49 protein-coding genes, 1 tRNA gene and 4 pseudogenes (1 of these 54 running past the window's edge) are annotated in these 57,671 nt (G+C 65.3%); 37 read left to right on the forward strand and 17 right to left on the reverse strand.

Going from position 1 to position 57,671, the window contains the following annotated elements:
• Positions 1-649 (forward strand): enolase C-terminal domain-like protein (locus tag A5906_RS43975; RefSeq protein WP_283807669.1); only part of this gene is annotated, 649 nt, incomplete at its 5' end.
• 6 nt (positions 650-655) lie between these two features.
• Here A5906_RS43975 and A5906_RS06650 read toward each other — a convergent pair.
• Positions 656-1,078 carry a RidA family protein gene (locus tag A5906_RS06650; RefSeq protein ID WP_080135197.1) on the reverse strand — a complete coding sequence of 141 codons (423 nt, stop codon included), beginning with the start codon at positions 1,076-1,078 and terminating at the stop codon, positions 656-658.
• A gap of 228 nt (positions 1,079-1,306) precedes the next feature.
• On the opposite strand from A5906_RS06650, the gene A5906_RS06655 reads away from it, so the two are divergent.
• Positions 1,307-1,780: an NUDIX hydrolase gene (locus A5906_RS06655; RefSeq protein ID WP_080134462.1), complete on the forward strand. Its 474-nt coding sequence runs from the start codon at positions 1,307-1,309 to the stop codon at positions 1,778-1,780.
• 209 nt (positions 1,781-1,989) lie between these two features.
• Here A5906_RS06655 and A5906_RS06660 read toward each other — a convergent pair whose 3' ends face one another.
• The 8 genes from A5906_RS06660 to A5906_RS06695 all read right to left on the reverse strand — a co-directional run bounded on the left by A5906_RS06660 (position 1,990) and on the right by A5906_RS06695 (position 8,685).
• Positions 1,990-2,232 carry a hypothetical protein gene (locus A5906_RS06660; protein ID WP_080134463.1) on the reverse strand — a complete coding sequence of 81 codons (243 nt, stop codon included), beginning with the start codon at positions 2,230-2,232 and terminating at the stop codon, positions 1,990-1,992.
• Between the two features lie 8 nt (positions 2,233-2,240).
• On the reverse strand, positions 2,241-2,714 hold the full coding sequence (locus A5906_RS06665) for an L-2-amino-thiazoline-4-carboxylic acid hydrolase (protein ID WP_080134464.1): 474 nt from the start codon (positions 2,712-2,714) through the stop codon (positions 2,241-2,243).
• 105 nt (positions 2,715-2,819) lie between these two features.
• Positions 2,820-3,869 (reverse strand): LacI family DNA-binding transcriptional regulator, encoded by a 1,050-nt coding sequence (locus A5906_RS06670; protein WP_080135198.1) that lies wholly within the window; start codon positions 3,867-3,869, stop codon positions 2,820-2,822.
• Positions 3,866-4,510 carry a ThuA domain-containing protein gene (locus tag A5906_RS06675; protein WP_080134465.1) on the reverse strand — a complete coding sequence of 215 codons (645 nt, stop codon included), beginning with the start codon at positions 4,508-4,510 and terminating at the stop codon, positions 3,866-3,868. The genes A5906_RS06670 and A5906_RS06675 overlap by 4 nt, the downstream gene beginning before the upstream one ends.
• Before the next feature lie 10 nt (positions 4,511-4,520).
• Positions 4,521-5,618 carry a Gfo/Idh/MocA family protein gene (locus A5906_RS06680; RefSeq protein ID WP_080134466.1) on the reverse strand — a complete coding sequence of 366 codons (1,098 nt, stop codon included), beginning with the start codon at positions 5,616-5,618 and terminating at the stop codon, positions 4,521-4,523.
• 22 nt (positions 5,619-5,640) lie between these two features.
• On the reverse strand, positions 5,641-6,489 hold the full coding sequence (locus A5906_RS06685) for a carbohydrate ABC transporter permease (RefSeq protein ID WP_080134467.1): 849 nt from the start codon (positions 6,487-6,489) through the stop codon (positions 5,641-5,643).
• The gene (locus A5906_RS06690) at positions 6,482-7,423 is read right to left on the reverse strand and encodes a carbohydrate ABC transporter permease (RefSeq protein ID WP_080134468.1); all 942 of its coding nucleotides are present in this window, start codon (positions 7,421-7,423) and stop codon (positions 6,482-6,484) included. The genes A5906_RS06685 and A5906_RS06690 overlap by 8 nt, the downstream gene beginning before the upstream one ends.
• A 2-nt stretch (positions 7,424-7,425) precedes the next feature.
• On the reverse strand, positions 7,426-8,685 hold the full coding sequence (locus A5906_RS06695) for an extracellular solute-binding protein (RefSeq protein ID WP_080135199.1): 1,260 nt from the start codon (positions 8,683-8,685) through the stop codon (positions 7,426-7,428).
• A gap of 167 nt (positions 8,686-8,852) precedes the next feature.
• Between A5906_RS06695 and A5906_RS06700 the strand changes: the two genes are divergently transcribed.
• The 23 genes from A5906_RS06700 (at position 8,853) to A5906_RS06810 (ending at position 34,784) form a co-directional block, all read left to right on the forward strand.
• Entirely contained in the window at positions 8,853-9,611 is a 759-nt protein-coding gene (locus tag A5906_RS06700) for an SDR family NAD(P)-dependent oxidoreductase (RefSeq protein WP_080134469.1), read from the forward strand.
• A 264-nt stretch (positions 9,612-9,875) separates the two neighbouring features.
• Positions 9,876-11,126: an ABC transporter substrate-binding protein gene (locus A5906_RS06705; protein WP_080134470.1), complete on the forward strand. Its 1,251-nt coding sequence runs from the start codon at positions 9,876-9,878 to the stop codon at positions 11,124-11,126.
• Positions 11,127-11,248: 122 nt separating this feature from the next.
• Entirely contained in the window at positions 11,249-12,076 is an 828-nt protein-coding gene (locus A5906_RS06710) for a helix-turn-helix transcriptional regulator (protein ID WP_080134471.1), read from the forward strand.
• A 457-nt stretch (positions 12,077-12,533) separates the two neighbouring features.
• Entirely contained in the window at positions 12,534-13,544 is a 1,011-nt protein-coding gene (locus tag A5906_RS06715; RefSeq protein WP_080134472.1) for a branched-chain amino acid ABC transporter permease, read from the forward strand.
• 1 nt (position 13,545) lies between these two features.
• Positions 13,546-14,628, forward strand: a complete 1,083-nt coding sequence (locus tag A5906_RS06720) for a branched-chain amino acid ABC transporter permease (protein ID WP_080134473.1) — start codon at positions 13,546-13,548, stop codon at positions 14,626-14,628.
• Positions 14,621-15,403 (forward strand): ABC transporter ATP-binding protein, encoded by a 783-nt coding sequence (locus A5906_RS06725; protein WP_080134474.1) that lies wholly within the window; start codon positions 14,621-14,623, stop codon positions 15,401-15,403. Before A5906_RS06720 ends, A5906_RS06725 begins: the two co-directional genes overlap by 8 nt.
• A complete protein-coding gene (locus A5906_RS06730) occupies positions 15,396-17,606 on the forward strand; it encodes an ABC transporter permease (protein WP_080134475.1) in 2,211 nt (736 codons plus the stop codon). Before A5906_RS06725 ends, A5906_RS06730 begins: the two co-directional genes overlap by 8 nt.
• A 3-nt stretch (positions 17,607-17,609) precedes the next feature.
• Entirely contained in the window at positions 17,610-18,443 is an 834-nt protein-coding gene (locus tag A5906_RS06735; RefSeq protein WP_080134476.1) for a phosphoenolpyruvate hydrolase family protein, read from the forward strand.
• A 25-nt stretch (positions 18,444-18,468) separates the two neighbouring features.
• The gene (locus A5906_RS06740) at positions 18,469-21,378 is read left to right on the forward strand and encodes a flotillin family protein (RefSeq protein WP_080134477.1); all 2,910 of its coding nucleotides are present in this window, start codon (positions 18,469-18,471) and stop codon (positions 21,376-21,378) included.
• 9 nt (positions 21,379-21,387) lie between these two features.
• Positions 21,388-21,825 carry an SRPBCC family protein gene (locus A5906_RS06745; RefSeq protein ID WP_080134478.1) on the forward strand — a complete coding sequence of 146 codons (438 nt, stop codon included), beginning with the start codon at positions 21,388-21,390 and terminating at the stop codon, positions 21,823-21,825.
• A gap of 2 nt (positions 21,826-21,827) precedes the next feature.
• Positions 21,828-22,271, forward strand: a complete 444-nt coding sequence (locus tag A5906_RS06750) for an SRPBCC family protein (protein WP_080134479.1) — start codon at positions 21,828-21,830, stop codon at positions 22,269-22,271.
• Positions 22,272-23,090: an FAD binding domain-containing protein gene (locus A5906_RS06755; protein ID WP_080134480.1), complete on the forward strand. Its 819-nt coding sequence runs from the start codon at positions 22,272-22,274 to the stop codon at positions 23,088-23,090. It begins immediately after the preceding gene.
• Positions 23,091-23,096: 6 nt separating this feature from the next.
• On the forward strand, positions 23,097-23,573 hold the full coding sequence (locus A5906_RS06760) for a (2Fe-2S)-binding protein (RefSeq protein ID WP_080134481.1): 477 nt from the start codon (positions 23,097-23,099) through the stop codon (positions 23,571-23,573).
• 11 nt (positions 23,574-23,584) lie between these two features.
• Positions 23,585-25,177 (forward strand): xanthine dehydrogenase family protein molybdopterin-binding subunit, encoded by a 1,593-nt coding sequence (locus tag A5906_RS06765; protein ID WP_080134482.1) that lies wholly within the window; start codon positions 23,585-23,587, stop codon positions 25,175-25,177.
• Between the two features lie 3 nt (positions 25,178-25,180).
• Positions 25,181-26,203 (forward strand): xanthine dehydrogenase family protein molybdopterin-binding subunit, encoded by a 1,023-nt coding sequence (locus A5906_RS06770; RefSeq protein ID WP_080134483.1) that lies wholly within the window; start codon positions 25,181-25,183, stop codon positions 26,201-26,203.
• Between the two features lie 10 nt (positions 26,204-26,213).
• On the forward strand, positions 26,214-27,095 hold the full coding sequence (locus A5906_RS06775; RefSeq protein WP_080134484.1) for an AAA family ATPase: 882 nt from the start codon (positions 26,214-26,216) through the stop codon (positions 27,093-27,095).
• Positions 27,092-28,213: a vWA domain-containing protein gene (locus A5906_RS06780; RefSeq protein WP_080134485.1), complete on the forward strand. Its 1,122-nt coding sequence runs from the start codon at positions 27,092-27,094 to the stop codon at positions 28,211-28,213. Before A5906_RS06775 ends, A5906_RS06780 begins: the two co-directional genes overlap by 4 nt.
• Complete coding sequence (locus tag A5906_RS06785) at positions 28,210-29,094, forward strand: amidohydrolase family protein (protein WP_080134486.1); 885 nt, start codon at positions 28,210-28,212, stop codon at positions 29,092-29,094. The genes A5906_RS06780 and A5906_RS06785 overlap by 4 nt, the downstream gene beginning before the upstream one ends.
• A 31-nt stretch (positions 29,095-29,125) precedes the next feature.
• The gene (locus A5906_RS06790) at positions 29,126-29,974 is read left to right on the forward strand and encodes an MBL fold metallo-hydrolase (protein ID WP_080134487.1); all 849 of its coding nucleotides are present in this window, start codon (positions 29,126-29,128) and stop codon (positions 29,972-29,974) included.
• A gap of 93 nt (positions 29,975-30,067) precedes the next feature.
• A complete protein-coding gene (locus tag A5906_RS06795; protein WP_080134488.1) occupies positions 30,068-31,642 on the forward strand; it encodes an isochorismatase family protein in 1,575 nt (524 codons plus the stop codon).
• Between the two features lie 3 nt (positions 31,643-31,645).
• The gene (locus tag A5906_RS06800) at positions 31,646-32,272 is read left to right on the forward strand and encodes an FMN-dependent NADH-azoreductase (RefSeq protein WP_080134489.1); all 627 of its coding nucleotides are present in this window, start codon (positions 31,646-31,648) and stop codon (positions 32,270-32,272) included.
• Positions 32,273-32,373: 101 nt separating this feature from the next.
• Positions 32,374-33,312 carry a helix-turn-helix domain-containing protein gene (locus A5906_RS06805; protein WP_080134490.1) on the forward strand — a complete coding sequence of 313 codons (939 nt, stop codon included), beginning with the start codon at positions 32,374-32,376 and terminating at the stop codon, positions 33,310-33,312.
• A gap of 110 nt (positions 33,313-33,422) precedes the next feature.
• Positions 33,423-34,784, forward strand: coding sequence for an FAD-binding oxidoreductase (locus A5906_RS06810; RefSeq protein WP_080134491.1), 1,362 nt, complete (start codon positions 33,423-33,425; stop codon positions 34,782-34,784).
• 84 nt (positions 34,785-34,868) lie between these two features.
• Here the strand turns inward: A5906_RS06810 and A5906_RS06815 are convergent.
• Positions 34,869-34,943, reverse strand: a tRNA-Val gene (locus tag A5906_RS06815).
• Positions 34,944-35,014: 71 nt separating this feature from the next.
• A complete protein-coding gene (gene cpdR, locus A5906_RS06820; protein ID WP_007597092.1) occupies positions 35,015-35,374 on the reverse strand; it encodes a cell cycle two-component system response regulator CpdR in 360 nt (119 codons plus the stop codon).
• A gap of 351 nt (positions 35,375-35,725) precedes the next feature.
• Here cpdR and A5906_RS06825 point away from each other — a divergent pair, with 351 nt between their 5' ends.
• The 3 genes from A5906_RS06825 (at position 35,726) to A5906_RS06835 (ending at position 38,924) form a co-directional block, all read left to right on the forward strand.
• Positions 35,726-36,616, forward strand: a complete 891-nt coding sequence (locus A5906_RS06825; RefSeq protein WP_080134492.1) for an N-formylglutamate amidohydrolase — start codon at positions 35,726-35,728, stop codon at positions 36,614-36,616.
• Between the two features lie 525 nt (positions 36,617-37,141).
• The gene (hisN, locus tag A5906_RS06830; protein ID WP_080134493.1) at positions 37,142-37,924 is read left to right on the forward strand and encodes a histidinol-phosphatase; all 783 of its coding nucleotides are present in this window, start codon (positions 37,142-37,144) and stop codon (positions 37,922-37,924) included.
• A 22-nt stretch (positions 37,925-37,946) separates the two neighbouring features.
• A complete protein-coding gene (locus A5906_RS06835; protein WP_080134494.1) occupies positions 37,947-38,924 on the forward strand; it encodes a Bug family tripartite tricarboxylate transporter substrate binding protein in 978 nt (325 codons plus the stop codon).
• Between the two features lie 93 nt (positions 38,925-39,017).
• Here the strand turns inward: A5906_RS06835 and A5906_RS06840 are convergent, their stop codons facing one another.
• Positions 39,018-39,908 (reverse strand): LysR substrate-binding domain-containing protein, encoded by an 891-nt coding sequence (locus A5906_RS06840; protein ID WP_080135200.1) that lies wholly within the window; start codon positions 39,906-39,908, stop codon positions 39,018-39,020.
• A 151-nt stretch (positions 39,909-40,059) separates the two neighbouring features.
• Here A5906_RS06840 and A5906_RS06845 point away from each other — a divergent pair, with 151 nt between their 5' ends.
• Positions 40,060-40,812: a sulfite exporter TauE/SafE family protein gene (locus tag A5906_RS06845; protein ID WP_080135201.1), complete on the forward strand. Its 753-nt coding sequence runs from the start codon at positions 40,060-40,062 to the stop codon at positions 40,810-40,812.
• A gap of 172 nt (positions 40,813-40,984) precedes the next feature.
• Positions 40,985-41,512 (forward strand): DUF4440 domain-containing protein, encoded by a 528-nt coding sequence (locus A5906_RS06850; RefSeq protein WP_080134495.1) that lies wholly within the window; start codon positions 40,985-40,987, stop codon positions 41,510-41,512.
• 20 nt (positions 41,513-41,532) lie between these two features.
• On the opposite strand, the gene A5906_RS06855 is transcribed toward A5906_RS06850, so the two are convergent.
• The gene (locus tag A5906_RS06855) at positions 41,533-41,943 is read right to left on the reverse strand and encodes a GFA family protein (protein ID WP_080134496.1); all 411 of its coding nucleotides are present in this window, start codon (positions 41,941-41,943) and stop codon (positions 41,533-41,535) included.
• A gap of 55 nt (positions 41,944-41,998) precedes the next feature.
• Positions 41,999-42,631, reverse strand: coding sequence for a LysE family translocator (locus A5906_RS06860; protein ID WP_080134497.1), 633 nt, complete (start codon positions 42,629-42,631; stop codon positions 41,999-42,001).
• A 252-nt stretch (positions 42,632-42,883) separates the two neighbouring features.
• Here A5906_RS06860 and A5906_RS06865 point away from each other — a divergent pair, with 252 nt between their 5' ends.
• From A5906_RS06865 to A5906_RS43985, 3 genes and pseudogenes are all read left to right on the forward strand, one after another.
• The gene (locus A5906_RS06865) at positions 42,884-44,680 is read left to right on the forward strand and encodes an adenylate/guanylate cyclase domain-containing protein (protein WP_080134498.1); all 1,797 of its coding nucleotides are present in this window, start codon (positions 42,884-42,886) and stop codon (positions 44,678-44,680) included.
• A 200-nt stretch (positions 44,681-44,880) separates the two neighbouring features.
• Positions 44,881-45,985 (forward strand): annotated as a pseudogene (locus tag A5906_RS43980) (di-heme-cytochrome C peroxidase); the annotation flags it as partial.
• Position 45,986: 1 nt separating this feature from the next.
• A pseudogene (locus A5906_RS43985) lies at positions 45,987-47,621 on the forward strand (di-heme-cytochrome C peroxidase); the annotation flags it as partial.
• Between the two features lie 216 nt (positions 47,622-47,837).
• On the opposite strand, the gene A5906_RS06875 reads toward A5906_RS43985, so the two are convergent.
• On the reverse strand, positions 47,838-48,785 hold the full coding sequence (locus A5906_RS06875) for an alpha/beta fold hydrolase (RefSeq protein WP_080134499.1): 948 nt from the start codon (positions 48,783-48,785) through the stop codon (positions 47,838-47,840).
• A gap of 220 nt (positions 48,786-49,005) precedes the next feature.
• Between A5906_RS06875 and A5906_RS06880 the strand changes: the two genes are divergently transcribed.
• Both A5906_RS06880 and A5906_RS06885 read left to right on the forward strand, forming a co-directional pair.
• The gene (locus A5906_RS06880) at positions 49,006-49,473 is read left to right on the forward strand and encodes an Hsp20 family protein (RefSeq protein WP_080135202.1); all 468 of its coding nucleotides are present in this window, start codon (positions 49,006-49,008) and stop codon (positions 49,471-49,473) included.
• A gap of 335 nt (positions 49,474-49,808) precedes the next feature.
• Positions 49,809-50,579: an alpha/beta fold hydrolase gene (locus tag A5906_RS06885; protein ID WP_080134500.1), complete on the forward strand. Its 771-nt coding sequence runs from the start codon at positions 49,809-49,811 to the stop codon at positions 50,577-50,579.
• 232 nt (positions 50,580-50,811) lie between these two features.
• Here the strand turns inward: A5906_RS06885 and A5906_RS43990 are convergent.
• Both A5906_RS43990 and A5906_RS43995 read right to left on the reverse strand, forming a co-directional pair.
• Positions 50,812-51,071: pseudogene (locus tag A5906_RS43990) on the reverse strand (hypothetical protein); the annotation flags it as partial.
• A gap of 1 nt (position 51,072) precedes the next feature.
• Positions 51,073-51,540, reverse strand: a pseudogene (locus A5906_RS43995) (hypothetical protein); the annotation flags it as partial.
• A gap of 491 nt (positions 51,541-52,031) precedes the next feature.
• Here A5906_RS43995 and gltB point away from each other — a divergent pair.
• Together gltB and A5906_RS06900 are read left to right on the forward strand one after the other, a co-directional pair.
• Positions 52,032-56,765, forward strand: coding sequence for a glutamate synthase large subunit (gene gltB, locus A5906_RS06895; protein WP_080134501.1), 4,734 nt, complete (start codon positions 52,032-52,034; stop codon positions 56,763-56,765).
• 145 nt (positions 56,766-56,910) lie between these two features.
• A protein-coding gene (locus A5906_RS06900; RefSeq protein ID WP_080134502.1) for a glutamate synthase subunit beta crosses the window boundary here: on the forward strand, positions 56,911-57,671 show its 5' portion. It continues 691 nt past the right edge of the window; the window shows 761 of its 1,452 coding nt (coding positions 1-761); the start codon lies at positions 56,911-56,913; the stop codon falls past the right edge of the window.

Here is a 57,671-nt window from a genome sequence, read left to right on the forward strand (position 1 = left end):
GGGCGCTGCCGTGGAGGAGGCGCACAAGCTGCTGGCCGAGGGTTTTCGCGCCGCCAAGATCCGTGTCGGCCGGCCCGATGCGCGGGAGGACCTCGCCGTGGTGCGCGCGGTGCGCAAGGCCGTCGGCGATGAGGTGACGCTGATGTGCGACTACAACCAGGCGCTCACGGTGACCGAAGCGATCCGCCGCGGCGAGATGCTCGACGACGAGGGCCTGAGCTGGATCGAGGAGCCGATCCGCCACGATGACTATGAGGGGTGTGCCCGCATCGCGGATGCGCTGCGTACACCGGTCCAGATCGGCGAGAACTTCGACAGCGCCTTTGCGATGCAGTCCGCACTGTCCGCGGAGGCCTGCGATTACGTGATGCCCGACGTGCAGCGGATCGGCGGCGTCACCGGCTGGCTGCGCGCCGCTGCGCTCGCGCACGCCGCCGGCATCGAGATGTCCACGCACCTGTTCTCGGAGGTCAGCGCGCATCTGCTCTGCGTGACGCCGACCGCGCACTGGGTGGAATATGTCGACTGGGCCGACGCGGTGCTGGCGAGCCGGCTGGAGATCAAGGACGGTTTTGCGCTGCCGAGCGAGGAGCCGGGCAACGGGATTGCGTGGGACGAGGCGGCGGTGAAGAAATATCTCGTCGGATAAGACTGACTAGGCCCGAACAGCGGCAATCATGTTCAGCTCGACCGGCGCCCCTCGCGGCAACTCGGCGACGCCGACGGACGTACGCGTGTGACGACCGCGATCGCCGAGGCGTTCGATCAGCCGGTCGGAGGCACCGTTCATGACTTGCGACTGCTGGGTAAATCCAGGTGCCCCTGCGACGTATCCCACGAGTTGCAGGACCTGGACGATCCTGTCCTCCCCGCCTGTGGCGTGGTTGATGGCGGCAATGCAGAGATCCGCGCAAAGGGCCGCAGCCTCTTGCGCGGCCGCGATGTCGACACCTGCACCGACCTTTCCCGCGTATAGCAGGTCTTCGCCGCGACGCGGGAGCTGACCACTGACATACGCAATTCCAGCATGGATGATCACCGGCAGATAGTTGCCGCCGGGCTTGTTCACACTGCTCATCTCGCCAACCTGCCTTTTCCTCACGTCCGGTGAAGCGACACCTGTCGCCGAACGCCCACAATCCGGGTCTCACCACGCCCGTTCGCCGTGATGGATAGCTGGACAATGGCAGGCAGGACGGCACGGATCAAGGTTGCGAACCTTTTTGCATGCCTGAAAGCGATCCTGGCCCGACGCCACTCGCCTGCACGCATTGCGCAGCCGCGGCGAGCACGATAACGATCCCCCATGACCACATGGCGGCCTCACCCCCACATCCGCGTCGTCGCGATCGGCCTGCACTGGCGGGACGGGCGGCTGCTGGCGGCCGAGGTGCGCGACGATGCGGGACGGCTCAAGGGCGTGCGTCCGCTCGGCGGCGCGATCGAGTTCGGCGAGAGCTGGCGGGCCGCGCTGATGCGCGAATTCGACGAAGAGCTCGGCATCGCCGTCACGATCACGGGCGAACCGCAGATCATGGAGAACATTTTTGTGCACGAGGGATCGACCGGGCACGAGGTGATGTTCATCGCCGAGGTCGGGTTTCCCGAGGCTGCGTTCCGCGATCAGGATCGGATCGACTTCAGGGAGGACAACGGGGCGGAGATCGTCGCACGCTGGTTCGACCTTGCCGATCTCGATGTGGATGGCGGGCCAAGCCTCTATCCGACCGGATTGAAGGACTTGCTGCTGGGGAGCAGACCCTCAACTCCGTCATCCTGAGGTGCGAGGCATGGGACCCAGCGCGTCCCATGGGGAGCCTCGAAGGATGAGCGGCCTTGATGCAGTCGGGCCGTCGCCCTTCGAGGGCCGCTGAAGAAGCGGCCACCTCAGGGTGACGGTTATGGATTTGAGCGAAGCGCTCAAAGATTCTGGATTGCTTCCCTACGCTCGCAATGACGGAGTGTACAGCGTCGCTTGACCGGCGGCTGCTACCACACCTCCGCGCCCGGAATCTTCTTCCGCACGGCCATGCGCTGGATCCAGATGCAGCGGCGGACGGATCTGCTGGAGCGGCCGACGGCGGAGATCCCCTCGCCGGCTTGAAGCAGCGGCGCGATGGTCTGGCGCAGCTCACGACAGCGCTGGAGCTCGGCCTGCCAGTCGATCATCGCGGCGTCGGCGCGCGACGCGATCAGCACCAGCATCGTCACGGCAAGACAGCTCGCCTGCATCGTTGCCCTCACTGTGCTCCGCCTCCATCGCGCCGGTAGCGGAAGTCGCAATGAGACGCGCCCTGCATGATGGTCTGCGTGCGTGTGAGCCTGACGTCGGGGCCGAACCCGTCCGCGGTCGCGAAGTCCGCGGTGCAGACCAGCAGGAAGCCGAGCTCGGGCTCGCCGAGCGCCTTGTAGAACTCGGCATAGGCGCAGCGCGTCACATCGAATGCGAAGGCGTCCGCCGTCTGTTCGATCACGTCATAGGCGAGTGCATCGTCGCGGGCATAGGTCCTGAACGCCGACGAGACGGCCTTGCCGAGATCGCGCTCCTTCTTGGCGTTCCAGAACTCCTCACCGAAGCCGCGATAGAGATCGCCGAGCGCCTTGCGCACCAGCGCGTTGGCACGGGCCTCGCCGAGCTCGGCCTGGAGCGCCTTGACCAGCGGCACCAGCACCTGGGCCTGGATCTTTGCCTGTTCGATGACGGATACGCTCATGGGCAGGCTCACGTCTGGGATGGGATCGTAACCGGGATGGAGCGTAACATGCCCCCGGGACTCTGCCCGAGAGGATTCACTTCGCACCTGCCCGACCCTCCGACGTTACGGCAGATTGTCGCGCAGAAAAATGTCGATGCGGATGCGCTCCTGGTCGGGGCTGATGGGCTCGCCCGAGCAGTGCGCAAGCAGGACGCGTGCCGCGGAACGCGCTTCGTGGCCGGGATCCTGGTTGATGATCGCATCGAGCGTGCCGCGGACCAGGGAGCGGCGCGTGTGCTGGGTCAGTTCATGGGTGATCCAGACCACCTCGCGGGCGCGGCCCGAGGCCTCGAGCGCATCGGCGATGCCGCGGTTCCCGGCCCCGCAGCAATAGATGCCGCGCAGATCGGCATGGCGCGCGAGCAGCGCGGCCGTGAGCTCCCGCGTACGGTCGCTGTCGTCGCGGCCCTCGAGGACCGGCAGCGCGCGCAGCTTCGGATACTCGCTGGAGAGAATCTGGTGGAAGCCGAACTGCCGCTCGGTGTGGTCGCGCAGCGACAAGGATCCCGCGATCACCGCAACCGTCCCCGCGCCGCCGGCGAGGAAACGTCCCATCAGCGTTGCCGCGGTCCGGCCCGCGGCCGGATTGTCTATTCCGACGTAATGGAGGCGGCGCGCGCTCGGCGCGTCCGACACGAGCGTCACCACGGCGACCCCGCGCGATGCGAGCTCGTCGATCGCGGCGCGTACCCTGGGATGATCGAGCGCGATGACGGCCACCCCCTGATAGGCCGGCGACAGCGTCTCCAGCGCGCCGGCGAGCACGTCCGGGTCGAACACGTCGACATGGAGGATGTCGATGAAGCCGCGCTGGCCGGCGAGCCACTCCGCGGTGCGCTGGACCTGCTCGGTCAGGTTGGTCATGAAGCTGTTGCTGCCGCTCGGCAGCACGAAGGCGAAGCGAAAACTCTGCCCGCGCGCGAGCCGCGCCGCCGCGACGTCGGCGCGATAACCGAGTTTCGCCACCGCAGCCTCGACACGCGCGACGGTCTTGGCGCGCACGCCCTCGCGGCGGTTGACGACGCGGTCGACGGTCGCCAGCGACACGCCGGCCGCGCGCGCGACGTCCTCGAGCGTGGCGCGAACGATCGGCTGGGCCGCGCCGGTCGTCATTCGCGCGCCGCCCACAGCATGCCACGGGTCATCAGCGTCCGGATCTCCGGCACGTCGAGCTCGTAGGCGCGGTGGCCGAGCGAGGAATAGAACACCCTGCCCTCGCCGTAGCGCTTCTTCCACACCACGGGCATCACCACGCCCTCGATCCAGGGCGCGTGCTCTCCAGTGAAGGTCGTCGTCGCCAACACCTCGTTGGCGGGGTCGACATGCATGTAATATTGCTCGGAACGATGCTCGAAACTCTTCAGACCCTTCATGATGGGGTCATCAGGCTTCGTCAAGTCGACCTTGTAGTCGATGATGTTGCCGGGATGGGCGACCCACTGCCCGCCGCACAGGAACTGGTAGTCGACCGAATCGCGGAACGCATCGCACATCCCGCCATGGTGACCGGCAAGCCCGACCCCGCTGCGCACCGCCGCGCAGAGATTGAGCGCCTCCGCCTTCTCGATCTTCGACATGGTGTAGATCGGGATGATCAGCGACAGATCGTGGATCGCGGGATCGGCGAACGCCGCCGTCGTGGTTTCGATCCGCACCTCGAAGCCCTCGGCCTTGAGCCAGCCGCGGATCATCGACGCACAAAGATCGGGATCATGTCCCGGCCAGCCGCCCCAAACAATCATTGCCTTGCGCATGTCTCTGTCCTCAGTCGATCTGTCCGGTCTCGCGTCCGGCCGGCAACATCGCCGGCCGCTCGACGCGGCTCTCGATCTTGACCCGCCGCCCTTCGTCGGCGGAGGTCTGGAACGCCTCCATCACCTCCAGCACGTGGAAGGCAAGCGCGCCGCTGGCGCGGTGCGGCCGGTTGCCCAGTATCGCGGAGGCCATGTCGGCGACGCCAATGGAGCGGAATTCGCCCTCGACGTGATTGTGCGTGAGCGGCACCGTTTCCCATTCACCGCCGGTCTTCGCCACCTGCACCTCGCCGCCGAAGCGGTTCGGATCCGGCACCAGCATGCTGCCCTTGTCGCCATAGATCTCGATCGGCGCGTGCCGGTGCTTCGGGACATCGAAGCTCATCGCAATCGAAACCACCGCGCCGCTTTCGAATTCGAGCGTACCCGAGACGTGGGTGTCGACCTCGACCGGGATCAGCGCGCCATTCATCGGCTGGCTGGTGACGACGCGCTCGGATCGCGGACGGGCGGTCGAGCCCATCACGCTGGCGACGGGACCGAGCAACTGCACGAGATCGGTGATGTAATACGGGCCCATGTCCAGCATCGGCCCGCCGCCGCGCAGATAATAGAAACCCGGCGCCGGATGCCAGCGCTCGTGCCCGGGGCAGCCGAAGAAGGCGCTGCCCGCCACCGGCGTGCCGATCGCGCCGTCGTCGATCAGCTTGCGCGCGGTCTGGTGGCCGCCGCCGAGAAACGTGTCGGGCGCGGAGCCGACGCGCAGATTTTTCTGCGCGGCGAGATCCATGACCTTGCGCGCCTCCGCGACATTGATGCCGAGCGGCTTCTCGGAATGGACGTGCTTGCCGGCGTTCAGCACCGCGAGGCTGACGTCGGTGTGGGCGAGCGGCACCGTGAGGTTGACGACGATCTCGACGTCGTCGCGCTTCAGCAATTGATCGACCCGCATCGCCGGAAGCCCGAAGGCGGCACCCTGGCGCTCCGCGGCCTCGCTGCGCATGTCGGCGAGCGCCTTGATCTCGAGGACCGGGAAGCGCTGGGCCGCCTTCAGATAGGCGGTACTAATGTTGCCGCAGCCGACGATTCCGATGCCTATTTTTCTCATTATGGTCTCCGTGGGATGCCGTTCAACCCTTGACCGCGCCCGCGGTCAGGCCGGCGACGATGTGCTTCTGCGCCAGAAGGAAGAGAATGACCGTCGGCAGGATGGTCAGCGTGATGAAGGCGAGGATCAGGTGCCATTCGGAGGAATACTCCCCCTGATAGACCATGATGCCGAGCGGCCAGGGATACAGCGCATCGGTGTTGAGCATTACCAGCGGCAACAGATAGGCGTTCCAGCTGTTGACGAAGGTGATCGTGCCGACGGTCGCCAGGATCGGCCTCGACAAGGGCAACGTCACGTAGCGGAAGAATTTGATGTAGCTGCAGCCGTCCACCAGCGCGGCCTCCAGCAGCTCGTAGGGGATGTCCTTGAAGAAACGGCGCAGCAGCAGCACGCTCATGGCGAGGCTGAAGGCCACCTGCGGCAGCGCAACGCCGAAATAGGTATCGAGCAGCCCGAGATCGCGCACCTTGATGAAGAGCGGCAGCACCGCGGTGGCGGCGGGGAACAGCAGGCCGAGCGTCAGATAGCTCAGCAGCATCGAGCTGCCGTAGAACCTGACATGGGCAAAGGCGAAGGCCGCCATCGAGGCCACGATCAGGGTCAACGTCACCGCGAGCGCCGAGATGATCAGCGAGTTGCGGAGCAGCTGCCAGTAGCGCGCGGAGAACAGGATGTCCGCATAGTTCTGCCACTCCCAGTGCTGCGGCAGGCCGAACGGATTGACGCGCAGTTCGCCGAGCGATTTGAAGCCGCCGAGCACGGTCGCGAGCAGAGGCACCAGCACGAACACGGCGATGGTGGCAAGGAACAGCGCCTTGAACAGGGCCGCAGGATCGAACGGCGCGCGGGTGGTGCCGGTCCTACTCATCGCGCATGAACCATCGCTTGTAGGTGAAGGCAAAAGTCACGCAGATCACGAACAGAATGACGCCGATGGCACTGCCATAGCCAACCCGCATCCGGGAGATGCCGTTGTTGTAGAGGAAGCTCACCATCGTGTTGGAGGAATCCGCAGGCCCCCCGCGCGTCAGCGGCATGACGAGATCGAACAGCTGCAGCGAGCCGATGATGGCGAAGAACACCGAGAGCCGGATGGTCGGATAGAGCAAGGGGATGACGACGTGGCGCAGGGTCTGCGTCCGCGTAGCGCCGTCGATGCACGCGGCTTCGACGAGGCTCTTGTCGAGGCCCTGGAGCGCCGCGATGAATAGCATCATGTGGAAGCCGAAATATTTCCAGACGATCACGATCAGCACCGCCAGCATCGCGGTGTCGGTCGAGGCGAGCAAATGGGGCGGCTCGGCCCCGAAGGTGCGCCAGATCGAGGCGACGAGGCCGTAATCGCCGTCATAGACGAAGCTGAAGATCAGCCCGGTTGCGATCTCGGCCAGGATATAGGGCATGAAGAACAGCATGCGCAGCGCCACCGCACCGCGAAAACGCTCGGCGAGCATCAAGGCGAGAGCGAGCGCAAGCGGCAGCTGGATCGCCAGCGAGACCGCGATGATCAGGCCGTTGTTGCGCAAGGCGAGCCAGAACGCGCGCGTTTCCAGCACGAAACGGTAATTGTCGAGGCCAATCCAGTTGGTCGGCCTGCCGAACCCGTTCCAGTTGAAGGCCGAGTACCAGGCGGCTTCGCCGATCGGCAGCACCACGAACAGCGTGAACAGCAGCAGTGCCGGCGGCAGGAACAGGATCAGGACCGTGAAGCGGCCGTCCCAGCGCGGGCCGCGGACCGCGATCGGCGCGAACGGTGCCTCTGCAACGCCGATCGCCGGCGAACTCGCGATCCGCCGGGCCACCGTCAATTGCCCTGCTTCCAGGCCGCCTCGATCGCTTTCGCGGCATCCTGCGGGCTCATGCTGCCGCCGGCGATCTCGGCGGTGACGTCGTTGACGACGCGGCCGACGGAGGGACCAAGGCTCTGGTCATAGAAGTTCTGGTGATAGTTCGACTTCGCCAGATTGGCCGCGATCAGCTTCATGAAGGAATTGTTGAGGCCGGCATCCGCGCCGTGCACCACCGGAATGATGAAGTTGCCGGCGGCAAGCCGCGTCTGCACGTCCTTGGAGACGAAGTATTTCAGGAAGTCGACCGCCTCCTTCGGCGAGCCCTTGGTGATCAGCCAGCCGGTGATGCCGCCGAGCGTATCGCTCGGCGCGCCCTTGCCGCCGGATACGACCGGGAAATCGAACCAGCAAATCTTGTCCTCGGAGAGGCCCGTCTTGTCGGCGGCGAGCGCGCGCTGCAGGTGATAGACGGTGCTGATGGCGAGCGTCATCGCCGCCTTGCCGTCGCCGAAATAGCCGACCGCCTGCGGATTCTTGAAACCGAGGAAACCGTTCTGGAACGGCTGCAGATCGACCAGCTGCTTGAACAGCTCGCCCGATTTCTGGAAGGTCTCGCCGGCGAAGCCGCCATTCTCGCCGCGCAGCGCCGCGTCGAACGCCGGCTTGCCGCCGATGCGCACCGCAAGATGCGTCCAGTAGAAGTGCAGCGGCCATTTGTCGGCACCGCCGACCACGATCGGCGTCACGCCCGCAGCCTTGAGTGTCTTCACGGCCGCGAGCAGGTCATCCCAGCTCTTGATGGCGCCGGGATCGACCTTCGCTTTCGCCATCAGTTCCTTGTTGCAGAGGAAGCCGACCTGCGACAGCGCGGTCGGCAAACCATAGACGCGACCGCCACTCGTGAAGGCGGCGAGCGCCGCCGGCGTGAGGCTGTCGCTGTAACCCTTGACGGAATCGGTGATGTCGTCGAGGACGCCGGCCTCGATCTGCGTCTTCAACACGCCGCCGGCCCAGCTGTAGATGATGTTCGGCCGATCCTTGGATTGCAGGATGGTCGGCAGCTTGGCCTTGTAGGCCTCGTTCTCGAGAAATTGCATCTCGACCTTGACGCCCGGATGCGACGCCTCGTAGCTGCGCGCGACCTCCTCCCAGATCTTCACCTGGGCCGGGTTGGCCTCGATGTGGAGCCATTTCACTGTTGTATCGGCTGCGGCCACATTGGCCCCGAGCAGGCATGCGGCAGCGGCGAGTCCCAGCTTCCCGAGCAGCCTCATCACAGTCCTCCCAGCGGTTCTTCTATTCTTTGGCTGCAATCCTGCCTTCAATTTTTGAGGTACGCAACTAAAATTCTGATCTATGAACCTCACGACTGGAATGACTAAGGTTTACGTGGGAAACGGGCGGCGCTTCGCACTGTCCGCAAGCAAGTCGAGAGGTGTTCATGGCCGCCATTTATTCTGACCTCGCCGGCAGGGTCGTTCTCGTCACCGGTGGCGCATCGGGGATTGGCGCTGCGATCGTGCGGCGCTTCGCGCAGCAGAAGTGCAAGGTCGTGTTCTTCGACATCAAGGCCGATGAAGGCCAGCGTCTTGCACTCGAATTGTCCGATCAAGGGCTGGATGCGCATTTCCAGCGCGTTGACCTCACCGATATCGCTGCGCTACGCGCCGGCGTCGCCAATGCGCGCAACGCGCATGGGCCGATCAACATCCTCGTCAACAATGCCGCACATGACGAACGGCACAAGACCGAGGAGATGACGCCGGAATACTGGGATGACCGCATCGCGGTGAACCTGAAGCATCAGTTCTTTGCCGCGCAAGCCGTATTGCCGGACATGAAGGCGGCGAATGGCGGCGCAATCATCAATTTCGGCTCGGTGTCGTGGATGGCCGGACAAGGGGGCATGGCCGCCTATACTGCCAGCAAATCCGGCGTCGTCGGTCTCACGCGGTCTCTGGCGCGCGATTACGGCCCATTCAATATCCGCGTCAACGCGATAGCACCGGGCTGGATCATGACTGAACGCCAGCTCGAGAAATGGATGACGCCGCAGGGAGAGGCCGAGCTGATGCAGCGGCAGTGCCTGAAGCGCAGGCTCGTCCCCGACGAGGTCGCGAAATTCACCGTCTTCCTCGCCTCCGACGAGGCCTCCGCCTGCACCGCTCAACACTACGTCGTCGATGGCGGCTGGGTGTGACACGCTTTGAGCATGGTCGAAGCAACCGGACGCGGGAGCTACCGAAGTCATCCCGTTGCATTTGATCTTTCGCCTGCTGCACCGCGAAACCATCTGCGGCGCAACATTCAAAATGAGACTGCCCGTCAAGCCGGACGAGGCGTCCACGCAGGCACCGCATTCGACTTCGGCTAGCCTCCCTCCAAAAGCCGCGGGCCGCTCGATAGCCACGGGCGCCGCGCCGGTTTGGCGCGGCAACAGATCGACGACACAGGGAGGAGCACAATGTCGAAATGCAGTGTTGGACTGCTCGCGCTGAGCAGCCTGTTTCTTTCGGGCGCGGCGATTGCCCAGGAAAAGATCAAGGTGGGCGTTACCGCGACTCTCGAAGGGACCTACACGGTGCTCGGCGAGGACGGCATGCGCGGCCACCAGACGGCACTCAACGTGCTGGGCAAGAAGATCGGCGACAAGGAACTCGAATTCATCGTCGCCTCGACCGACGCGACGCCGGACTCTGCGGTGCGCGCGGTCCGCAAGCTGATCGAGCAGGACAAGGTGCAGATCCTGCTGTCGCCGCTCTCCGGCGACGAGGGCATCGCGGTGAAAAACTTCGCCAAGACCCATCCCGAGCTGACCTTCATCAACGCGGCATCTGGTGCGCAGGAAACCACCTATGTCGATCCCGCCCCGAACTTCTTCCGCTACAACATGGACGGCGCGCAGTGGCAGGTCGGCCTCGGCAAATACGCCTATGACGAGAAGAAGTATCGCAAGATCGCGACCGTCGGCGAGGACTATTCCTTCATCTACACCCAGGTATTCGGGCTCGTGCTCGAGTTCTGCGGCATGGGCGGACAGGTCACCAACCGGCAATGGGTGCCGCTCGGCACCAAGGACTTCGCCTCCGTCATCGCGGCCCTCCCCGACGACGTCGATGCGATCTATCTCGGGCTTGGCGGCGCCGATGCCGTCAACTTCCTGAACCAGTATCAACAGGCCGGCGGCAAGGCGCATCTGATGGGCGGTTCCATCATGATCGACCAGACCATCCTGTCGTCGAAGGGGAATGCCAAGAATGCCCTCGTCGGCACCATCGCGGCGAGCGGTCAGGCCGACACCTGGGAGGATCCAGGCTGGCAGAAGTTCGTAAAGGCCTATCAGGACGCCTTCCCTCCCAACAAGCGCTTCCCGAGCCCGTCGCTGCTGGCCACCAACTATTATGGTTCGACCATGGCGCTGATCCTGGCGCTGCGTGAGGTCAACGGCGATCTCAGCGACAACCAGTCGAAGTTCAAGGCTGCGCTGGCGAAGATCGAGATCGATGCGCCGAACGGCAAGATCAAGCTCGACTCCAACCGCCAGGCGATCGGCACCAACTTCGTCACCGAAGTCGTCGATGACGGCAAGGGCGCGCTGTTCAGCAAGGTCGTGAAGGTGATCCCGAACGTGAACCAGACGCTCGGCTATGATCCGGCCGTGTTCTCGAAGATCGGGCTGCCGAGCCGCACCGTGCCGGAATGTAAGAAGTACTGACGCATCACATCGGCAGCACGCAACCGGGGAGCGACTCGCTGACGCGGGTGCTCTCCGCTCTTGCAATCTCGGCGGCGTTGTTGAACGCTGGCTGAAAAGAAGAACATTCGGGAGGGGAAGGCATGAGCCGTGCGCTCGCCGTCTTCCACGGCCGGTTCGGCCGGGCGACGGTTTATCAGTTGAACCGCCCTTTCAATATCCACGCCCATCGTGAAGGTCATCTGATCTTCCATGTCGGCGGCATGCCCGCATGCATTGATGTGTCCGACGGCCATTACGATCTGAACGAGTCTTCCGTCGTCGCCGTCAATCCGTGGGAGCCACACAACTTCCTGCCGACCGATCTGGACGGCGGCGCCATCTTCTTCGTGCTTTACGTCAATGCCGAATGGTTTACGCCCGACGCTCCGGGCACCGAGCGCATGCGTTTCGGCCGCACCCAGTTCAGGCGCACGCCCGCACTCGACAAGCACATCAGACGGACCGCCGCACTCGTGTGCGGCGCACCATCGCTCTCCAGTCTCGATTCCGAGCTGAGGCGGCTGATCGACATCTGCTACGACGAAAGCTGGCAGCAGGCCGAGATCGCGCGCGATCCGCGCGCGAACGGTTCCGTCACTGATTTTCGCGTGCGCAAATGCATCAAGATGATGTCGGAGAGTCCCGGCGCCGAGATCGAGCTCGATATGATCGCGCGAGAATCCGGCCTGTCGCGGCCGCACTTCTACCGGCTGTTCCGTGTCCAGACCGGTGTTACGCCAAACCTCTATCTCAACACGCTGATCATGGAACAGGCACTCGAGGCGCTGGTGGCGAGCGAAACGCCGATCGCCGACATCGGCTTCGATCTCGGCTTCTCCTCGCAGAGCGGCTTCACCCGCTTCTTTGCCGCCAATGTCGGGATGGCCCCCACCGATTATCGTCGCGCAGCCAAGGTTTTGCGCGCCTGATCTCGGGGCCACGAAAAGATACTCACGATCAAACGTCGCCCTCGCCGCCCGACTAGGATATCGGCAACGCGGTCCCGAAAAGAGGATCGCCTGGTCCGGGAGGACGCACGTCGATGGCAGGGCTCGCAGCCGGCAACGGCTTGCATGCCCCCTCGCCCCGCTTGCGGGGTGAGGGCTGGGGTGCACCCGCGCCTTCAGGGCGATCCCTCCGCGCATGCGTGAGGGCAATCGCAGATGATCTCTTGAAACGGCCTGAGCAAACGCCTCATCCTTCGAGACGACCGCTCCGCGGTCTCCTCAGGACGAAGCTAATCGGCATCGCCCCCGTTGAAACGGCCGCCGCATACTCCGGCCTCATCCTGAGGAGCCCGCCAAAGCGGGCGTCTCGAAGGATAGGCCGCGGAGAACCCACTCCCCGTATGCGCTTGCCCTGCCGCAAGCGAGGCGAGGCGAGACCATGAGCCGCTTTGTCGAACGCCATCCCGCCTGGGCGCTGATTGCGATCATTGCCATTGCCGTCGTGCTGTGGCTGATCTTCGCAGTTTGGCCGCCGGGTCTCGAAGAGGCGATCGGCCGCAAGCGCGTCTTCCTCAACGCCGTCTTCAACGGCATCACGCTCGGCGGCCTCTACTTCCTCGTCGCCAGTGGATTCACGCTAATCTTCGGCCTGATGCGCAATGTCAACCTCGCGCACGGCTCGCTCTATCTGTTCGGCGGCTATGTCGGCTACGCCATCAGCACGGCGACCGGCTCATGGCTACTCAGCTTCATCGTCGCATTCATCCTGACGGCGCTCGTCGGCGTGCTGCTTCAGGTGATCGTGTTCCGGCGCATGGAAGGCCAGGATCTCAGGCAGACCATGGTGACGATCGGACTGTCGATCGTGTTTGCCGATCTCATGCTGTGGGCCTGCGGCGGCGATTTCTACCAGATCCAGACCCCGAGCTGGTTGATCGGGCCCGTCGATCTGCCGCTGATCACGGCGGTGAAGTCCTCAGGGGAGCCGGTCTATCTCCGATATCCGATGGTGCGGCTCGTGATCTTCGCAGCGTCCGTCGTGATCGGCGTCGCGATGTGGCTCGCGCTGAACCGCACACGGATCGGCATGATCATCCGCGCCGGCGTCGACGACCGCGACATCCTCGCCGCAACCGGGGTGCGCATTCAGCTCGTCTTCGTACTCGTGTTCGCCTTCGGCGCGGGGCTTGCGGGCATTGCCGGCGTCGTCGGCGGCACCTTCCAGTCATTGTCGCCGGGCGAGGACATCCGCTTCCTGCTCGCCTCGCTCGTCGTCGTGATTGTGGGCGGCATGGGCTCGATCCCCGGTGCGGCGCTCGGCGCGCTGATCATCGGCCTCGCCGAGCAACTCGGCTCGGTCTACATCCCGACCTATGCCATCGTGGTGACCTTCCTGATCATGGTGCTGGTGCTGACGATCCGGCCGCAGGGCCTGCTGGCGAGGCGCTGAGATGTCGCTCGCACACGAGGTCCCCATCCCCGTTCGTCCCGCTGCAGGAGCACAGCGCCCCGCGCGGACATGGCCGGAGATCAACAACCCCGCCGCCTGGATCGTCGCGGCCGTTCTCCTGATCATGCCGCTGATCGCCAACGGCTTCTTCCTGATCGAGATCTTCGCGACCACGCTGATCCTCGGCATCATGGCGCTGAGCCTGATGTTCCTCGCCGGCTATGGCGGCATGGTCAGCCTGATGCAGCTCACCATCGCGGGCTTCTCGGCCTACATGGTCGCCGTGTTCGGCGTCAGCGGCAACGCCAATATCAGCCTGGGCTGGCCGTGGTGGCTTGCGGTTCCTATGGCGCTGGCGCTGGCGACCGCCTTCGGCACGCTCGGCGGCGCACTCGCGGTGCGCACCGAAGGCATCTACACCATCATGATCACGCTCGCGATCGGCGCTGCGTTCTACTATTTCACCAACCAGAACTGGGCGATCTTCAACGGCCATACCGGCATCAACACCGTGGCCACGCCGCACTTCTGGGGCGTCAACTGGCGCGCCGACATTCCCTTCTATTATGTCGTGCTCGCGGTCGCCGCACTCTGCTACGTCGCGGTCGAGTATCTCTCGCGCGCGCCCTTCGGCCTTGCGCTTCAGGGCGTACGCGACAATCCGCGGCGCATGGCCGCGCTCGGCTTCAACGTCAACGCCCATCGTGTCGCGGCCTATGCTTTCGCGTCCTTCGTGGCCGCACTCGCCGGCGTCCTCCAGGTCTGGAACTACCGCCAGATCTCGCCGGGCTCGGTCAGCGTCAGCGCCTGCATCGACGTGCTGATCATTGCCGTCGTCGGGGGCATCACCCGCCCGATCGGCCCGTTCATCGGCGCGCTGATCTTCGTGCTTCTGCGCACCTTCGCGCTCGACTTCCTGGTTCGAATCGGACTCGACGGCAATCGTTTCCGCCTGCTGATCGGCCTCGGCTTCCTCGCCATCGTGTTCTGGTCCTCGGACGGCGTCGTCGGCCTGTGGCAGCGCTGGCGCCAGCATCAACGCCGCGAGGCCGAGCGCTCCGGCGGAGGGCGCCGCCGTGGATAGCGTCGCCCAGCGCCTCTCCGCAGTCGGCGCCAGCGCCGCGCTCGAGCTGCGCGGCGTGACGAGGCTGTTCGGCGCGCTCGCCGCGCTGACTGACGTCACCATCACGGTTCGTCCGGGCGAGCGGCGCGCCGTGCTCGGCTCCAACGGCGCCGGCAAGACCACGCTGTTCAACTGCATCACCGGCGACTTCCCGCCCTCCTCCGGCACCATCCGTTTCTTCGGCGAGGACGTCACCCACTTCCCGCCCTACGAACGCATCCGCCGCGGACTACGCCGGACCTATCAAATCTCGGCGCTGTTTCCGGGCCTGACCGTGCAGGACAACGTCTACCTCGCCTGCCGCGGCGTCTCGCGCGGCCGCTTCTCGTTCCTGCGTCCGGGACAGAACGATGCCCTGATGCATGCGGCCGACAACCTCGTCCAGGCCGTGCATCTGTCCGCCGTGAAGGACCAGCGCGTAGCCGAGCTCGCACATGGTCAGCAGCGCCAGCTCGAGATCGCGCTCGCGCTCGCCGGCGCCCCACGCTTCATCCTGTTCGACGAGCCGGCCGCAGGCCTGTCGCCGACCGAGCGGGCCGAGCTGATCGAGATCCTGACCTCGCTGCCCGCGCATATCGGCTACATCATCATCGAGCACGACATGGACGTGGCGCTGCGTGTCGTCGAGAGCGTCACGATGATGCACAACGGGCGTGTGTTCAAGGAAGGCCTGCCGCAGGAAATCCAGTCCGATCCCGAGGTGCAGGAACTCTATCTCGGAGGCGGCCATGAATGAGGTCCGCCGCCCATCCGCGGCGCTCGAGGTCCGCGGCCTCGATGTCTATTACGGCCACTCCCATGCGCTGCAAGGCGTCGATCTCACGCTGGAGAGCGGCGTGTTCTCCGTCGTCGGCCGCAACGGCATGGGCAAGACCACGCTGTGCAAGGCGATCATGGGGCTGGTCGGCGTGAGCGGCGGATCGATCCGCGTTCGCGGCGAGGACGTCACGCGGCGGCCGCCGGCCCAGATCGCCCGGCTCGGCGTCGGCTATGTGCCGCAGGGACGGCGCCTCTGGCGCTCGCTCAGCGTCGACGAGCATCTGCGGCTTGCCGGCGGAATGCGCGCCGGCGCCTGGACCGTCGAGCGTATCTACGACACCTTCCCGCGGCTCGCCGAACGCAAGGATCATGGCGGCGGCCAGCTTTCGGGCGGCGAGCAGCAGATGCTGGCGATCTCGCGCGCGCTGCTCACCAATCCGCATCTTCTGATCATGGACGAGCCGACCGAGGGACTCGCACCCGTCATCGTCGCGCAGGTCGAGGAGATGCTGTTGCGCCTCGGCGAGGACGGCGACATGTCCGTGCTCGTGATCGAGCAGAACATCGGGGTGGCCACCGCGGTCTCGCGCAACGTCGCGATCATGGTCAACGGCCGCGTCAACCGCATCATCGACTCCGCGCGCCTTGCCGCCGACCGCGAGCTGCAGCAGCGCCTGCTCGGGGTCGGGCTTCACGCCGAGCTCGAAGGCGATAGCGACATATCCGAGACCGCTGCCGGCGCGAAGCCGGCGCCGGTGCCGCGCCCGGGCGGACCCGTCCGGATCTACATTTCCAACCCGACAGCCCCGACGCGATGGTCGCAGCCGGTGCCGATCGCCCGCATCGAGGCCGCGGCCCGCACGCGCTCCACAGACGTCACGCGGCTGGAAGAGACGACGCAGCGCAGGCGCCAGCCGGTGGCGGCGCAGACCGCCGGTCCTCCCGCTGTCCTGGTCGTCGGCACGCTCGACACCAAGGCCATCGAGCTGCGCTTCATCCGCGACATCATCGCGGCAACCGGCCTGCGCACGCGTCTGGTCGACGTTTCAACCAGTGGCAAGCATTCCAGCTGCGATGTCTCCGCGCAGGAGATCGCGCTGAATCACGGCCGCGGCGGATCCGCCGTGTTCGGCGCCGACCGCGGTGCCGCCGTGACCGCGATGGCCGACGCCTTCGCCAATTGGCTGCGGCGCCAGGGCAATGTTGCCGGCGTGATCTCGGCCGGCGGCTCGGGCGCAGCGTCGCTGGTTGCCCCGGGCATGCGCAGCCTTCCCGTCGGCGTGCCCAAGCTGATCATCTCATCCGTTGCCTCCGGCGACGTCGGCTCCTATGTCGGCCCCGCCGACATCACGATGATGTACTCGGTCACCGATGTGCAGGGGCTGAACTCGATCTCGCGTGCGGTGCTCGCCAATGGCGCCCATGCGCTCGCCGGCATGGTCAAGGCGCGCCTCGACGAACGCGCGGCAACGGCCCGCGATGCCGACGGCCTGCCTGCAATCGGCATCACCATGTTCGGCGTCACAACGCCCGCGGTGCAGAAGATCGCGGCCGCGCTGCGCGACGATTTCGAATGCCTGGTCTTCCACGCCACCGGCGTCGGCGGCCGTTCCATGGAAAAGCTCGTGGAGTCCGGCCAGCTCGCCGGCGTCATCGACCTCACCACGACCGAGGTGTGCGACCTGCTGATGGGCGGCGTGTTCCCGGCGACGGAGGATCGCCTTGGCGCGATCATCCGCAGCCGGCTGCCCTATGTCGGCTCGGTCGGTGCGCTCGACATGGTCAATTTCGGCGCGCCCGACACCATCCCGGAACGCTATCGCGGCCGCAAATTCCACGTCCACAACCCGCAGGTGACGTTGATGCGGACGACGACTGAGGAGAACGAGCGCATGGGGCGCTGGATCGCCGAGCGGCTCAACCGGATGGACGGCCCTGTGCGGTTCTTCCTGCCCGAGGGCGGCGTCTCCGCGCTCGATGCGCGCGGCCAGCCGTTCTGGGACCCGGACGCTGATGCGGCGCTGTTCCGAGCGCTGGAGCGCAACGTGCGACAGACCGGCAACCGCCAGCTCATTCGCACACCCAAGAACATCAACGATCCCGACTTCGCCGCCGCCATCGTCAGTGCGTTCCGAACGCTGTTCGGCCGCACCGGTGCGCGACGGAGACTAGCGAGGTGACCGATGGCCAGGTTTGAACGCGCTGCCCTCCTGAAGAAGTTCCGCGACATGGCGAGGCGCGGCGAGCCGATCGTCGGCGGGGGCGCCGGCACGGGCCTGTCGGCCAAGTGCGAGGAGGCCGGCGGCGTCGATCTCATCATGATCTACAATTCCGGCCGCTACCGCATGGCCGGCCGCGGGTCGCTCGCCGGCCTGATGGCCTATGGCGATGCCAACGCCATCGTGCTGGAGATGGCGAGCGAGGTGCTGCCCGTGGTGACCGGAACGCCCGTGCTCGCCGGTGTCAACGGCACCGACCCGTTCCGCGACATGGACGTCTTCCTCGACCAGCTGAAGGCGCTTGGTTTCGCAGGCGTCCAGAATTTTCCGACGGTCGGGCTGATCGACGGCACCTTCCGCGCCAATCTCGAAGAGACCGGAATGTCCTATGCGCTCGAGATCGACATGATCGCGAAGGCGCACGACAAGGACATGCTGACGACTCCTTACGTGTTCAGCGAGAAGGAAGCGGCTGCGATGGCGATCGCCGGCGCCGACATCATCGTCTGCCACATGGGCCTGACGACCGGCGGCACGATCGGCGCGCAGACCGCGCCAAAGCTCAAGGACTGCCCCGCGCATATCGACACCTGGGCCGCTGCTGCGCTCAGCGTCAATCCGGACATCCTGGTGCTGGCCCATGGCGGGCCGATCGCGGATCCCACTGATGCCGATTTCATCATGAAGAACACCCGTCATTGCCACGGATTCTACGGCGCCTCCTCGATGGAGCGGCTGCCCGTCGAGCGGGCGCTGACGGAACAGGTGCGTCAATTCAAGGCGATCGGCGCGCGGTAACGTCGAAGGTTCGAGGGAGGGAAAGATGTCAGGGATGCTGGTCGGTGAATTGATCCTCTGGCTGATCGTCGCGATCGTCGTGATCGTCGTCGGCGTCTACATCGTGAACTGGCTCTACCACCGCTCCTCCAAGGAGACCTCGTTCGTCCGGACCGGTTTCCTCGGCGAGCGCGTGGTGATCAATGGCGGTGCCTTCGTGCTGCCATTCATCCACGATTACACGCCGGTCAACATGAACGTGCTGCCGATGGGCATCGTGCGCTCGCGGCAGGACGCCGTGATCACGCGCGACCGCATGCGGGTCGACATCGAGGCCGACTTCTATGTCCGGGTCCAGCCGACCCGCGACGCCGTCTCGATCGCGGCCGCCACCCTCGGCCGCCGCACCATGGAACCGGAGCAGCTGCACGCCCTCCTCGCCGGCAAGTTCATCTCCGCGATCCGCTCGGTCGCCTCCGAAATGACCATGGAGGAGATGCACGAGCGTCGCGGCGATTATGTCGCTCGGGTCAAGACCAATGCCGCCGAGGCGCTCGCGCAGAACGGTCTCGAGCTGGAATCGGTCGCGATCACCGATCTCGACCAGACCGACCTCGAGTTCTTCAACCCTTCGAACCGCTTCGACGCCGAAGGCCTGACCCGACTGATGGAGGACATCGAGGCCAAGCGCAAGCTGCGCAACGACATCGAGCAGGACTCGATGATCAAGATCCGCTCCCGCAATCTGGAGGCCGAGCGGCAGGCGCTCGAGATCGAGCGCGAGAGCGAGACCGCGCGCCTGGAGCAGGAACGCGACATCGAGATGCGCCGCGCACTCCAGCGCACGGAAGTCGCCCGCGAGCGCGCGCTGCGCGAGACCGAGGCCGAACAGGCGCAGATCTCGGCGCGCGAGGCCATCGAGCGCGCCCGCATCGCCAACGACCAGGCGATCGCGGAAGCCCGCATCGCCTCGGAGCGCGAGACCCGCCAGAAGGAAATCGAGCGGACCCGCACCATCGAGGAGAAGGAGCTACTGGCGCGCGAGGAGATCGAGAAGACAAGGATCGCCAACCAGCGCGCGATCGACACCACCCGCATCGCCTCCGAGCGCGAGGTTCGCCAGCGCGAGATCGAGCGAATGCGCACGGTCGAGGAAGCCGAGATCGCCGCCCGCGAAGCCATCGAGAAGGCCCGCATCCAGCAGGACCGGGTCGTCACCGATGCGCGTATCGCCAACGAGGAGGAGACGCGCCGCCGCGAGATCGAGCGCACGCGTGCCGTGGACGAAGCCGAGATCGCCGCGCGCGAAGCCACCGAGAAAGCGCGCATCGCGCAGACCATGACGGTCAATGTCGAGCGTATCTCCTCCGACGAGCGCACCCGCGCGCTGGAGATCCAGCAGGTGCGCACCATCCAGGAGGCCGAGATCGAGGCGCAGCGCGCCGTCGAAGCCGCCCGCATCGCCCGCGAGCGGACGCTCGCCGCCGAGCGCATCGCCGCCGAACAGAACACCCGGCAGCTGGAGATCGAGCGCAACCAGACGCTCGACGTCGCCGGCATCGCTGCCCGCGAGGCGACGGAAGCCTCGCGTATTGCCCAGGAGGAGCGCGTCCGTTCGCTGGAGATCGCCCGCAACCGCGCCGTCGAGGAAGCCGACATCGCCTCGCGCGAGGCGATCGAGGCGGCCCGCATCGCCCAGGAGAAGGCGGTTGCGGCCGAGCGCATCCAGGCCGAGCGCGATACCCGTTCGCTCGAAATCGAGCGGACCGGCATTCTGGAGGCGGCCGAGCTGAAGCGGCGCGACTCCATCGAGCGCCAGCGCATCACGGTCGATCTGGCGCTCGAGGCCGAGCGCATCAATTCCTCCAAAAAGCGAGAGGTGCTCAACATCGAGCAGAAGAAGGCGATCGAGATCGCCGACGAGGACCGCGTCATCGCCCTCTCCACCAAGCGCTCCGAGCGCATCGATGCCGACCGCCAGGTCAAGCAGGCCGAGATCGTCGCGCGCAAGGAGGTCGAGACCGCCGACGTCACGCGTGAGCAGGCGCTCGAGGCAGCCCGCCTCGAACGGCGGCGTGCGATCGAGCAGCTCGAGGTCGCCCGCGTGCAGTCGCTCCAGGAGGCCGAGATCGCGGCCCGCGAGGAGGTCGAGCGCGCCCGCATCGCCTCCGATCGCGGTCTCGACGAAGCCCGCATCGGCCGCGAGCGCGAGTTGCGCAAGCTCGAAGTCAACCGCGAAAAGGACGTCGAGACGGTGCTGATGGAAAAGGCCATCGCCATTCATCAAAAATCGCTGGAGGAGTCGGCCGCGCGCGCTGCCGCCGAGGAGGCCCGGATGCGCGCGACGGAAGCGGCCGAGCGCGTCGTCACCGCGCGCGAGAGCGAGATCGCCAAGCGCCGCAAGACGGTCGAAGTGCTGCTGGCCGAGAAGCAGGCGGAGGAGACCCGGATCGCGGCCGAGGCCGAGCGCATCCGCGCCACCGTCGAGGCCGAGGCGCAGCGGATGCTCAACGAGGCCGAGAACGTGCTGACGGACCAGGCCCGCTACTCGCTGTTCCGCCGCAAGCTGCTCGACCGTGTAGAGGGCATCGTGCGCGAGAGCGTCAAGCCGATGGAGAAGATCGAAGGCATCCGCATCCTCCAGGTCGACGGCCTCAACGGCAATGGACACGGCGGCGGCAATGGCGGCCGCAGCGCCACCGACGAGGTGATCGACTCGGCTCTGCGCTACCGCGTCCAGGCACCGCTGATCGACTCCATCCTGTCCGATATCGGCGTCGAGGGCGGCAGCCTCGCAAAGATGCCCGGCCTGATCCGCGAGGCGCGCGACATGCAGGGGATCAAGGATGCCGCGCGCAAGGGCGGCGGTGGCGGCGACAAGCCGGCGGCCTCCCCGCCTGCGGCCGAGGGCGGCGGCGAGCCGCCGGCCGAGCGCGGTCCGCGGAAGAAGAGCTGAGGTCGCGCCATGGCCCGCGTCTACGTCTCCACCGTCGTCAACGCCCGCAACGACCGCGTCTGGGCGCGGGTGCGCGATTTCAACGGCCTGCCGAACTGGCACCCGGCGATCGCCGAAAGCCGGATCGAGGGCGGCGAGCCCTCGGACAAGATCGGTTGTGTGCGGGATTTTCGCCTGCGCAACGGCGACCGCATCCGCGAGAAGCTGCTCGGCCTCTCCGACTACGACATGTTCTGCACCTATTCGATCCTGGAATCGCCGATGGGGGTCGAGAACTACGTCGCGACCCTGCGGCTCACACCCGTCACCGACGGCGACCAGACTTTTGTGGAATGGACCGCGGAATTCGACTGCGCGCCGGAGCGGGAGACGGAGCTCGTCGGCAATATCGGCGGCGGCGTGTTCCAGGGCGGTTTCGACGCGCTGAAGCGCGTGTTCGGAGGCTAGCCGTGCCGCATGTCGTCAAGAGCACGATCCTGAACGCGCCGACCGAGGCGGTGTGGAACGTGCTGCGCGATTTCAACGGGCATGACCACTGGCATCCGGCGGTCGCGACATCCTCGATCGAACGCGCGCAGTCGGCCGACAAGATCGGCTGCGTCAGGCGGTTCAAGCTGAATGACGGCTCCGAACTGCGCGAGCAGTTGCTGGCGCTGTCCGACCTCGAACAGACCTTCAGCTATTGCCTGCTGGATACGCCGATCCCGATGTTCAACTACGTCGCCCATGTCCGCCTGCTGCCCGTGACCGACGGCGACCGGACCTTCTGGCACTGGGAGTCGCGGTTCACGACAAGATCTGAAGACCGGGAGCGCATCACCCACATGGTCGCCGAAGACATTTATCAGGCCGGATTCGAGGCGATCCGCCGGCATCTGAAGGAGGCCGCATAGATGGCCGTGACAGTGAAGACTTTCACCAGCGCCGGCGAGGCGGCCGGCGCGCTGTCCTCGGACCGCAGCGCGCGCTATCTCGGCGGCGGAACGCTGGTGATGCGGGCGCTGAACGAGGGCGATGTCTCGATATCGACGGTCGTTCGCGCGAGCGACCAGGCGCTGACCCGGATCGATGCTTCCGGCCCGCGCGTGACGCTGGGCGCCGGCGTCACCTTTGCACGCGTGCTCGCCGAGCGCGACCTCGCCTTCCTGCATGCCCCTGCCCGTTCGATCGGCGGCCCCGCCGTGCGCAATATGGGGACCGTCGGCGGCAATCTGTTTGCGCCAAGTCCCTACGGCGATTTCACCGTGGCGCTGCTGGCGCTCGACGCCACCGTCGCGGTACAGGGCGGCTTCGGCGCCCACAACATCCCGATCGAAGAATTCTTGCAGGGGCGCGACCGGCAGGCCGGCACACTGGTGCTGTCGGTGTCCTGCACAAGGCCGGCGAGCGCGGACGCGTTCCGTTATCGCAAGATCGCGCGGATCAAGCCGAAGGGCGGCGCGGTGATCACGCTCGCCGCGCATCTGCCGGTCTCTGGCGGACGGATCGCGGGGGCGCGGATCGCGCTGGGCTCGATGGCGCCGACACAGATCCGCGCTCGCGCAGCCGAGCGCGCCCTGGAAGGCCGCTCCCTGGACGCCGCGACCATCGCGGCTGCCGCCTCCGCAGCGGGCGAAGGAACATCGCCGTCCGACAACGCGCTCGGCAGCGCCTGGTATCGCCGCGAGATCGTCGGCGTGCATCTGCGGCGTCTGTTGTCGGGACAGGAATAGACCGCCATGTCAAAAATTCCCCTGCAATTTCGTCACAACGGCCGCGACATCGCGATCTTCGTCGACGGCGGCACCAATCTGCTGGTGGCGCTGCGCGAACTGATCGGCGACATGACGCCGAAATTCGGCTGCGGCCAGGGCGGCTGCGGCACCTGCAGCGTGCTGATCGACGGCGAGCTGCACCTGTCCTGTCTGACGCTCGCCGAGACGGTCGCGGGCCGCTCGGTCGAGACGCTCGACGGCATGAGGCAGGGCCCGAACCTGCATCCGCTGCAGCGCGCCTTTGCCGACCATTTTGCCGCCCAGTGCGGCTATTGCACGCCGGGCATGCTGATGGCCGCCAAGGCGCTGCTCGACCGCAACCCCTCGCCGAGCCGCGACGAGGTCATCGAGGCGATCTCCGGCAACATCTGCCGCTGCACCGGCTACGAGCCGATCATCAACGCCATCCTCGCCGCCGCCGGCGGCCGGGTCAGCGCGTAAGGGAACGCGACATGCTGGAACTGCGCAAGGACATCTTCGCCGACGAGCGCGACGATAATCTGAAGGAAATCGGCAAGGGCACCCAGCGCCAGGACATGCTCGGCCATGTCACGGGCACGTCGAGCTATTTCAACGACCATAAACTTCAGGGCATGCTGCATCTGAAAGTCGTGCGCTCGACGCAGGCGCATGCAAGGCTGCGCCGCATCGACACCACCGAGGCCGAGCGCTCGGCCGGCGTCCGCCGCATCATCCGCGGCGCCGACGTGCCGCGCAACCTCAACACGCTGCTCAGCCTCATCAATTTCGGCAAGGACGACGAGCCGTCGCTTGCGGTCGACAAGGTGCGTTACAAGGGCGAGCCGATCCTCGCCATCGTCGCCGACAGCGAGCGCGAGGCCTTCGAAGCCATCGCAAAGGTCAAGATCGACTACGAGCCGCTGCCGACCGTGTTCGACGTCGAGGACGCGCTGAAGCCCGGCGCGCCCGTGGTCAACGAGACCTATCCGAAGAACACGTTCACCTATCACGACGTCTACGACCACCAGCGGCTGCGCTTCGGCGACGCAGACGCGGCGCTCGCGACCGCCGACCACGTGCTCGAGCAGCGCTACCAGATGTCGCCGATCGAGCATGCGCCGACCGAGACCAACGGGGCGATCGCAGCCCCGGACACCAACGGCCGCTACGTCGTTTACACCTCGACCCAGGCGCTGTTCTTCTCGGTCGACACCTGCGCCAAGATCCTGGACGTGCCCTCCAACACCTTCCACTTCATCGGCGGCACCGTGGGTGGCGGGTTCGGCGGCAAGGTCGACACCCTGACCGAGCCGCTCGCGATCCTCGGCGCGATGCTGACCGGGCGTCCCGTACGCTACGTGTTCGGCCGCGAGGAGGAGATGCAATACGGCCCCCCGCGCGGCGCCGAGCGCATCTACATCAAGGACGGCGTGATGCGCGACGGCCGCATCGTCGCGCGCAAGATCCGCGCCTATTTCGACAGCGGCGCCTATACGCGGCTGTCGAGCTATGCCGCGGTGAAATGCGCCGCGCACCTGCCGGGCCCCTACACCATCCCGAACGTCTATGGCGACGTCTATTGCGTCTTCACCAACCGGACGCCCGCGACCGCGATGCGCGGCTTCGGCGTCACCGCGATGGACTTCGCGATCGAATGCCAGATGGACAAGCTGGCCAACCTCGTCGGCATGGACCCGATGGAGTTCCGCATCCTCAACGCCTATCGCGACGGCGACATGAAGGCGCACCGGCGCGAGGCCAAGAACACCGCGCTGATCGAATGCGTGCAGGTCGCCGCCGAGAAGGCAAAGTGGCCGATTCGCGACGAGTTCAAGCGCGCCTCCTCGCGCAAGGACGGCGGCGGCAGCCGCGCCGCCATCCCTGTAACACAGGCGGATTCGCGCGCACGGCCGGCGGTACCCTCGCAGCAGCGCACGAGCTATGACAGGCTTCCGCCCACTGTTACCCGCGAACCGCCGCGCGAGCCACCTTCGCCGGCACCGCCGCCTCCATCGCCCCGCCCCGCCGCTCCATCGCATGGCGCGACCCGCTTCTCGTCGGTGTTCGGAACCAGGAGACGCTGAGATATGACCAGGCATCGCGGACGCGGCATGGCATCGATCAACTATCCCATCGGCATGAATCTCGGCGGCGATCCGAGCCAGGCGCTGGTCCATTCCAACCCCAGCGGGAAGTTCACCGTGGCGCTGTCGTCGATCGACTTGGGACAGGGCATGAAATCGGTGACGCGGCAGATCTGCGCGGAGACGCTGGGTGTGCCGGTCGAAGACGTCTATGTCGACACCGCCGATTCCGACACCGGTCCGCACTGCATGGGCTCGTTCGCCTCGCGCGGCACCCATCGCGTCGGCAACGCCGTGATGGCGGCTGCCCGCGAAGCGCGCGGCGTGATGATGGAAGCGGCGGCCGAGGAGCTCGAGGTCAATGCCGCCGATCTCGAAACCGACGGCCGCGGCAACATCCACGTCAAGGGCGCGCCGCATCGCTCGATCTCGACCAAGGATGTCGCGATCGCGGCACAGTTCAAGCAGGGCAAGACCATTTCCGGCCGCGGCATCTTCCTCGTGCCGCTCTCCGACGTCGACCCTGAGACCGGCGAGATGTCGCCGGCGACCTGCTACGCCCATGCCTGCCTCGTCGCCGAGGTCGAGGTCGACGACGAGACCGGCGAGATCGCGATGGTCCGCATGGACTCCGCCTATGAGCTCGGCCGCGCGCTCAACCCGCGCCTGGTGGAGCAGCAGCTCGTCGGCGGCGCCTGGATGGGCGTCAGCCATGCGCTCTACGAGACGCCCGAGCCCTACTACCCAGACCCGGCTCACGGGCCCCGCGACTTCGTCGAATATCTGATGCCCGGCCCCGGCGACATCTGCCCGCATGACATCGCGGTGCTGGAGCGCCCTGCCCCTGATGGTCCGTTCGGGGCCAAGGGCCCCGGCGAGATGTGCGCCAATCCGGTGCTGCCTGCTGTCGCCAACGCGATCTTCAACGCCGTCGGCGTGCGCATCGACGATCTGCCGATCACGCCTGAAAAGGTGCTGCGGGCGATAAAAGCCCAAGGCGGCGCGCGGCCGCAGGCACGGCGCTGAGGGAAATGCCGTGGCGGTTCGCAGCAACATCGTCGGCATTGATAGTCCGGAGGCGCTGGAGAGAGCGCTTCGGGCTGCCTACTACCTCGCGGACGAGGGCCTTGCGACTGCGGCCTATCTCGGCCTTGCCCTCGGCAAGCCGCTGCTGCTGGAAGGCGCGCCCGGCGTCGGCAAGACCGAAGCGGCGAAGGCCATCGCCGCCGTGCTCGGCCGGCAGTTGATCCGCCTGCAGTGCTACGAGGGCATCGACGCGTCCGCCGCGCTCTACGAATGGAACTACCCGCGCCAGATGCTGGCGATCCGTCAGGCCGGCGACGACAGCATCGACATCTATGGCGAAACCTTCCTGATCGAGCGGCCGATGCTGGCGGCGCTGCGCGCGCCCGATTCCACGGTGCTGCTGATCGACGAAATCGACCGGGCCGATCAGGAGTTCGAGGCATTTTTGCTCGAATTCCTTTCCGACTTCCAGATCTCGATCCCCGAGCGCGGCACGGTGCGCGCCGCCGAGCGTCCCGTGGTGGTGCTGACCTCGAACCGGACGCGCGATCTGCACGAAGCCTTGCGCCGCCGCTGCGTCTATCACTGGATCGACTATCCCACCGCCGAGCGGGAGGCGCGGATCATCATGATGCGCGCCTCCAGCGTCGCCGAAGCCACGGCTCGCGCCGTCGTCGCCGCCGTCGAGAAGCTGCGGCGCGAACCGTTGAGCAAGGCGCCCGGCATCGCCGAGGCCGTCGACTGGGCCGAGGCCGCGACGCTCCTCAACAAAGGTGGCGCACGCTGGCCCGACGCCTTCAAGCGCTCGATCGGCGTGGCGCTAAAGGACGAGGAGGATCTGCACTTCATCGCACCCCGGCTCGATGCCCTGCTCGCGGAGGCGACCGCATGAGCACCGAGCTGATGCTGCCGCGCGCTGCCCGCATCTTCATTTCCTTCGTCGCGCTGCTGCGCGCCAACAGCTTCGCGGTCGCGCCGGAGCAGACCACCGCCTTTCTCGCCGCGATCGCGCTGCTGGGCCCGCGCGACCTCGACGACATCAGGCAATCTGCGCTCGCCACCCTCGCCCCGCCGCCCGGGCGCCGCGCCACTTTCGACCGTTTGTTCGACCTGCATTTCCGTGGCAGTGAGGCCATCGAGTACGCCGCCGACGGCGAGGACGACGAGACCGTCCGTCTCCAGGAGGAAGGTCGCGGCGACGAGGAGCCCCTCTTCTCCGATGACGCCAACGAGTCCGGCCTCACCACGACGCGCACCGAGGCGCTGGTCGAGCGCCGCTTCGCCCAGCTCTCCACCTCCGATCCGCTCCGCCGCCTGGCACGCGAGGCCCCGCGGCGCCTGCCGCGGCGGCGCGGTCACCGCCGCATGCGGACACGCCGCGGCCCCTTCGCCGATCTCCGCCGCACCTTGCGCGACAGCGTGCGCAGCGACGGCGAGATCCTGCGGCTCGGCCACATGAAGCGGCGCCAGCGCCCGCGCAAGATGCTGCTGCTGATCGACGTCTCCGGCTCGATGAAGGCCCGTACCGAGGAGAACATGAAGCTGGCGCATGCGCTGGCGCAGGCCGCACCCAATGTCGAGGTCTTCACCTTCGGCACGCGGCTGACCCGTGTCACCCGCGCGCTGCGGCTGAAACGCCGCGAGCAGGCGTTGAGCGCGGCAGCGCATCTCGTCAGCGACTGGGACGGCGGCACCCGCATCGGCGATGCGCTGCAGGCATTCCTGGCGGTGCCGCGGTTCGGCGGCTATGCCCGCGGCGCCGCCGTGATCGTCGTCTCCGACGGGCTTGAGCGCGGCGAACCGGACGCGCTTCGCGACGCCGTCGCGAAATTGTCGCGGCGCGCCTGGCGCGTGAGCTGGCTGACGCCGCTCGCGACGGGCCCGGGCTTCCGCCCGCAGACCGAGGCGCTCGTCGCGATCGAGCGCTTCGTCGACGACCTCGTGGACGGCGGATCGAGCGCCTCGATCGTCGCGCACATTCTGGCATTGGGACGAAGGAGAGCCGCGTGAACGGTATTGTCGACGGCCATCATCACATCTGGCGGCAGGCCGACCTGCCTTGGCTGATCGGCCCCATGCAGCCACGCATCTTCGGACCGTATGAACCGATCCGGCGCGACTATCCGATCGAGGAATATCTCGGCGATCTCAAGGGCAACGGCGTCACGCGCTCCGTCTATGTGCAGACCAACTGGGCGCAAGAGCGCTTCGAGGAGGAAGCAGCCTGGGTGCAGCGCACGGCCGAGGAGCACGGCTGGCCGCATGCCATCGTCGCCTACGCCAATTTCGCGGTCGACGACGTCCGTCCCCAGCTCGATCGCCTGAAACGCTATCCGCTGCTGCGCGGCGTGCGCATGCAGCTGCACTGGCACGAGAATCCGCTGTACCGCTTCGCGGCTCGCCCGGACCTCTGCGCCGATCCCGTGATCCGCCGCAACGTCGCGCGTCTGGCCGATTACGACTGGAGCTTCGACCTCCAGGTCTTCACGCCGCAGATGCCCGACGCAGCGCTGCTCGCCGAGTCCTGCCCCAAGGTGACATTCATCCTGCAGCATGCCGGCATGCTCGAAGATCTCTCGCCGGCAGGACGCTCGGCCTGGCGCGCCGGTATGGCACGGCTCGCCACATGCCCGAACGTGGTCTCAAAGCTGTCCGGGCTTGGCACCTTCATCCATCGCAACGATCCCGCGCATATCGCGGCTGTGCTGACGGACACGGTCGCGATTTTCGGCGCCGAGCGTTGCCTGTTCGGCTCCAACTTCCCGATCGAGAAATTGTGGACCAGCTATCGCGAGCTCGTCGACGCGTTTCGCGCGGGGGCCGCTTCGCTGCGTGCCGAGCAACAAGACGCCATCTTCCGGACCACGGCGACGCGCGTCTATCGACTTTGACAGATAAGAAACGAGACAGGGAGGGCAAAGAATGGCGTTGGAGATCAAGATCCTGGACTATGGCGATATCGAGCTGGAATCGAGTTTTCTGGTGCTCGGCCGCGACTGCGGTCGAACCCGCCGCGTCCTCACGCTCGGTTTTTTGATCCTCGGCGGCCCCTACCCAGTCGTGGTGGACACCGGCTACCGCTCCAACCAGATCATGGAGACGCTGGGCATGCGGGGGCTGCAATATCATGAGCACATGATCGAGAACCAGCTCGCGCGTCACGGCGTGCGCATGGGCGATGTCCGCTTCGTCTGCCACACCCATCTGCACATCGACCATGCCGGCAAGGACGATCTGTTCCCGATGAACACGACCGTCGTGCTCAACCGCAAGGAGCTCGAATATTCCGTCTCCGGCCTGATGCATCCGCAATATCCGGCGCCCGACATCAAGCACCTGATCGACCGCCTGCACACCAAGAGCGCTCTGCGCTTTCTCGATCTGGAAATCACCGGCCCGATCGAGTTGATGCCCGGCGTCTATTGCGATGCCGCCAACGCCCACACCGAAGGTTCGATGAATATCATCGTCCATACCGCCGACGGCATCGCGACCATCTGCGGCGACGTCATCTACGACTTCAACGACCAGATCGTCACGCCCTTCCACGAGATCCACGACTGGGAGCCGCGCACCACCGGCAACCATGGCACCAGCAAGCGCGCGGAGAAGGCGGCGATCAAGAAGCTATTGAGCAGTTCACGCTACCTGCTGCCCGTCCACGATCGGCCCGCCAAGATCGAAGGCGGCAATGTCGTGGGGCGTCTGCACGACCAGGTCCCGGGGCCGATCGTGCAGTCCCTGCCCCAGCGCAACTGGTTCCCGGCCTGAGGCTTTTTTGCGCATGATCTGTTCGGAAAACCGCTCGACACTTTGCGCCAACGCGGCCCTTCGGATCCGGATCATGCGTCCGAGGATCGACCGATGACGCATGTCACCCTGCGAAGCGAATTCGAGAACCTGATCGACCCCTACGCGCCGGTCGCGCAGATCGGCACCGGCTTCGATTTCACGGAAGGACCGATCTGGCATCCGGTCGATCATTATCTGCTGTTCTCGGACATGCCAGGCGACGTGCGCCGGCGCTGGGATGCGCGGCGCGGCGTGGTTGAGGTCAAGCGCCCGTCGAACAAGTGCAACGGCATGACCTATGACGCCGAGCTCAATTTGATCATCTGCGAGCACGCGACCTCGTCGCTCGTCCGTGAACGTGCGGACGGACGGCGCGAGGTGCTGGCTTCGCATTTTGGCGGCCAAGAGCTCAACAGCCCGAACGACGTCTGCGTGCACTCATCGGGCGCGATCTATTTCTCGGACCCCTGGTATGGGCGGATGCCTGTCTATGGCGTCGAGCGGCCGCGCCAGCTCGGCTTCCAGGGCGTCTATCGCGTCATGCCGGGCGGCGAGCCGAAGCTGGTGGTCGAGCGAAATCTGTTCGAGCAGCCGAACGGGCTGTGCTTCTCGCCCGACGAGAAGCTGCTCTATGTCAACGACACCGTGCAGGCCCTGATCCGCGTGTTCGACGTCAATGCCGACGGCACGCTCTCGAGCGCACGCGTGTTCGCGAGCGGCATCAAGTCCGAGCTTGAACCCGGCCTGCCCGACGGCATGAAATGTGACCAGCACGGCAACCTCTGGGTCACCGCGCCCGGCGGCGTCTGGGTCTATTCGCCGCGCGGCGAACTGCTCGGCAAGGTCCGCGTACCGGAGCTGGTCGCCAACCTCGCCTGGGGCGGCCCGGATTTCCGCACACTTTATCTCACATCGACCCATTCGGTGTACGCGATCCCGACCCGGGTCGGCCCGCGTCACGAGCCCTATATGAGCGGGCGGCGCGCCGGCGGCGGCGCAGGCCCAAGCTCGTCACCGGCCTCACCGATTCTCGCCGAGGGCGAGATGCGGCTCGATCCGCAGCGTTGCGCCATGATCATCCAGGATCTCCAGAACGACGTCATCATGGACGGCGGCGCCTTCGCCGAGTCCGGCGCGCCTGACCATGCGAAGCAGCAGCGTGTGGTCGAGAATGTCCGGCGCCTCGCGGAAGCCGCACGCGCGCGGGGCGTTGCCATCATCCACGTCTGGTTCGTCGTCGAGCCCGGCGCGCCCGGCGTCACGCTCAACGCCCCGCTGTTCGAGGGGCTCGTGGACAGCAAGGCGATGGTGCGGGGAAGCTGGGGCGCGGCGCCCGTCTCCGGCCTCGAGCCGCGGCCCGGCGATTTCGTCGTCGAGAAGATGCGGATGAGCGCCTGGGAGGGCACGCGGCTGGAGACGATCCTGAAAGCCACGGGCCGCGACATGATCATCAATACCGGCGCCTGGACCAACATGTCGGTCGAGCACACCGCCCGCACCGGCGCCGACAAGGGCTATTTCATGATCGTGCCCGAGGATTGCTGCTCGACCATGAATACCGACTGGCACAACGCCTCGATCAATTTTGCCATGCAGAACGTCGCGATCGTGACCAGGGCCGATACCGTCATCAGAGCGCTGGGATGAGCCGTGGCGAAGCTCCTGCATCTGTCCTGCTCGCCCCGCGCCGAGTCCGAGTCGGCCGCTGGCGCGCGCGTCTTCCTTGACGGCTTCCACAAGGCTCGCCCGGATTGGGATGTCGATGTCGTGGACGTCTGGCGGGAAAGGATGCCGGAGTTCACGGGCGCCATCGTCGAGGCCAAGTACGCGCGCATGAAGGCTCAGGCCTTCACCGATGCGCAGCGCGACGGCTTTGCCGAGGCAGAGCGCATGGCGCTGCGCTTCTCGCTCGCCGATCGGGTGCTGATCTCGACCCCGATGTGGAACTTCAGCATTCCCTACAAGCTCAAGCAGTGGTTCGACATCATCGTCCAGCCCGGTCTCACCTTTCAGTTCGATCCGTCGCAGGGCTATCTCCCGCTGCTGAAGGACCGACCGACGCTGGTGATCATCGCCAGCGGCAGCGATTTTGCCACCGGCATGAACCGCGGCTGCGTCGACATGGCGACGCCCTACCTGCGGGAAATCCTTCGCTTCATCGGCATCAGCAATGTCCGGTTCGTAACGATCGGTCCGACCACAGGACCGCAGCAGCCGATCGATGCCGCCCGCGCAAGGGCCCATCAACACCTCGCTGCAATGGCCGCGACCTTCTAAAGCGGCTGGTGTTTGGCTGAACCGACTGGGTTTCCCCGAGTCAGCGGCGCTGTGAGGCAACATCCGGATCGGCGGCGATCACGCGCTCTCACTTGTGCGTCATGAACCTTTCCGCACAGGTCTCCACACCTCAATTAGCGGGCATATTCGCTGCGCTTTTCAACAGGGCTTTCGCTACGATGAGGGAACTCGGAAAGATTCGCTGGGCACAGAAGGATGGCCAACCTCCACAACTGCTCTACACTGAACGATCTCGCGGCGAGAGCGGCGTGCTTGCATTTCGCGCACGGTTTGAGGGCGGAGTCCATTTCAGCGCGACTGCGCACCAGCATCTGATCTACTTTCAAATGTCGCCGTCTGTGCAGATTGAATGCCGCATGGACGGGCTACACGCGAAACAGAACGCGACGGCCGGCGCGCTCGCGATTGGTCCCGCAGGTATCTATTGTGAGGCTGAAAGCAACCAATCAATGGACGTGCTGCTCATCGCGGTTGATCCGCGTCGGCTCGCGCTGGCGTCGGCAGAAGATCATGTCCTGGACGCAGAACTGCGCGCGCGCGTCTCTGGATACGATGAATATCTTCTGCGGGCGGCGCGGCAGCTGGAATCAGAGGTTGCGGACGGCTATCCACGCGGCCCTTTGTTCTGGAATGAGGCTGCGAGTCGTCTCATCGATCGTCTTCTGACTGGCCATACGTCGATTCCGCTCCCTTCATCCCGCGGCAGGCTGGGCCCGTACGCGCTGCGACGTATCAGGGACTATGTGTTTGCCCACATCGCAGAGCCGATTCAGGTGGCCGAGCTTGCCGCACTGATCGGCCGCAGTGAGTTCCATTTCTCGCGTGTGTTCGCGCGCTCCGTCGGCATGACGCCGTATCGCTACGTGGTCCATCTTCGTCTTCAGGCGGCGATCCAGCACATGCGCGACGGACGCATGGGACTTGCTGAAATTGCCGCCGAGACCGGCTTTGCAGATCAAAGCCATCTATCGCGGTGGGTCCGCCGTGTACACGGCGTCGCGCCCTCTGAGCTTGCCTGATTGCTCCTGCAAAAGAGCAGGAATCTTCACGAACGTCAGTCCGTTTCTCCGTAAACCGGCCGTCAGTCGCGCCAGGTGTTCCGCTCGCGCGAATCAACGGAGGCAAGACCATGTCGGATTCCGTCCAAAGCGCGTTCCTGGGCCTGAGTGGCAAAATCGCCGGGCGCGTCTCGTTGCCTGGGAGCGAAGGCTATGTCGCCGCAACCAGTCTCTGGGCAAAACAGACCGACGTTTCGCCTCGGGCCGTCGTGCACTGCGAATCCGCTGCCGACGTGCAGGCCGCCATTCGTGCCGCGCGCGAGCACGGGCTGCCGCTTTCGGTTCGCGGCGGCGGCCACGACTGGGCTGGCCGGGCTCTCTGCAATGGCATCGTAATTGACTTGAGCAAGATGCGACACGTGGTGCTCGGCTCCGACCATCGCTTCGTCACGATTGCCGGTGGCGCCCGCGCTGCCGACGTCACGGCGGTGACGGACCCCGCCGACCTTGCTGTCGTGGCGGGCGCCGTCTCCTGCGTCGGGATGACCGGGCTCACGCTCGGAGGTGGCTACGGCCCTTTGATCGGGCGTTTCGGGCTCGCGCTCGACAATATGCTCGCCGCGCAGGTGGTGCTGGCAGACGGACGAATCGTGTCTGCGGATGACGACAACAACGCCGACCTGTTCTGGGCGCTACGGGGCGGCGGCGGCAATTTCGGTGTGGTCACGCAGATGCGTCACCGCGTACATGACTTGCCGGACGTCCTTTCCGGTCTGCTGGTCTATCCCTTTGCCGAGGCGCACGCCGTACTCGAAGGGTGCGCTTCGTTGACGGCGTCGGCACCGGATGAGTTGACGGTGCAGGCGGGGCTCGTCGCCGATCCCTCGGGCCAGGCTGCGGTCATGTTGATTCCAACCTGGAGCGGCCGACTGGAAGCAGGCGAGGCGAAGCTCGAACCCTTTCTCAGGCTTGGGACCGTGCTCGCCGGCCGGATCGAAAGAAAATCCTACGGCGCTCTACTCGGCGTGTTCGATCCCTACCTCGTCAACGGATTGCGGGCAGTGATGGAGACGTGCTCGTTGCCGGTGTTCGACCGTAGATGCATCGACACGTTCGTCGATGCGATGGAAGCGGCGGTGTCGCCGGGCTGCGCCATTTTCACCCACGAGTTCCGGGGCGCGGCATCCCATGTCCCGGAGGCCGCGACGGCTTTCGGTCTCCGCCGCGATCACCTGCTAGTGGAGATGCTCGCGATGTTTCCAGACCGGACCGACGCTGATGACGAGCTAAGGCATCGACACTGGGCGCGCACCACTCGCCAGACGTTCGCGGCGGCGCTGCCTGGCGGATATCCAAACTTGCTCGGCCCCAACGATCCCGCTCGCGCCCGGCATAGTTATGGGAGCAATGCGAAACGATTGATGGAAGCAAAGCACCGCTACGATCCGGACAATGTTTTCTCGTCCGCCATCCCGTTACCGCGGGCCCTGTAGGAAGCGGCAGACCGCAAGGTGGAAATCTCTTGGAAACCACCCCTTCAGGCCTCTGGCGCGGGGCGCCTAAGTCATTGAAGAAGATGGTGGGCACGACAGGGATCGAACCTGTGACCCCTACCATGTCAAGGTAGTGCTCTCCCGCTGAGCTACGTGCCCTAGAGGTCATTTCTCGGTGGGGTCCCTATAACGGCTCAGGGGACCCGGCGCAAGGACGGAACGGGGCCGATTTAGGCCGCCAGCATCTTGTTCACTTCGCTGACCAATTCGCGCAGATGCACGGGCTTGGACAGCACCTTGGCGTTCTTGGGGGCGTCCGAATCCGAGTTCAGGGCCACCGCGGCAAAGCCGGTGATGAACATGATCTTGATGTCGGGGTCGAGTTCCGAGGCCCGGCGGGCGAGCTCGATGCCGTCCATTTCCGGCATCACGATGTCGGTCAACAGCATCTCGAACGGCTCTTCCCGCAGCCGCTGATAGGCGGCCATGCCGTTGTCATGGGACGAGACCTGAAAACCGGCGTTTTCCAGCGCCTTGACCAGGAAACGGCGCATGTCGTTGTCGTCTTCGGCGAGCAGGATCTTTGGCATGGCAGGAAACGTCGAATCCCCAGAGGATATCAGCAGAGGTCACTAAGCCCGACAGAGGGTAAATTTGGGGTGAAAATCTTTACCATGGGCCGGCTGCGCTGCCGGCTCTTTGTGAACCTGAATGGGCCCCGAATCAATCGCGCTGGACCTGCCGGTCCCCACCCCGATGCCCGCAGGGTTAAGACATGTTCCAGCGTCCGTCACATCTTTTCGCTTGGCAGAATGGTTGCGATTCCGGACAATGACGACACATAAGAGCCGCTCGACCGGCCGAATCATTCGATCCGGGGACATGCCGGATCGTGCGCCGCCAAAGGGGCGAAGCCTGAGTAAGGGACGAAGCCTGAGAAGATGACCCGGTTTGACGGCGAGACGTCGCCAGCATTCGAGATTGTGGAGCCCGCAGAATGGCGCGCGCCTGTCATCTTCAACTCGCCCCATTCCGGCTCGACCTATCCGGATGACTTCCTGGCAGCATCGCGGATCGACCTGCCGACTCTGCGGCGCTCGGAAGACTCCTTCATGGACGAGCTGATCGGCCATTTGAGCGATCGGGGCTTTCCGACCGTGCGGGTCAACTTTCCGCGCTCCTATGTCGACGTCAATCGCGAGCCCTATGAGCTCGACCCCCGCATGTTCACGGGCCGCCTGCCGAGCTTTGCCAATACCCGCTCGATGCGGGTCGCCGGCGGCCTCGGCACCATTCCGCGCGTGGTCGGCGACGGCCAGGAGATCTACCGCGACCGCATCCTGGTCGACGATGCGCTGGGGCGGATCGAGACGCTTTACAAGCCCTACCATCGCGCGCTGCGCCGGCTCATCAACAAGGTGCACCAGATGTTCGGCACGGTGGTGCTGGTCGACTGCCATTCGATGCCGTCGGTCGGCGTCAGCAGGGACGAGCCGCGCCGGCCCGATGTCGTGATCGGCGACCGCTACGGCACCAGCTGCACGCCGCTGCTGCCCGACCGGGTCGAGGAGACCATGACGGGGCTCGGCTATTCGATCGGCCGCAACAAGCCCTATGCCGGCGGCTTCATCACCGAGCATTACGGCAACCCCGCAAGCGGCCTGCACGCGGTGCAGCTCGAGCTCAACCGCGCGATCTACATGGACGAGCGGCGGCGCGAGCGCGGTCCGCGCTTCGCGCAAGTTGCCTCCGACTTCGCGGTGCTCGCCGACGTGCTGGCGACCACGATCCCGTTCGGAGATCTCGGGCCGTTCCAGGCCGCGGCGGAATAGACGACAGCTTTTCTTCGCGCGCGCTCGGCGCGCGTATCGAGCGCAAACGCGTTTGCGCTTCGTATCGCTTCGCGCTTTGAAATGAAAACAGAGGCCCAGAAAAAAGGGCCGCTTCTGATGAAGAAGCGGCCCAAGTCTAGGGAGGAAACGCCCAAGGAGGGCAGCGGTAACGCAGAGCGCTACCGCACCGCAACAATATGCGGCCGCGACGCACAAAGTGCAAGGCCTTTTGCGCCGATTCCCATGCAATACGCACATGGCTCAATTGCTTTAAGAGAAACCTGGATTCAGTTTCTTTGATAAGGAATTTCAATGGGTTGATAGTCATTTGCATACGAACAAGGCATATTCGGAACTAAGTTTTCAACTCCGTGATCGATATTTGTCCAGCATATGACTGACCTGGGGCAGCCCCTCCGGCATCCAAAATACCAGGGTGCAAATCAAGTCAGCGCTGCACGCGGGAGGCGATTTGAGCTAGGCAGGAGCGAGCTTCACACTGACTTTCGCTTTGAGGAACTCACCGTGACGGTGATCGACTTCTCCGCCTTCATCGGACGGCTCGCCACCGCCTCTGGCGAAACCATCCTGCCGTTCTTTCGCACCTCGCTGTCGATCGACGACAAGAGCAAGACCAAGGATTTCGACCCCGTGACGGAGGCCGACCGCGCGGCCGAAGCGGTGATGCGGCGGCTGATCAAGGCGAGCTTCCCCCAGCACGGCATCGTTGGCGAGGAATTCGGCAATGAGCGCGAGGACGCCGACTACGTCTGGGTGCTCGACCCCATCGACGGCACCAAATCCTTCATCGGCGGCTTTCCGATCTGGGGCACGCTGATCGCGCTGCTGCACAAGGGCACGCCGGTCTACGGCATGATGCACCAGCCCTTCATCGGCGAGCGCTTTTCCGGCGACAACGGCTCCGCCAATTACAGGGGACCCTCCGGCGAGCGCCGGCTCCAGGTCCGCCGCTGCGCTTCGCTCGCGGAGGCCACCACCTACACCACCTCGCCGCTGCTGATGAACGAGCGTGACCGCGCCATCTTCGGCCGCATCGAGCAGGGCGCGCGGCTGTCGCGCTATGGCGGCGACTGCTACTCCTATTGCATGCTGGCGGCCGGCCATGTCGATCTCGTGGTCGAGACCGAACTGAAGCCCTACGATATCGCGGCCCTGATCCCGATCGTGACCGGCGCCGGCGGCGTCGTCACCACCTGGGAAGGCAAGCCGGCCCAGGGCGGCGGCCGCATCGTCGCCGCCGGCGACGCAAGAGTTCACGAAGAAGCCTTGAGGCTGCTCAATCAATAACAAGCGCGAGCGGGAGGCTTGCATGACCATCTCACGCAGGCTTCTCGTTGAATTGTTTCTGGGATTATTCCTGCTAGTGCCGTCATTGGCGTCGGCGCAGAATTTTCCGGCAAAACCGATCAAGCTGATCGTGCCGTTCCCGGCGGGCGGGCCCAATGACATCATCGCGCGGGTGATCGGCCAGCGCATGTCGGAGTTGTCAGGGCAGCCGGTACTGATCGACAATCGCGGCGGCCAAGGCGGCGTGCTCGGCACAGATGCGGTTTCCAAGGCCGCGCCCGACGGCTACACCATCGCGATCTCCTCGGCCGGCGCGCTCGCAATCAGCCCGAGCATGGAGCAGGTCGCCTACGACCCTCAAACCGACCTGACGCCGGTGACGCTGGTTGCGACCGTGCCAGAGATGCTTGTGGTCGCCACCAATGTGCCTGCGAGCAACATCAGCGAAGTGATTGCGCTCGCCAAGTCTCAGCCGGGAAAACTCAACTTCGCCTCCTCCGGCCCCGGCAGCCTGCCGCATCTCGCCGGCGAATTGTTCAAGCTGACGGCCAGGATCGACATCGTGCACGTGCCCTATCGCGGCGCCGCGCCCGCGGTAAACGATCTGCTTGGCCAGCAAGTGCAGATGACCTTCCTCGATCTTCCCGTGCTGCTGCCGCAGGTCAAGGCGGGCGCGTTGAGGCCGATCGCGGTCGGCTCCGCCGAACGTGCAGCCACGGCGCCCGACGTGCCGACTCTTTCGGAAGCGGGTTTTCCCGATCTGCGCGTCGAGAACTGGTACGGCATGGTCGCCCCAAAAGGCACGCCGAGGGAGATCGTCACGGCGCTGCATGCCCTGGCGACGAAGGCGATGGCGGATCCGGCGGTAAAGGAAAAGCTCGCCGCGCAAGGCGCGACGCTGGTCGGCGACGAGCCGGAGCATTTTCGCTCATTCATCGCGGATGAGACCGCGAAATGGGCAAAGGTGATCAAGGACGCCGGGGTGGAGACGGCGAAGTAGCTCTCGACCTCGCAACACGACAGGCGCAAGGGGGGAGGGAGCAGAGTGGGACACGCAGCCACAGCGCGGGGGTGACATCAGCACACACCCATCTCACACCGCCTCTGCCCTTAGATGCTCCACCAGCATCTTCGCAGGCCTTGGCAGCGTCTTGAAGCTTCGCGCGCAGATCACGAGCTTGCGGTTGGCCCAGGCATCGCGCAGGCGGACCATGGCGAGCGGCATCAGCCTGGCGCAGCGGCGGGCTGCGGATATCGGCACCAGCGCGATGCCGACGTCGGCGGCAACCATCTGGCAGATCGCGTCGAAGTCGCGCAGGCGCGCGCGATAATGCGGGCGCATGCCGAGCCGGGCGGCGTGCTTCGAAATGTGCATCTGGAGCGCGGTGGCGCTGGTGAGCCCGACGAAGTCGCAAGCGCCCGTCTCCTGAAAATCGATCTGGCGGCGGCCGGCGAACGGGCCGCGCCGCGACGTCACCAATGTCAGGTGATCCTCGCTGAACACGAAGCGCTCGATATGGTCGGGCAGCGCGTGCTCGGCGGCGAAGCCGAGATCAGCGGCCCCCGCGGTGATCGCGGCCGCGATGTCGGTGCTCTCGCGCTCCTCGATGTCGATGGCGACGTCGCGATGCTCGCGCAGGAAGCCGGCGAGCGCCTTGGGCAGGTGCTCCGAAAGGCCCGAGGTGTTGACGAGGAAATGCACGCTGGCGCGCACGCCGCTGGCATAGCCGGCGAGATCGCCGCGCATGGCATCGATCTGGTGAATCACGAGCCGGGCATGATCGAGCAGGCTCTCGCCGGCCGCGGTCAACTCGACGCCGCGGCGCCCGCGCTTGAGCAGCGCGACGCCGAGCGCGTCCTCCAGGCCCTTGATGCGCGCGCTGGCCGAGGCCAGCGCCAGGTGCGACCGCTCCGCGCCGCGCGTGATGCTGCGCTGGTCGGCCACCGCGATGAAGAGCTGGAGATCGACGAGATCGAAACGCATGGCAGGCCTCCACCCCTGTTGGTTGAGCACAATTCTTTCGGAAAACCGCTCCACACTTTGCAGGATCGCGCTCCAGGCTTCGTAGCTGACGAAGGCTGTCTCCGTAACCTCCAGATTGTGCCGGATCGCGGCATCGGTCAATGTGGCCGGCATGATCGACCCGCTTCTCATTGTCATCGCCGCCGTCTTCCTGGTCGCCGGATTCGTCAAGGGCGTGATCGGGCTTGGGCTGCCGACCGTCTCCATGGGCCTGCTTGCGGTGAACATGGCGCCCAGCCGCGCCATCGCCATTGTGATCGTGCCGGCGATCGTCACCAATATCTGGCAGACCTTCGTCGGCCCCTATCTGCGCGACATCCTGCGACGGCTGTGGCCGCTGATGATCGGCACCGTGATCGGCTGCTGGCTCAATGCCGGCGCGCTGACCGGCCCACATGCGCGCTACGGCACGGTCGTGCTCGGCGTGCTGCTCGTGATCTATGCCGTGATCGGGCTGAACAAGTTCCATTTCCGCGTCGCGCCCAGGAACGAGAAATGGGTCGGCGGTGTGGTCGGCGTCATCACCGGCGTGATCTCGGCCTCGACCGGCGTGCAGGTGATCCCCTCGATGCCGTTCATGCAGGCGATCGGCATGGAGAAGGACGAGCTGGTGCAGGCGCTCGGCGTGTTCTTCACCACAGCGACGCTGGCGCTAGCCTTCAACCTCACCGCCGGCGGCTTGCTGACACCGGCCAATGCCGTGCCCGGCGCCATCGGCCTCACCATGGCCTTTGCCGGCATGTTCATCGGCCAGTCGGTGCGGGCGCGGATGCCGGCCGAAGCGTTTCGCCGCTGGTTCCTGATCGCGATGATCCTGCTCGGCCTTTATCTCGCCGGCAGCGCGCTGGCGAAGGAGTTCGCGTAGGAAGAACGCGAATTGGGTTAGCCTCGCGTTGCTTCACGCCCTTTCAAGTTCGAACGATCACACAGAGTCGCCAGCTTGCAATCGTGGCGGCGTGGGCGCCTCTTGCGCCGGCCGATTGGCTGAACAGGGATACGACCTTGCTCGGCCCGCGCGAAAACAGGACGGGCCCAATATGAACCATTCCAGGAATTCGATCATCGCTGCCGTGTTACGGCTTTTTGCGCTCATCGGTCGCTTTCGGCCCGCCGTGGCGGCACTGCTCCTTGTCGTCATGACGGCAGCATCAAGTGGACGAGCCTCAGCGGCCGCCGACGAAGCGCAGGCGCGCGCGGTCTTTTTGCAGTTCGTGGCTGCGCAGAATGCACATAACGCGAGCGACGTGCGAGCGATGCTGTGGAATTCGCCCGATATGCTTTCGGTCACGCGAGGCGTCCAAACCAAAGGGGCCGACGCAGTCGCCGCCCGCTTCAAGGAATATTACGAGGGCACCTGGCATCTGGAACCCGACATGTCGCAGTTTCACGCAGCCACGATGTCAAATGACGTCATGCAGATTCTCGTCCCCATCCTCTTCACGCGCGGCCTTCCGGGCAAGCCGCCGCGGGACGACGTTTTTCTGATCAGCCAAACGTTCGTTCGCGAGGGAAGCAGCTGGTTTGTCGCGTCGATCTTCCCGGTCGCAAACACACAAATCAAATAGCCGCGCGGCGCCTCAGAAGTTCAAGGTTTCGGCTCGTAACCCGGCACCCATTTGTCGTGCTGGGGCAGATCGTCCTGGATCGTCCACCACGGCGCGCGCGACGAGGTGAAGACGTGAAGGCGGGGCCTGACTTGCGGATCGTCGTCGAGCAGGCCGGCGGGAATGCTGACGGTCGGCAGATAGCTCGCCTTGCCCGGCGTCAAGCAGCCGCAGGTGTTGCAGCGATGGCGGAAACTGCCCGGCGCGGATTCGTAAGACACCGTCATGTCCTCGCCCGCCACGAAGCGAAACTTGTCGGCGTCGACATGGGCGTAGGTGGCAAAGGCCGCACCGGTCAGCTTGCGGCAATTGCCGCAATGGCAGTGGGTCAGTGCCCGGACCTTGTCGATCTCGAAACGCACGGCGCCGCACAGACAGCTTCCACGAATCATCGAAACCTCCCGGGCCCAGCCTCGATCGGACCGCTCCCTCATTCGTTCGAACGAGTTACCGGCTCTCCATCATGGCGACGCGAATGCCGAGATAGATGAAGAGGCCGCCGAGCGCGCGGTTGACCCAGGCGATCACACTCTCAGAGCTCCGCAGGCGATGGGCGGCCTTGGCCGCGAACGCGGCGAGCATCAGGCACCACAATATTCCCGTGAAGATGAAGACCAGGCCGAGCGTCAGGAAGGCGAGCGGTTTATGGGGCGCATCGGCTGCGACGAATTGCGGCAGGAAAGCCAGGAAGAACAGCGCGACCTTGGGATTCAGCGCGTTGGTGAAGACGCCCTGCAGGAAAACCCGGCGCAGCGAGCTCCGCTCGCCCTGGTCCCCGACTGCAGCCAGCACCGGGCGCGACCACAGCATCTGGAGGCCGGTGACGACCAGATAGGCAGCGCCGACCAGCTTCAGGATCGAGAAGGCGGTCGATGAGGCCATCAGCAGGGCCGAAAGCCCGATCGCCGCGCCCGCGACATGGAAAAAACAGCCACAACTGATGCCGAAAGCGGCTGCAGCCCCGCCCCGCCAGCCCATCTGCATGCTGCGGCCGATCACATAGACGCTATCAGGCCCGGGAGTGATGTTGAGCAGTATGCCCGACAGGATGAAGAGCCAGATTTCGTGAATGCCCAGCATCTGAAATGCCCCCGCCCGGCCCGCCTTGCGGCCCTCAGGAGCGGGCTTAGTCGGTTCGACCGTCCCCGTCTACCGCCAGGACTGCCTAGGATTTACTTCGAATTTGCAATGCGGATCATACTTTCACTCGGCATCATCTGCTCTATAAAGGCAGGGTTCTTGAAATGCAGGATTCGAGGCGACTGGCCACGCCGTGGCCGGTCCCAGGTCCCCTGCCAAGTCCTTTATAAAGTCCCTTGGAGCTCCGTGGATATGGAAAGACGTCTGGCCGCCATCGTCTGCGCCGATGTCGCCGGCTATTCGCGAATGATGGGCAGCGACGAGGCCGGCACCCATGCCGCCTTCAAGGCCCATCGCGCCGCGATTCATCCCATCATCCTCAATCATGGCGGCCGCGTCGTGAAGAACACCGGCGACGGCTTCCTGCTGGAGTTCGCCTCCATCGTCGGCGCCACCGAGGCGGCGATCGCGATGCAGACGCTGATGGCGGAGCGCAACCACCATCTTCCGGCCGATCGCGCCATGCAGTTCCGGCTCGGCATCCATATGGGCGATGTCATCGCCGACGAGGACGAGGTCTTTGGTGACGATGTCAACATTGCCGTCCGCCTCGAATCCGTGGCGAGCCCGGGCGGCTTCGCCATCTCGGCCAAGGCCTATCGCGAGGCCGGCAAGCACCTCAACCTGCCGCTGACCGATGCCGGCAATCACCGCTTCAAGAACATCAAGGACGCAGTCGGGGTCTTTACCTGGACGCCCGAAGGCGCGCCGGCGCTCGCGCCCGAGCTGAGGGAGGCGTCGGCCCTCTCGCAGCAGTACCGCACGGCGATCGTCGGCGTGCTGCCCTTCGCCAATCTCAGCGACGCCCAGGACGAATATTTCTCCGACGGCCTCACCGAGGATCTGATCCACGCGCTGTCACTGCAATCCTTCTATCGCGTGCTGAGCCGCAACTCGACCTTCGCTTTCAAGGGCAAGAATTTGAGCACGCGCCTGATCGCGCGCGAGATCGACGCCACCTATCTGATCCAGGGCTCGGTGCGGCGCGCCGGCGCCAAGATCCGCGTCACCGCCGAGCTGATCGCGCCGGAGACCGGCGAGCAGCTCTGGACCGGGCGCTACGACCGCGACATCGGCGATTTGTTCGCCATGCAGGACGAGATCACCACCAATCTTTCCGCCGCCATCGCCACCGAGATCGTCCGGGCCGAGGCCTCGGCGCCGGCGCGTCTCTCGACCGACGTCACCGCCTGGGACCGCTTCCTCAAGGGGCTGTCCCATTACTACCGGCAGACCAAGGAAGATCTGGCCACCGCCGTCGACCTGTTCCGGGAGGCCATCAGGCTCGATCCCAAACTGTCGATCGCGCACGCCTATCTCGCCACCATCCAGATCCAGAGCATCCAGTTCGGCTGGGTCAAGGGCACGCGGGAGATGTGGGCCGAGGCGATGAATCTCGCCGAGACCAGCGTCCGGCTCGACCCCCGCTCCTCCTTCGCGTTCTCGATCCTGTCCTGGGCCCATGCGATGGAGGGACATTACGAGGCCGCGATGGACGCCGCCAAGCGCGCGGTCGCGCTCAATCCCTACGACAACGGCGCACGCGGCGTGCTCGGCATCTGCCATTTCGTCATCGGCGAGCACCGCGAGGCGATTGAGCTGTTCTCGATGGCGGCGCAGCGCGACAACAGCGATCCGCGCTACCAATGGGCCGCGCTGAACGCCTTCAGCCACTATCTCTTGAGGCAATATGACGCGACCCTGTCATGGGCCCGCGAGCAGCTCTACATCAACCCGAACCACATGCAGGCGCTGGCGATCCGCGCCGCAGCGCTGGCGCAACTGGGCCGGACCGGCGAGGCTGACGAGGCCACCAAGGTGCTCATGGCCAACTACCCGACCCTGAACGTCGACCGTCACCTGCGCAATTTCCACTGGAAGCGGCCCGAGAATCTCGCCCATTACCGCGAGGGCTTGCTGAAGGCCGGCGTGCCGCTCGGCAAGCTGACCCTGGTCCAGAGCGACGTGAAGCGCGCCGCCGAGTCGTGACCGGCGGTCCGCGGCCCCTCGATACCCCCTTTCACACATCCCTTTGCGACCTCACGCCTGCACTTATTGACAGGACAGTGAATTCGGCCACATTTCGTCACACGCTCAGGTAGTATAGCCTGCTGTCGGTTTGTTAGGACTTTCCGCGCTTGATCGGCGCATCCGCGTTTCGCGATTCGTCGTTTTCAGGATTTTGGGCCATGCATGATCCCGCCTCGAAGCCCTCGGTCCCCTCGATCCAGGTCTCGCCGAACAATCCCTGTCCGTTCCTGCGCGGCCTCGTCGGCGAAGGCTTCGTCGACGGCGGGACCGTACCGCTCAACACGCTGTCGCAGACCATCGCGAATGCGAGCGGCGAGACGGGGCTGAAAAAGACGTGGGCCCGCATCCAGGTCCGTGGCGTTGCGCTCATCGCCAACGGATTTGGCCACATCCTGAAGAGCATGTGGTCGGGAGCGCAGCTCGATGCATTGCGCAACGGTCCGCTTGACAAGCACGGCGCCGGCTCGCGCATCCTCGAGGTTGATGGCAAGGTCAACGAGGCCGAGATCGCGCGCCTTCAGAGCTTCGGCCGGAGCTACACCGATCCCGACACCGGCAGCAGCGAGCCCGGCCTCAACGCCGCGGAAATCAAGACCTTCATGCGCGACAATCTCAAGCGCGCCGGCAGTGCCGCGCGCTGGTACTACCCGCTGCTGATGAAGTTCGAATGGCCGATCCTGCTGAAGATCATGGGCAAGGAGGATCGGGCGAAGGAGCGCTATCTCAGCGTCGCCGACGTGCGCACGCTGCTCAACGAGCGGAGATTTCCCGACCGCATCAACCAGCGGATCGTATCCCAGCCGCTGCTGTCGAGCTGCGCACTCAGGTTTCGCTGGGCGCTCGGGATCGTGACGGCCGTTCTCGCTGCCGGTCTTGTCGCCGTCGTTGCGATCGCCGAATTCCCCAACCAGGTTCGCGCCATGCTGCCGCAGAAGGGCACCCTCGCGCAGCTCCTGCCGCCGCCCCTGCCCACGGTCCCGGAGACGACGGCAGCCTATTGGCTCGAGCAAAACTGGTCCTTGAAGGACCGCCACTGGTTCCACCACGCCAGCCAGGGCACCGCGACCTTTCCGGTGCCCTATGAATGGTTCATGGCGCTGGAGCAGCCGCGCCTTCGCCTGTTCTCGCAGCCCGGGATGATGAAGGACAGCGCCTATCTCGAGCGTTACGGCTTCATCCCGAGCCCGAAATCGATCAACACCGACGCAACGACGCTGCGCCAGTTTGGCTACGCCAACGTCTATGAGACGACGCAGGCGGGAGNCCTGCCGAGAACGTCGATGGCCTGCCGGTCGGCTTCGCACGGATGACCGGTGTGGTCGATCCCGCGACCGGCCGCCGCGAGGAGGACAAGATCGGGCTGACCTGCGCGGCCTGCCATACCGGCCAGATCCACTATCAGGGCATCGACGTGCGCTTCGACGGCGGTCCGGCAATGACCGACCTGAAGAAGCTCGAGCTCGCGACCGGCCTGTCGATCGCCTACACGCTGTACGTTCCGTTCCGCTTCGACCGCTTTGCCGATCGCGTGCTCGGCCGCGAAGCCAGCAAGGCGGACCGCGCTGCGCTCAAGCAGAAGCTGAGTGCGATCGGCAGCTTCCTGATCGACTGGCAGAAGACGTACGACGATACGATCAAGCACAAGGAGACCTGGGACGGCAGGCAGCAGCAGGACACCGAGGAAGGCTTCGGAAGGCTCGACGCACTCAACCGCATCGGCAACCAGGTGTTCTCGCAGGATCTCGCGCTGAGCGGGGTCAAGGGATTCGAGAAGAACCTGCATGCCCAGGACGCGCCGGTCAGCTTTCCCGCGATCTGGACCGTGCCGTGGTTCAAATTCGCCCAATACGACGCGTCCATCGAGCAGCCGCTGATCCGGAACGCCGGCGAAGCGCTCGGCGTGACGGCGCTGCTCAATTTGTCCGACGCCTATCCGGAGGACCGGCTGTGGGGCTCCTCCGTTCATATCCGGACGCTCGGCTGGATCGAGGACATGCTCAGGGGGCCCGATCCGTTCAAGGCGGCCGAGCCGAAATTCGGCGGCCTGCTGTCGCCGAAATGGCCATCGCAGATTCTCGGCGACGCCTGGAGGATCAACAAGGACAAGGTCGAGAATGGCCGCAAGATCTACGCCGAGATGTGTTCCGGCTGCCATTTGCCGGCCGTCGACACCCCGGCGTTCTGGTCGTCGGGGCATTGGGAGCCCAGCGGCGACAGCAAGGTCCTGAACGCGGTCACGATTCCCCTCAAGGAGATCAAGACGGATCCCGAACAGTCGCTCGTGCTTGGCAACAGGATCGTGGACGTACCCGGCTTCCTGAAGGTGAATACCGCGGACCTCCAGAAGTGGTGGCAATGCGATGTCTCGACCGCCAGCACCTCGCCGACCGAGATAGTCTACGCGCTCGGCCTCATGACCGTCGTCGACCTCGTCGCCCGCAAGTGGATGGACGACGAGAAGGCGCCGGAGGCCGAACGCGCGAAATTGTGGAATCTCGCGCGCAAGAACTGCCTCAATCCGACGCCCGCGCCACGCTATCGCGCGCGGCCGCTGAACGGCATCTGGGCGACCGCGCCCTATTTGCACAACGGCTCGGTGCCGTCGCTGTACTGGCTGCTGAAGCCGCAGAACGAGCGCCCGCAAAAATTCTGCATGGGCCGCCGCGACTATGATCCCGTGACCGTCGGCTTCGCGGTCACCGCCGACGAGCCCTGCAAGACCGGCGAGACGCAGTTCTCGATGACCGGCCCCGACGGCAAGCCGGTCCAGGGCAACAGCGTGCTCGGCCATTCCTTCGAGCGCAAGGAGGGCGAGCCGAAACGCGACGGCGTGATCGGCCGCATGTTCAGGGACGACAACGAGCGCTACGATCTGATCGAGTATCTGAAGACGTTGTGAGCTGTCCGCCGCCTCTCCTCGCCTGTGGGAGAGGCGGATTGCATGCACATCGTCATTGCGAGCGCAGCGAAGCAATCCAGAATCTTTTCGCGGAGGGACTCTGGATTGCTTCGCTGCGCTCGCAATGACGGAGAATGAGGATTCCGCGCAAGTCCAACTCTCACCGCCCTCGCGGAGCCCCTTCCCTCTCAAGGGAGGGAGCGCACCGTTACCTTCTCACTTGAACAGCGGCGTGCCCGGCACGAAGGCGTCGAAGGCGGCCCAGAACTGGGAGCGGTAGCGGTCCTGCTCCTGGAGTATCTCGTGCTTGGAACCTGCGATCACGAGATGCGAGCCGGCGCGCAAATGGTAGGCGAACTCCTCGATCGCCGCGGTCGAGACCACGGTGTCGTTGGAGGCCGCCAGCATCAGGATCGGCTGGCGGATCTCGGAGGGGTAGTTCATGCCCTTGAAGGTGCGCATCGCGCGGAAGGCGGTATCGGCCCACGCGACCGTCGGTGACGCCAGCCCGAGTGTCGGGTCCTCCTCCAGGATCGCGGCGTTGCGCGCATAGCGCACGGGATCGCTGGTCAGGGGATTGTTGATGAAGGGGTCGAGCCCGGTGATGCGATCGCTGCCGCCAGGGACGTAGCGGCCGCCCATTCCCATCAGTCGCATCGTCCTCAGCAGCGTCCGCGCCGGAAGCGCGGTGGTGCGGCCGGGCAGATCGATCATCGGCGCCGACAGCACCATGCGGTCGAACCAGCGCTTGCCGGCATGCGCCACGCGCAGCAACACCGTGCCACCCATGGAGTGTGCAAGCGCGAAGAAGGGTGGCGGGCAATCCGGCAGCACCACCTGCTGCACGAAGGTCTCGACGTCGATCTCGAAATCGGAGAAGTCGCGCACATAGCCCTTGCGCGGATCGCGCAGGCGGCGCGACGAATGGCCCTGTCCGCGCCAGTCGATCATCGCCACCGCGAAGCCGCGGTCGCGCAGGTCACGCACGGTCTCGAAATATTTCTCGATCTGCTCGCTGCGCCCGGTGAAGACACAGACCGTGCCCTTGCGGCCCGCCGGCGGCGCCCAGCGCGCAAAGCGCAGCTCGGCGCCATCGGGGGTCTTGATGGTGCCGCTGACGACGTTTTCGGGAACGGGATTGGACGGGATCGAGAGCAGCGTCATGATTGGAGGTGCTTGGGCGCAAAGTGCTGCAAATCAAGTGGCGGGAGCGCCGAAAAGGCGCCTATCCCGCCCTCTTGAACGCCGTCTCACCCCACCCATATCACCTTCGTGCAGGCCGCTACCAGTGTTTCGGAACCGGAACATCAGGCTGCACACAGAACTAAAGCCCGGCCCGATGGCGGGCGGGTTACCCAACAGTCGCTCAATGGAGGACTTGACCATGCGTAGCTACGATCTCACCCCGTTCTATCGTTCCACCGTCGGCTTCGACCGTCTGTTCAACCTGCTCGACCAGGCCAGCTCTGACGGCAGCCCCGGCTATCCCCCCTACAACATCGAGCGTACCGGCGAGAACGCCTACCGCATCACCGTCGCGGTCTCGGGCTTTGCCAAGGACGAGCTCTCCATCGTCGCGAAGGAAAACACGCTGACGATCAAGGGCGAGAAGGTCGCCAACGAGAACTCGAAATCCGAAGTGCTCTACCGCGGCATCGCCGCGCGCGCCTTCGAGCGCGCCTTCCAGCTTGCCGACTTCGTGCAGGTGAAGGACGCCTCGCTCGAGAACGGGCTGCTTCACGTCGATCTCGTCCGCGAGATTCCCGAGGCCAAGAAGCCGCGCCAGATCGCGATCAACACCAGCGCCCCGAAGGCGCAGGTGATCGAGAGCTCGGCCGCGCAAGCCGCCTAAGCAGCACACGACTTCCAGGTTGCGAAAACGCCCCGGTGCCCCGGGGCGTTTTTTGCCGTCGTCCCGGCGCCTCCCCAGCGTCGTCCTGGCGAAAGCCAGGACCCCTACCGCGAGGTCTGTCGGATGGGCCCGGTAGGAATCCCGAACGAATGGTCTTCGCCAAACATCTCCCTGGGGTAATGGGTCCTGGCTTTCGCCAGGACGACACCGATTGCTGTGCGACCTTGTTGCAGACATTTCACTGCTGCACCGCATCACAGACTGGTGAGCCGCGTAACGCCGCGGCCGCTTGCTCCGTCCTTTGGGCATCGAACCCAAGAACACGGAGAACGATCATGACTTTCTGGCGCAGCCTTTTCGTCGCCGCGAGCCTGCTGGCGGCCCCCATCAGCCTTGCTCATGCGCAGACACCGCAGACGGTGAAAGCGAAGAACGTCGTGCTGGTGCACGGCGCCTGGGCTGACGGATCTAGCTGGTCGGAGGTGATCCCGATCCTTCAGGCCGCGGGCCTCAACGTCACCGCCGTGCAAAATCCACTGTCGTCGCTTGCCGATTCCGTCGAGGCGACGAAACGCGCGCTGGCCGAGCAGGATGGTCCGACCGTGCTGGTCGCGCACTCCTGGGGCGGCACCGTGATCAGCCAGGTCGGCACCGACCCGAAAGTCACCGGCCTTGTCTATGTGGCCGCACGCGCGCCCGATGCGAACGAGGATTTCGTCGCACTGTCGAAGCAGTTTCCGACCGGCCCCGCACGCGCCGGCATCGTCGAGCGCGACGGCTACACAAAACTGTCGGAAGACGCCTTCCTGAAGTATTTCGCCAATGGCGTGAAGCCGGAGCAGGCCAAGGAGCTCTACGCCGTGCAATGGCCGACAGCGGCCTCGATCTTCGCCGGCCGCACCACGGAAGCGGCATGGCACAGCAAGCCGAGCTGGTACGCGGTGTCGAAGAACGACTACACCATCAATCCCGACTTCGAACGCTTCCTCGCCAAGCGCATGAACGCCACCACGGTCGAGCTCGATGCCGGCCACCTCTCGCTGGTGTCGCACCCGAAGGAGGTGGCGAATTTGATCCTGGACGCTGCGGGGTATCCGCGGAGTTGAGGTGATTGCGTGAATGCAAAAGGCGCCCGAGTTGTTCGGGCGCCTTTTGTTTTGCCCTGTTCTCTTCCCAACGTCATCCCGGCGGAGGCCGGTACCCATAACCACAGGGAGAAGTTTGGCGAAGCTTCGGAGTTCGGTACTCCCTCCGCGCCCAATCGATGCACCTCGCGGTATGGGTCCCGCCTTCGCCGGGGCGACACCGTTCGTGAGGTGACGCTCTCGCGTCCAACGCTCAATCCAGCCCCTGCGCCGCCGGCATCTCCTGCGTCGGCTGGATCGTCGGAGCAGGCTTGGCCTGTCCGACTGGGGGCGCGGCCTCGGCAGGCTTGGCCTGTACGGCCGCAGTTTGCTGCGCAGGCGGAGCCAGCGGCGCCTGGGCCTGCTGCACCGCTGGCTCGACCGGCTTCGCCGCCGCGACCGGCGCCTCGCCGCGTGGCGGAGCCGCCTTGGGCAGCGGCACGGTACGCTTCGCGACATTCGGGATCGAGGCCGNACGGATCATGGTTGGCGGCGGCAGCGCGCTTTGCGGGCCGTAAGGCGCGACCGTGGGCTGCTCATAGGCCGGAGCCATGCCGTAGGCATCGGCCGCCGGCATGAAGCGGATGATCCGGCCGTCGCGGGCGTCGATCACGAGCCGGCCGTCGTCGCCGCGGCGGTCGATCACCGCGATGGTGTAGACGCTGCCGCGCAGCCGCGGGATGCCGAGCGGTGAGAAGCCGTTGTCGCGCAAGACCGCGTAGACCTCCGTTGGCGGCAGCAGTGCCGGGGCCGGACCACGCTCGTCATAGCCATAGCCGTAGCGCGGCGGCAGCGCGGCTTCCGGCGGCGCATAGGGACCGTCGAAGTCCGACACCGCGATCACCGCCCCTCCCGCAATACCGTTAGCCGGAACCTGCCCTTGAGCAGCGCTTATGGCCAGTGCCAGCGCGGCGGCAGCCACACATCCTGTGAAAAACTTCATGGTCAAGACGCTCCTGTCTGACCCGGGACGCGGCGCGCTCTTTCGCTTCTTGCGGCGTGGCGCGCCTTCCGAAGGGTCGATCCGAAGCTTCATTGGGGAATTCGGCGTCCGCAGGGCCGGATCAGGGCGCGTTTGCTTCAAAACCGGGGCCGCGCAACTTTCGGAAAGCGATTGATTGACATATCGGGAATCGGGACTTCCGCGCGCTTGTGTGGTAGACAAAAATTTGGCAAGGTGATGGTTAGGACAGGAAAGCTGTCTCAATTTTGCTTGCGATTCCGGCATAGGGATTGCAACGAAAGTTGGTGCTCTCGAGCGCCAAGAAGGCAACAGGCAAAGCCGTTCTCGGGGACGAAGAACGCCTAGGCCTGAATTTAAGAAAATGCGGCTCGCAGCGGACGAGCGGTGACCCAGAGGCGGGTGCCGCGGAACGCCCAAGGTGCGCCGAAGATGGCGGTGAGACAGCTTGCCGCACGGAGAGGACAGGAACAATGAACGGGTCGCAATTCGAGCGCGCAAACATCGTGGCAGAAGAGCTGTCGGCGACGGTCGCCTCGAAAACGACCGATCCGATTCAGGAACACAATTCGCGCCCGCCGGCCGAAGGTCTCTACGACCCCAGCCTCGAGAAGGACTCTTGCGGCGTCGGTTTCATCGCCAACATCAAGGGCAAGAAGTCGCACGAGATCGTCTCTGACGCGCTGAGCATCCTCTGCAACCTCGAGCATCGCGGCGCTGTCGGCGCTGACCCGCGCGCCGGTGACGGCGCCGGCATCCTGGTGCAGATCCCGCACGCCTTCTTCAGCCGCAAGGCCAAGGAGCTCGGCTTTGCACTGCCGGCTCCGGGGGAATACGCCATTGGCGCGCTGTTCATGCCGCGCGACACCGCCTGGCGCAACGTCATCAAGAGCATCATCGCCGACCAGATCAAGGAAGAGGGCCTGACCCTGCTCGGCTGGCGCGACGTGCCGACCGACAATTCCTCGCTCGGCGTCACCGTGAAGCCGACCGAGCCCGCCTGCATGCAGGTGTTCATCGGCCGCAACGGCACCGCCAAGACCGAGGACGAGTTCGAGCGCCGGCTCTACATCCTGCGCAAGTCGATCTCGCAGGCTATCTACCAGCGCCGCGACCGCGGCCTCGCCGGCTATTACCCGTGCTCGATGTCCTGCCGCACCGTGATCTACAAGGGCATGTTCCTCGCCGACCAGCTCGGCAAGTACTATCCCGATCTGCACGAGAAGGATTTCGAGAGCGCGCTCGCCCTCGTTCACCAGCGCTTCTCGACCAACACGTTCCCGGCGTGGTCGCTGGCGCATCCCTATCGCATGATCGCCCATAACGGCGAGATCAACACGCTGCGCGGCAACGTCAACTGGATGGCGGCGCGCCAGGCCTCGGTGAGCTCCGAGCTCTACGGCAAGGACATCAACCGGCTCTGGCCCATCTCTTACGAAGGCCAGTCGGACACCGCCTGCTTCGACAACGCGCTCGAATTCCTGGTGCAGGGCGGCTACTCGCTGCCGCACGCCGTCATGATGATGATTCCGGAGGCGTGGGCCGGCAATCCCCTGATGGATGAGAAGCGCCGCGCCTTCTACGAATACCATGCCGCGCTGATGGAGCCGTGGGACGGCCCCGCCGCGATCGCCTTCACCGACGGCCGCCAGATCGGCGCCACGCTCGACCGCAACGGCCTGCGGCCGGCGCGCTATCTCGTGACCAAGGACGACCGCATCGTGATGGCGTCCGAGATGGGCGTGCTGACGATCCCCGAGGACCAGATCATCACCAAGTGGCGCTTGCAGCCCGGCAAGATGCTGCTGGTCGACCTCGAGCAGGGTCGTCTCATTCCCGACGACGAGATCAAGGCCGAGCTCGCCAAGAGCCATCCCTACAAGGAGTGGCTGGAGCGGACCCAGATCGTGCTGGAAGAGCTGCCGAAGGTTCCGACCACCGGCGTGCGCTCGAACTTGTCGCTTTTGGATCGCCAGCAGGCGTTCGGCTACAGCCAGGAAGACATCACCATCCTGATGACGCCGATGGCGGCTACGGGCGAAGAGGCCGCGGGCTCGATGGGCAACGACACGCCGATCTCGGCGCTGTCGGACAAGGCAAAGCCGCTATTCACCTACTTCAAGCAGAACTTCGCGCAAGTCACCAATCCGCCGATCGACCCGATCCGCGAGGAGCTGGTGATGAGCCTCGTCTCCATCATCGGGCCGCGGCCGAACCTGTTCGACCTCCAGGGCATGGCCACGACCAAGCGCCTCGAAGTGCGCCAGCCGATCCTGACCGACGCGGACCTGGAAAAGATCCGCTCGATCTCCGATGTGGCCGAGTCGCACTTCAAGTCGCGGACCCTGGACACCACCTTCCACGCCGGTCTCGGCGCGGCCGGCATGGACCAGGTGCTGGACGAGCTCTGTGCGCGCGCTGAAAGCGCGGTGCGCGAGGGCGTCAACATCATCATCCTGTCCGACCGCATGGTCGGCACCGACCGCGTGCCGATCCCGGCACTGCTGGCCTGCGCCGCCGTGCATCATCATCTGATCCGCGTCGGACTGCGCACCTCGGTCGGCCTCGTCGTCGAATCCGGCGAGCCGCGCGAAGTGCATCACTTCGCCTGCCTCGCCGGCTACGGCGCCGAAGCGATCAATCCGTACCTGGCGTTCGAGACCATCATCGCGATGAAGGACCGCCTGCCCGGCTCGCTCGACGACTACGAGATCGTCAAGCGCTACATCAAGTCGATCGGCAAGGGCCTGCTCAAGGTGATGTCCAAGATGGGCATCTCGACCTACCAGTCCTATTGCGGCGCGCAGATCTTCGACGCGGTCGGCCTCAAGGCGGACTTCGTGTCGAAGTTCTTTGCCGGCACGCATACCCGCGTCGAAGGCGTCGGTCTTGCCGAGATCGCCGAAGAGGCCGTGCGCCGCCATGCCGACGCGTTCGGCGAGGCGCTGGTCTACAAGGGCGCGCTCGACGTCGGCGGCGAATATGCCTATCGCAGCCGCGGCGAGGACCATGCCTGGACCGCCGAATCGGTGTCGCTGCTGCAGCACGCCGCGCGCGGCAATTCGCAGGAGCGCTATCGCGCCTTCGCCAAGATCCTCAACGAGCAGTCGGAGCGTTTGCTGACCCTGCGCGGCCTATTCCGGATCAAGAACGCCGAGGAAGAGAAGCGCAAGCCGATCCCGCTCGAGCAGGTCGAGCCGGCCAAGGAGATCGTCAAGCGTTTCGCCACGGGCGCGATGAGCTTCGGCTCGATCTCGCGCGAGGCGCACACCACGCTCGCGATCGCCATGAACAGGATCGGCGGCAAGTCGAACACCGGCGAAGGCGGCGAGGAAGCCGACCGCTTCAAGCCGATGCCGAACGGCGATTCGATGCGCTCGGCGATCAAGCAGGTCGCCTCAGGCCGCTTCGGCGTCACCACGGAGTATCTCGTCAACTCCGACATGATGCAGATCAAGATGGCGCAGGGCGCCAAGCCCGGCGAAGGCGGCCAGCTGCCGGGCCACAAGGTCGACGCCACCATCGCCAAGGTCCGGCACTCGACGCCGGGCGTCGGCCTGATCTCGCCGCCGCCGCACCACGACATCTATTCGATCGAGGACCTGGCGCAGCTCATCTACGACCTCAAGAACGTCAACCCGACGGGCGACGTTTCGGTCAAGCTCGTCTCCGAGATCGGTGTCGGCACGGTCGCGGCGGGCGTCGCCAAGGCGCGCGCCGACCATGTCACCATCGCCGGCTTCGAGGGCGGCACCGGCGCTTCGCCGCTGACCTCGATCAAGCACGCGGGCTCGCCGTGGGAGATTGGTCTTGCCGAAACCCACCAGACCCTGGTGCGCGAGCGGCTGCGCAGCCGCATCGTGGTCCAGGTCGACGGCGGCTTCCGCACCGGACGTGACGTCGTGATCGGCGCGCTGCTCGGCGCCGACGAGTTCGGCTTCGCCACCGCCCCCTTGATTGCGGCCGGCTGCATCATGATGCGCAAATGCCATCTCAACACCTGCCCGGTCGGCGTCGCGACGCAGGACCCCGTCCTGCGCAAGCGCTTCACCGGCCAGCCCGAGCACGTGATCAACTACTTCTTCTTCGTTGCGGAGGAAGTCCGCGAGATCATGGCTTCGCTCGGCTTCCGCACCTTCAACGAGATGGTCGGCCAGGTTCAGCTGCTCGACCAGACCCGTCTGGTCGCGCACTGGAAGGCCAAGGGCCTCGATTTCTCGAAGCTGTTCGTCAAGCAGAAGGAAGAGAAGGGCCAGAAGATCTATCACTCCGAGCGCCAGAACCATCATCTGGAGGCGGTGCTCGACCGCACGCTGATCGAGAAGGCGCAGCCCGCGCTCGACCGCGGCGCGCCGGTGAAGATCGAGGCCACGATCAACAGCACCAACCGTTCCGCCGGCGCCATGCTGTCGGGCGCGGTCGCCAAGATCTATGGCCATGCCGGCCTGCCGCAGGACACCATCCACGTCAGCCTCAAGGGCACCGCCGGCCAGGCCTTTGGCGCGTGGCTTGCCAATGGCGTCACCTTCGAGCTCGAGGGTGAAGGTAACGACTATGTCGGCAAGGGGCTTTCGGGCGGCAAGATCATCGTCAAGCCGCCGGCGAACTCGGCAATCGTACCGGAAGAGAGCATCATCGTCGGCAACACCGTGATGTACGGCGCGATCCAGGGCGAGTGTTACTTCCGCGGCATCGCCGGCGAGCGCTTTGCCGTGCGCAACTCGGGCGCGGTTGCGGTGGTCGAGGGCGCGGGCGATCATTGCTGCGAATACATGACCGGCGGCATCGTGGTCGTGCTTGGCAAGACCGGGCGCAACTTCGCGGCCGGCATGTCCGGTGGCATCGCCTATGTGCTCGACGAGACCGGCGACTTCGACAAGCTGTGCAACATGGCGATGGTCGAGCTCGAGCCGGTGCTGTCGGAAGAGCTGATCAACGCCGGCACTTATAATCACTCCGGTGACCTCGAGGCGCACGGCCGGGTCGACGTGTTCAAGAACCTGCTCGCCTCCGACGTCGAGCGGCTGCACGTCCTGATCTCGCGCCATGCCAAGGCGACCGGCTCCAAGCGCGCCACCGAGATCCTTGCCAACTGGAAGGACTGGCTGCCCAAATTCCGCAAGGTGATGCCGGTCGAGTACCGGCGCGCGCTGCGCGAAATGGCCGCCAACGCGGACGCCGAGCCGAAAATCGCGATCGGGGCGTAAGAGTATCAGCGCCCGTCATTGCGAGCGCAGCGAAGCAATCCAGACTTCCTCCTGAGCAACAGACTGGATTGCTTCGTCGCTTCACTCCTCGCAATGAGGGTTGAAGAAGCAACAAACGAATTAAGCGGCAGGGACTTCGGGTTTAATGGGCAAGATCACGGGTTTTCTGGAAATCGAACGGCACGACCGCAAGTACACCCCGGTCGCCGAGCGCGTGAAGCATTACAACGAGTTCGTCGTTCCCTTGAGCGAGAAGGAAGTGCGCGACCAGGCCGCGCGCTGCATGAACTGCGGCATTCCCTATTGCCACGGCACCGGTTCGGTCGCGCCGGGCACGCCCGGCTGCCCGGTTAACAACCAGATCCCCGACTGGAACGATCTCGTCTATCAGGGCAATTGGGAAGAAGCCTCGCGCAATCTGCACTCGACCAACAATTTCCCCGAATTCACCGGCCGCATCTGCCCGGCGCCGTGCGAAGCATCCTGCACGCTCAACATCGACGACAACCCTGTCACCATCAAGACCATCGAATGCGCGATCGTCGACCGCGCCTGGGACAATGGCTGGCTGAAGCCGGAAGTCGCCGCGCAGAAGACCGGCAAGAAGGTCGCCGTGATCGGCTCGGGCCCGGCCGGCATGGCCTGCGCCCAGCAGCTCGCGCGCGCCGGCCACGACGTGCATGTCTACGAGAAGTACGCCAAGGCCGGCGGCCTGCTGCGCTACGGCATTCCCGACTTCAAGATGGAGAAGGGCGTCATCGACCGCCGCGTCAAGCAGATGGAAGGCGAAGGCGTCACCTTCCACTACAACAGCCATGTCGGCGCTGACGGCAATGTCGATCCGCGCGAGATGCTCAACGAGTATGACGCGGTGGCGCTGACCGGCGGCGCGGAAGCTCCGCGCGA

The organism is Bradyrhizobium sacchari (assembly GCF_002068095.1).
GTDB classification, from domain to species: domain Bacteria; phylum Pseudomonadota; class Alphaproteobacteria; order Rhizobiales; family Xanthobacteraceae; genus Bradyrhizobium; species Bradyrhizobium sacchari.

Bases quoted from the DNA above. Each gene is read 5' to 3' on its own strand.
- A5906_RS06650 (WP_080135197.1), bottom strand. From the start codon at position 1,078: ATGAGCAGTGTGAACAAGCCCGGCGGCAACTATCTGCCGGTGATCATC.
- A5906_RS06655 (WP_080134462.1), top strand. From the start codon at position 1,307: ATGACCACATGGCGGCCTCACCCCCACATCCGCGTCGTCGCGATCGGC.
- A5906_RS06660 (WP_080134463.1), bottom strand. From the start codon at position 2,232: ATGCAGGCGAGCTGTCTTGCCGTGACGATGCTGGTGCTGATCGCGTCG.
- A5906_RS06665 (WP_080134464.1), bottom strand. From the start codon at position 2,714: ATGAGCGTATCCGTCATCGAACAGGCAAAGATCCAGGCCCAGGTGCTG.
- A5906_RS06670 (WP_080135198.1), bottom strand. From the start codon at position 3,869: ATGACGACCGGCGCGGCCCAGCCGATCGTTCGCGCCACGCTCGAGGAC.
- A5906_RS06675 (WP_080134465.1), bottom strand. From the start codon at position 4,510: ATGCGCAAGGCAATGATTGTTTGGGGCGGCTGGCCGGGACATGATCCC.
- A5906_RS06680 (WP_080134466.1), bottom strand. From the start codon at position 5,618: ATGAGAAAAATAGGCATCGGAATCGTCGGCTGCGGCAACATTAGTACC.
- A5906_RS06685 (WP_080134467.1), bottom strand. From the start codon at position 6,489: ATGAGTAGGACCGGCACCACCCGCGCGCCGTTCGATCCTGCGGCCCTG.
- A5906_RS06695 (WP_080135199.1), bottom strand. From the start codon at position 8,685: ATGAGGCTGCTCGGGAAGCTGGGACTCGCCGCTGCCGCATGCCTGCTC.
- A5906_RS06700 (WP_080134469.1), top strand. From the start codon at position 8,853: ATGGCCGCCATTTATTCTGACCTCGCCGGCAGGGTCGTTCTCGTCACC.
- A5906_RS06705 (WP_080134470.1), top strand. From the start codon at position 9,876: ATGTCGAAATGCAGTGTTGGACTGCTCGCGCTGAGCAGCCTGTTTCTT.
- A5906_RS06710 (WP_080134471.1), top strand. From the start codon at position 11,249: ATGAGCCGTGCGCTCGCCGTCTTCCACGGCCGGTTCGGCCGGGCGACG.
- A5906_RS06715 (WP_080134472.1), top strand. From the start codon at position 12,534: ATGAGCCGCTTTGTCGAACGCCATCCCGCCTGGGCGCTGATTGCGATC.
- A5906_RS06720 (WP_080134473.1), top strand. From the start codon at position 13,546: ATGTCGCTCGCACACGAGGTCCCCATCCCCGTTCGTCCCGCTGCAGGA.
- A5906_RS06730 (WP_080134475.1), top strand. From the start codon at position 15,396: ATGAATGAGGTCCGCCGCCCATCCGCGGCGCTCGAGGTCCGCGGCCTC.
- A5906_RS06735 (WP_080134476.1), top strand. From the start codon at position 17,610: ATGGCCAGGTTTGAACGCGCTGCCCTCCTGAAGAAGTTCCGCGACATG.
- A5906_RS06740 (WP_080134477.1), top strand. From the start codon at position 18,469: ATGTCAGGGATGCTGGTCGGTGAATTGATCCTCTGGCTGATCGTCGCG.
- A5906_RS06745 (WP_080134478.1), top strand. From the start codon at position 21,388: ATGGCCCGCGTCTACGTCTCCACCGTCGTCAACGCCCGCAACGACCGC.
- A5906_RS06755 (WP_080134480.1), top strand. From the start codon at position 22,272: ATGGCCGTGACAGTGAAGACTTTCACCAGCGCCGGCGAGGCGGCCGGC.
- A5906_RS06760 (WP_080134481.1), top strand. From the start codon at position 23,097: ATGTCAAAAATTCCCCTGCAATTTCGTCACAACGGCCGCGACATCGCG.
- A5906_RS06765 (WP_080134482.1), top strand. From the start codon at position 23,585: ATGCTGGAACTGCGCAAGGACATCTTCGCCGACGAGCGCGACGATAAT.
- A5906_RS06770 (WP_080134483.1), top strand. From the start codon at position 25,181: ATGACCAGGCATCGCGGACGCGGCATGGCATCGATCAACTATCCCATC.
- A5906_RS06780 (WP_080134485.1), top strand. From the start codon at position 27,092: ATGAGCACCGAGCTGATGCTGCCGCGCGCTGCCCGCATCTTCATTTCC.
- A5906_RS06790 (WP_080134487.1), top strand. From the start codon at position 29,126: ATGGCGTTGGAGATCAAGATCCTGGACTATGGCGATATCGAGCTGGAA.
- A5906_RS06795 (WP_080134488.1), top strand. From the start codon at position 30,068: ATGACGCATGTCACCCTGCGAAGCGAATTCGAGAACCTGATCGACCCC.
- A5906_RS06805 (WP_080134490.1), top strand. From the start codon at position 32,374: ATGAACCTTTCCGCACAGGTCTCCACACCTCAATTAGCGGGCATATTC.
- A5906_RS06810 (WP_080134491.1), top strand. From the start codon at position 33,423: ATGTCGGATTCCGTCCAAAGCGCGTTCCTGGGCCTGAGTGGCAAAATC.
- cpdR (WP_007597092.1), bottom strand. From the start codon at position 35,374: ATGCCAAAGATCCTGCTCGCCGAAGACGACAACGACATGCGCCGTTTC.
- A5906_RS06825 (WP_080134492.1), top strand. From the start codon at position 35,726: ATGACCCGGTTTGACGGCGAGACGTCGCCAGCATTCGAGATTGTGGAG.
- A5906_RS06835 (WP_080134494.1), top strand. From the start codon at position 37,947: ATGACCATCTCACGCAGGCTTCTCGTTGAATTGTTTCTGGGATTATTC.
- A5906_RS06840 (WP_080135200.1), bottom strand. From the start codon at position 39,908: ATGCGTTTCGATCTCGTCGATCTCCAGCTCTTCATCGCGGTGGCCGAC.
- A5906_RS06845 (WP_080135201.1), top strand. From the start codon at position 40,060: ATGATCGACCCGCTTCTCATTGTCATCGCCGCCGTCTTCCTGGTCGCC.
- A5906_RS06850 (WP_080134495.1), top strand. From the start codon at position 40,985: ATGAACCATTCCAGGAATTCGATCATCGCTGCCGTGTTACGGCTTTTT.
- A5906_RS06855 (WP_080134496.1), bottom strand. From the start codon at position 41,943: ATGATTCGTGGAAGCTGTCTGTGCGGCGCCGTGCGTTTCGAGATCGAC.
- A5906_RS06860 (WP_080134497.1), bottom strand. From the start codon at position 42,631: ATGCTGGGCATTCACGAAATCTGGCTCTTCATCCTGTCGGGCATACTG.
- A5906_RS06865 (WP_080134498.1), top strand. From the start codon at position 42,884: ATGGAAAGACGTCTGGCCGCCATCGTCTGCGCCGATGTCGCCGGCTAT.
- A5906_RS06875 (WP_080134499.1), bottom strand. From the start codon at position 48,785: ATGACGCTGCTCTCGATCCCGTCCAATCCCGTTCCCGAAAACGTCGTC.
- A5906_RS06880 (WP_080135202.1), top strand. From the start codon at position 49,006: ATGCGTAGCTACGATCTCACCCCGTTCTATCGTTCCACCGTCGGCTTC.
- A5906_RS06885 (WP_080134500.1), top strand. From the start codon at position 49,809: ATGACTTTCTGGCGCAGCCTTTTCGTCGCCGCGAGCCTGCTGGCGGCC.
- gltB (WP_080134501.1), top strand. From the start codon at position 52,032: ATGAACGGGTCGCAATTCGAGCGCGCAAACATCGTGGCAGAAGAGCTG.